General features: G+C 67.4%; 43 protein-coding genes and 1 pseudogene. 34 read left to right on the top strand and 10 right to left on the bottom strand.

Annotation, left to right across the window (positions count from 1 at the left end):
- Positions 1-85 precede the first annotated feature (85 nt).
- The 8 genes from P6144_RS19740 (at position 86) to P6144_RS19705 (ending at position 12140) form a co-directional block, all read left to right on the top strand.
- The gene (locus P6144_RS19740) at positions 86-664 is read left to right on the top strand and encodes an RNA polymerase sigma factor (protein WP_277769540.1); all 579 of its coding nucleotides are present in this window, start codon (positions 86-88) and stop codon (positions 662-664) included.
- Positions 661-1635 (top strand): FecR domain-containing protein, encoded by a 975-nt coding sequence (locus P6144_RS19735; RefSeq protein WP_277769539.1) that lies wholly within the window; start codon positions 661-663, stop codon positions 1633-1635. The genes P6144_RS19740 and P6144_RS19735 overlap by 4 nt, the downstream gene beginning before the upstream one ends.
- A gap of 76 nt (positions 1636-1711) precedes the next feature.
- Entirely contained in the window at positions 1712-4339 is a 2628-nt protein-coding gene (locus tag P6144_RS19730; RefSeq protein WP_277769538.1) for a TonB-dependent receptor, read from the top strand.
- A gap of 76 nt (positions 4340-4415) precedes the next feature.
- On the top strand, positions 4416-6872 hold the full coding sequence (locus P6144_RS19725; protein WP_277769537.1) for a prolyl oligopeptidase family serine peptidase: 2457 nt from the start codon (positions 4416-4418) through the stop codon (positions 6870-6872).
- 90 nt (positions 6873-6962) lie between these two features.
- On the top strand, positions 6963-8219 hold the full coding sequence (locus P6144_RS19720; protein WP_277769536.1) for a glycosyltransferase family 1 protein: 1257 nt from the start codon (positions 6963-6965) through the stop codon (positions 8217-8219).
- 338 nt (positions 8220-8557) lie between these two features.
- A complete protein-coding gene (locus P6144_RS19715) occupies positions 8558-10165 on the top strand; it encodes an MFS transporter (protein ID WP_277769535.1) in 1608 nt (535 codons plus the stop codon).
- Complete coding sequence (locus P6144_RS19710; RefSeq protein WP_277769534.1) at positions 10165-11382, top strand: CaiB/BaiF CoA-transferase family protein; 1218 nt, start codon at positions 10165-10167, stop codon at positions 11380-11382. The genes P6144_RS19715 and P6144_RS19710 overlap by 1 nt, the downstream gene beginning before the upstream one ends.
- Entirely contained in the window at positions 11382-12140 is a 759-nt protein-coding gene (locus P6144_RS19705; RefSeq protein ID WP_277769533.1) for an enoyl-CoA hydratase/isomerase family protein, read from the top strand. The genes P6144_RS19710 and P6144_RS19705 overlap by 1 nt, the downstream gene beginning before the upstream one ends.
- 54 nt (positions 12141-12194) lie before the next feature.
- Here the strand turns inward: P6144_RS19705 and P6144_RS19700 are convergent, their stop codons facing one another.
- Positions 12195-13562 carry a PLP-dependent aminotransferase family protein gene (locus tag P6144_RS19700; protein ID WP_277769532.1) on the bottom strand — a complete coding sequence of 456 codons (1368 nt, stop codon included), beginning with the start codon at positions 13560-13562 and terminating at the stop codon, positions 12195-12197.
- A 123-nt stretch (positions 13563-13685) separates the two neighbouring features.
- Between P6144_RS19700 and P6144_RS19695 the strand changes: the two genes are divergently transcribed.
- From P6144_RS19695 to P6144_RS19670, 6 genes are all read left to right on the top strand, one after another.
- On the top strand, positions 13686-14957 hold the full coding sequence (locus P6144_RS19695; RefSeq protein ID WP_277769531.1) for a hydroxymethylglutaryl-CoA reductase, degradative: 1272 nt from the start codon (positions 13686-13688) through the stop codon (positions 14955-14957).
- The gene (locus P6144_RS19690) at positions 14954-15856 is read left to right on the top strand and encodes a hydroxymethylglutaryl-CoA lyase (RefSeq protein WP_277769530.1); all 903 of its coding nucleotides are present in this window, start codon (positions 14954-14956) and stop codon (positions 15854-15856) included. Before P6144_RS19695 ends, P6144_RS19690 begins: the two co-directional genes overlap by 4 nt.
- Positions 15857-16418: 562 nt before the next feature.
- Complete coding sequence (locus P6144_RS19685; RefSeq protein ID WP_277769529.1) at positions 16419-18515, top strand: TonB-dependent receptor; 2097 nt, start codon at positions 16419-16421, stop codon at positions 18513-18515.
- Between the two features lie 81 nt (positions 18516-18596).
- On the top strand, positions 18597-20267 hold the full coding sequence (locus P6144_RS19680) for an amidohydrolase family protein (RefSeq protein WP_277769528.1): 1671 nt from the start codon (positions 18597-18599) through the stop codon (positions 20265-20267).
- Positions 20267-21610 carry an amidohydrolase family protein gene (locus tag P6144_RS19675; RefSeq protein ID WP_277769527.1) on the top strand — a complete coding sequence of 448 codons (1344 nt, stop codon included), beginning with the start codon at positions 20267-20269 and terminating at the stop codon, positions 21608-21610. Before P6144_RS19680 ends, P6144_RS19675 begins: the two co-directional genes overlap by 1 nt.
- Positions 21611-21619: 9 nt before the next feature.
- Positions 21620-22483, top strand: coding sequence for an alpha/beta hydrolase-fold protein (locus tag P6144_RS19670; protein ID WP_277769526.1), 864 nt, complete (start codon positions 21620-21622; stop codon positions 22481-22483).
- 6 nt (positions 22484-22489) lie between these two features.
- On the opposite strand, the gene P6144_RS19665 is transcribed toward P6144_RS19670, so the two are convergent.
- The 4 genes from P6144_RS19665 to P6144_RS19650 all read right to left on the bottom strand — a co-directional run bounded on the left by P6144_RS19665 (position 22490) and on the right by P6144_RS19650 (position 26441).
- Positions 22490-22885, bottom strand: coding sequence for a RidA family protein (locus tag P6144_RS19665; protein WP_277769525.1), 396 nt, complete (start codon positions 22883-22885; stop codon positions 22490-22492).
- 7 nt (positions 22886-22892) lie between these two features.
- A complete protein-coding gene (locus P6144_RS19660) occupies positions 22893-23864 on the bottom strand; it encodes a succinylglutamate desuccinylase/aspartoacylase family protein (RefSeq protein WP_277769524.1) in 972 nt (323 codons plus the stop codon).
- Entirely contained in the window at positions 23861-24886 is a 1026-nt protein-coding gene (locus P6144_RS19655) for a threonine/serine dehydratase (RefSeq protein WP_347275838.1), read from the bottom strand. Before P6144_RS19655 ends, P6144_RS19660 begins: the two co-directional genes overlap by 4 nt.
- 79 nt (positions 24887-24965) lie before the next feature.
- Positions 24966-26441 (bottom strand): alpha/beta hydrolase, encoded by a 1476-nt coding sequence (locus P6144_RS19650; RefSeq protein WP_277769523.1) that lies wholly within the window; start codon positions 26439-26441, stop codon positions 24966-24968.
- Positions 26442-26540: 99 nt separating this feature from the next.
- On the opposite strand from P6144_RS19650, the gene P6144_RS19645 reads away from it, so the two are divergent.
- The 7 genes and pseudogenes from P6144_RS19645 (at position 26541) to P6144_RS19615 (ending at position 38716) form a co-directional block, all read left to right on the top strand.
- Positions 26541-27467 carry a LysR substrate-binding domain-containing protein gene (locus P6144_RS19645; protein WP_277769522.1) on the top strand — a complete coding sequence of 309 codons (927 nt, stop codon included), beginning with the start codon at positions 26541-26543 and terminating at the stop codon, positions 27465-27467.
- Between the two features lie 370 nt (positions 27468-27837).
- A complete protein-coding gene (locus tag P6144_RS19640; RefSeq protein WP_277769521.1) occupies positions 27838-30654 on the top strand; it encodes a TonB-dependent receptor in 2817 nt (938 codons plus the stop codon).
- A 180-nt stretch (positions 30655-30834) separates the two neighbouring features.
- Entirely contained in the window at positions 30835-32328 is a 1494-nt protein-coding gene (locus P6144_RS19635) for a sulfatase-like hydrolase/transferase (protein WP_277769520.1), read from the top strand.
- Positions 32329-32334: 6 nt separating this feature from the next.
- Complete coding sequence (locus tag P6144_RS19630; protein ID WP_277769519.1) at positions 32335-32907, top strand: RNA polymerase sigma factor; 573 nt, start codon at positions 32335-32337, stop codon at positions 32905-32907.
- Entirely contained in the window at positions 32891-33832 is a 942-nt protein-coding gene (locus P6144_RS19625) for a FecR domain-containing protein (protein WP_277769518.1), read from the top strand. Before P6144_RS19630 ends, P6144_RS19625 begins: the two co-directional genes overlap by 17 nt.
- A gap of 79 nt (positions 33833-33911) precedes the next feature.
- On the top strand, positions 33912-36905 hold the full coding sequence (locus tag P6144_RS19620) for a TonB-dependent receptor (RefSeq protein WP_277769517.1): 2994 nt from the start codon (positions 33912-33914) through the stop codon (positions 36903-36905).
- A 98-nt stretch (positions 36906-37003) separates the two neighbouring features.
- Positions 37004-38716 (top strand): annotated as a pseudogene (locus tag P6144_RS19615) (sulfatase-like hydrolase/transferase).
- 197 nt (positions 38717-38913) lie between these two features.
- Here the strand turns inward: P6144_RS19615 and P6144_RS19610 are convergent.
- Positions 38914-39165 carry a hypothetical protein gene (locus P6144_RS19610; RefSeq protein WP_277769516.1) on the bottom strand — a complete coding sequence of 84 codons (252 nt, stop codon included), beginning with the start codon at positions 39163-39165 and terminating at the stop codon, positions 38914-38916.
- A gap of 190 nt (positions 39166-39355) precedes the next feature.
- Here P6144_RS19610 and P6144_RS19605 point away from each other — a divergent pair, with 190 nt between their 5' ends.
- From P6144_RS19605 to P6144_RS19585, 5 genes are all read left to right on the top strand, one after another.
- Complete coding sequence (locus P6144_RS19605) at positions 39356-40066, top strand: response regulator transcription factor (RefSeq protein WP_277769515.1); 711 nt, start codon at positions 39356-39358, stop codon at positions 40064-40066.
- A gap of 2 nt (positions 40067-40068) precedes the next feature.
- Entirely contained in the window at positions 40069-41376 is a 1308-nt protein-coding gene (locus tag P6144_RS19600; protein WP_277769623.1) for an ATP-binding protein, read from the top strand.
- Positions 41377-41460: 84 nt separating this feature from the next.
- Positions 41461-42156 (top strand): carbonic anhydrase, encoded by a 696-nt coding sequence (locus P6144_RS19595; protein ID WP_277769514.1) that lies wholly within the window; start codon positions 41461-41463, stop codon positions 42154-42156.
- The gene (locus P6144_RS19590; protein ID WP_277769513.1) at positions 42153-43664 is read left to right on the top strand and encodes a SulP family inorganic anion transporter; all 1512 of its coding nucleotides are present in this window, start codon (positions 42153-42155) and stop codon (positions 43662-43664) included. The genes P6144_RS19595 and P6144_RS19590 overlap by 4 nt, the downstream gene beginning before the upstream one ends.
- Before the next feature lie 164 nt (positions 43665-43828).
- Positions 43829-44641, top strand: a complete 813-nt coding sequence (locus P6144_RS19585) for a TorF family putative porin (protein WP_277769512.1) — start codon at positions 43829-43831, stop codon at positions 44639-44641.
- Positions 44642-44748: 107 nt separating this feature from the next.
- Here the strand turns inward: P6144_RS19585 and P6144_RS19580 are convergent, their stop codons facing one another.
- Positions 44749-45843, bottom strand: a complete 1095-nt coding sequence (locus P6144_RS19580) for a hypothetical protein (protein WP_277769511.1) — start codon at positions 45841-45843, stop codon at positions 44749-44751.
- 284 nt (positions 45844-46127) lie between these two features.
- Between P6144_RS19580 and P6144_RS19575 the strand changes: the two genes are divergently transcribed.
- From P6144_RS19575 to P6144_RS19555, 5 genes are read left to right on the top strand one after another with little or no spacing between them, the layout of a single operon-like run.
- Positions 46128-46934 (top strand): alpha/beta hydrolase, encoded by an 807-nt coding sequence (locus P6144_RS19575; RefSeq protein ID WP_277769510.1) that lies wholly within the window; start codon positions 46128-46130, stop codon positions 46932-46934.
- Entirely contained in the window at positions 46934-48115 is a 1182-nt protein-coding gene (locus tag P6144_RS19570) for a lipid-transfer protein (RefSeq protein ID WP_277769509.1), read from the top strand. The genes P6144_RS19575 and P6144_RS19570 overlap by 1 nt, the downstream gene beginning before the upstream one ends.
- A 23-nt stretch (positions 48116-48138) precedes the next feature.
- Complete coding sequence (locus P6144_RS19565) at positions 48139-49089, top strand: alpha/beta hydrolase (RefSeq protein ID WP_277769508.1); 951 nt, start codon at positions 48139-48141, stop codon at positions 49087-49089.
- A 45-nt stretch (positions 49090-49134) separates the two neighbouring features.
- Positions 49135-49431, top strand: a complete 297-nt coding sequence (locus P6144_RS19560) for an autorepressor SdpR family transcription factor (RefSeq protein WP_277769507.1) — start codon at positions 49135-49137, stop codon at positions 49429-49431.
- Positions 49428-49802, top strand: a complete 375-nt coding sequence (locus tag P6144_RS19555; RefSeq protein WP_277769506.1) for an ammonium transporter — start codon at positions 49428-49430, stop codon at positions 49800-49802. The genes P6144_RS19560 and P6144_RS19555 overlap by 4 nt, the downstream gene beginning before the upstream one ends.
- 43 nt (positions 49803-49845) lie before the next feature.
- On the opposite strand, the gene P6144_RS19550 is transcribed toward P6144_RS19555, so the two are convergent.
- From P6144_RS19550 to P6144_RS19540, 3 genes are all read right to left on the bottom strand, one after another.
- Entirely contained in the window at positions 49846-51189 is a 1344-nt protein-coding gene (locus tag P6144_RS19550) for an MFS transporter (protein WP_277769505.1), read from the bottom strand.
- A gap of 64 nt (positions 51190-51253) precedes the next feature.
- Entirely contained in the window at positions 51254-52213 is a 960-nt protein-coding gene (locus P6144_RS19545) for a PHB depolymerase family esterase (RefSeq protein WP_277769504.1), read from the bottom strand.
- A gap of 42 nt (positions 52214-52255) precedes the next feature.
- Positions 52256-52600 (bottom strand): hypothetical protein, encoded by a 345-nt coding sequence (locus P6144_RS19540; protein ID WP_277769503.1) that lies wholly within the window; start codon positions 52598-52600, stop codon positions 52256-52258.
- Between the two features lie 157 nt (positions 52601-52757).
- Between P6144_RS19540 and P6144_RS19535 the strand changes: the two genes are divergently transcribed.
- The 3 genes from P6144_RS19535 (at position 52758) to P6144_RS19525 (ending at position 57560) form a co-directional block, all read left to right on the top strand.
- Positions 52758-54389, top strand: a complete 1632-nt coding sequence (locus tag P6144_RS19535; RefSeq protein WP_277769502.1) for an AMP-binding protein — start codon at positions 52758-52760, stop codon at positions 54387-54389.
- 105 nt (positions 54390-54494) lie between these two features.
- Positions 54495-56714 carry a TonB-dependent receptor gene (locus P6144_RS19530; protein ID WP_277769501.1) on the top strand — a complete coding sequence of 740 codons (2220 nt, stop codon included), beginning with the start codon at positions 54495-54497 and terminating at the stop codon, positions 56712-56714.
- Positions 56715-56858: 144 nt separating this feature from the next.
- Positions 56859-57560, top strand: a complete 702-nt coding sequence (locus P6144_RS19525) for a TetR/AcrR family transcriptional regulator (protein ID WP_277769500.1) — start codon at positions 56859-56861, stop codon at positions 57558-57560.
- Positions 57561-57671: the final 111 nt, after the last annotated feature.

Raw genomic sequence — 57671 nt, 5'->3', positions numbered from 1 at the left:
ACGGGCGAAATTCGCGTTACCAATTTTGCGCAGAAGCTTGTCTTGCTCTCCTCGAGCAACTGCAAACGAGGCCCACGCCGGCTGGATGATCGACGATGACGACCTCCATGTCTGGTTTGTGCGAGAGGTGCTCCCTCTCGAACGGGCGCTGTCGTCCTATATCCGCCGGAACTGGAGAGTGCCCGAAGACGTGCTGGAACTGCGGCAGGACATTTACGAACATGTGCTGATCGGGGCGCGGCGCGCATTGCCGGCGAACGCGCGCGCCTATGTCTATACGGTCGCGCGCAACCACCTGATCAACCATGCCAAGCGGGCCCGGATCGTGCCGATCGAGGCGATCGCCGACCTCGATGCCGTTCATCGCGACGTGGATTTCGGCATGTTCGAGGCAGAGCGGGCGCTCAGCGCGCGCGACGAGTTGCGTCGCGCCAAGGAGGGGATCGACAAGCTGCCGCCCAAGTGCCGCGAGGTGATCCTGCTGCAGAAGGTCGACGGCCTCACCGATCGTGAGGCGGCGGAATCGCTCGGCGTCTCGATCGAGACGGTGCGGCGGCAAATCAAGCTCGGCATGAAGGCGCTGTTCGATCACATGGCCGGCGGTTCGGGCAGGATCGTCCGCAAGAGCTACCGGCGAAACAGCGATCATGGAGTGCGGCCATGAGGCGGCAGGAAGCGATCGAGGATCGGGCGCTGGACTGGCTGGTCCGTCGCAACGGCGCGGACTGGACCGAGGAAGCGCAGGCCCGGCTTGACGCCTGGCTCGAGGAGTCGATGGCGCACAAGGCTGCGTTCTGGCGCGCCCAGCATCTCTGGCGGCAGGCGGATCGTATCGGTTCGCTCGGCATCGCCGCGCAGCCCGAGGCGGAGGCGCCCACGGGGCCCCGGCGCTGGTGGTCGGTGGCGATCGCCGCCAGTCTGGTAGCGGCGATCGGCATCGGCGGCGTCGCGTTCGGGCCCCGCCTGCTCGACCGGCAGGCGCCGGCGGTGCAGCAGGCGCGTTTCGACACGCCGCTTGGCGGCCGCCGGGTCGTGCCGCTCAGCGATGGCAGCCGGATCGAGCTGAACACGCAGACGGCGGTGCGCACCGCCGTCAATGATGCCCGGCGCGACGTGTGGCTCGATGCGGGTGAGGCGTTCTTCGAGGTCGCGCACCGCGAGGGCAAGCCTTTCGTGGTGCACGCCGGCAACCAGACGGTAACCGTGCTCGGCACGAAATTCTCGGTTCGCCGCGACCGGGACAGGGTGACAGTGAACGTCCTTGAGGGCCGGGTTCGCGTCGATGACGGGCAGGGGCAGATGGCGCATGCCGCGATCATCACCGCAGGCGACACCGCGATCTCGCGCGGGGCGTCAACGCTGATCGCCGCCAAGTCTGAGGCGCGAGTCGAGAATGCGCTGGCCTGGCGTGACGGCATGCTGCGTTTCGATCAGGCGCCGCTTACCGACGTGGTCGCCGAGTTCAACCGCTACAATCGTACGCGGCTGGTCGTCACCGATGCAGCGGCGGGCCGGATACCGATCGGCGGCGCGTTCCAGGCATCTAGTGTCGATTCGTTCGTGCGCCTTCTGCGCGATGCCTATGGGCTCAAGATCGAGCGCGACGACACTATGGTGAAAATTTCAAGTCAGTAGCGTTACCAAGAGCTGCCGCCCGATTGTCATGCGCTCCCAGTGGGGCAGGACAATCTGCCCGGGAAATGGGGGCATAATGATCAGGACACTCGCCGCGGCACTCGCAACCAGCACCTGCATCGTGGCACTCGCCGCGCCGGCGGCAGCGCAGACGCGTGATTACAACATTCCGGCCGGGTCGCTGAAAGCGGCGCTCGATGCCTATGTCCGGCAGTCTGGCCGCCAGATCGTCTATCGGGCCGACGAGGTGCGCACCGCGCGCTCGCCGGGCGTGCGCGGCCAGCAGTCGGCGGATGCCGCCCTTGCGGCGCTGCTCGCCGGCAGCGGCTTCGCCACGCGGACTGACGGCAATCTGATCGCGATCGTGAAGGCGGGAAACGGCGACAGCGGTAGCGCGGCACCGCCGCCGGCCGCCGCCTATGCAGGCCGCGACGACGACGCGGTCGATCGGGCGATCGTCGTGACCGGATCGCGTATCCGCGGCGGGCGCCCCTCGTCGCCGGTGGTGACCATTTCGGCCGAAGAGATGCGCCTGGCCGGGCACAACAGCCTGGGCGAGGCGATGCGCGCGCTGCCGCAGAATTTCTCCGGCGGGCAGAACCCCGGCGTCGCACCCGGCGCGACCGCGGGCGGCCCGGCGAACCAGAACGTCACCGGCTCGTCGAGCCTCAATCTCCGGGGCCTGGGCCCCGATGCATCGCTGACGCTGCTCAACGGCACGCGCCTGCCCTATGACGGCTTCACCCAGGCGGCCGACCTGTCCGTCATCCCGACGGCTGCCATCCAGCGGGTCGAGATCCTGCTCGACGGCGCATCGGCAATCTACGGTTCGGACGCAGTCGGCGGTGTCGCCAACGTCATCCTGCGGCGCGACTATGAAGGCGCCCAGGCCACCGCGCGTTACGGATGGGCGACCGACGGTGGATATCAGCAGCAGCAATATACGGTGCTCGGCGGCCATAATTGGGGATCGGGCGGCCTGCTGATCACCGGCGACTATTCGCATAACAGCTCGGTCAAGGCGAGCCAGCGGGACTATCTGTCCTATCTGTCCTCGGTGCCGGGCTATGAGATCTATCCGCGGAACAAGCAGTTCAGCGCCCTGTTCAGCGGCCATCAGCGCCTCGCCGATTTCGTCGAGCTTTCGGTCGACAGCTACTACACGTCGCGCATCAACGCCTTCCTCACCGGATCGTCGAGCACGGTCGCAACCTATTTCGAATCCAAGTCGGAAGTCTGGGGCGTCGCGCCGGCGCTGTCGTTCGACATCGGCCAAGACTGGAACCTGCGGCTGAGTGGCTCGATGAGCCGCAACGTCTCGTCCACCCCGGCCCGACGGACGTTCAACATCCTGACCGGCGTCACCACCAGCCGGACCAACCTGCGCAATACCAACCATTCGGAATCGGTGGCGCTGGAAACCGAAGGCCGGCTGTTCTCGCTGCCGGGCGGCGACGTTCGCGTGTCGCTGGGCGGCGGATGGCGGCGCAGCTTCTTCGAGAACCGCGACCTGATCACCGGGGCGGGGACCGCCACGCCGAACGGCGGCGGCGATGACAGCAGCTATTACGGCTATGGCGAGGTCAATATCCCGGTCGTCTCTGAGGAGCAGGGGATTCCCCTGGTCCGGCGCTTCGCCATCAACGCGGCGGTGCGGCACGAGAATTACGACAGCTTCGGCGGAACGACCACGCCGAAGGTCGGTGCGCTATGGGGTGTCGCCAAGGGGCTCGACCTGCGCGCGAGCTGGGGCCGGAGCTTCAAGGTCCCGACGCTGCTCCAGCAATATACCAGCCGCATCCTCTATCTCACTTCGGCCGCCTATCTTGGCGGCGCGCAGGCCGGCGCACCGGCCGATGGGCAGGGTATCCTGCTGTTCGGCGGCAACCAGGACCTGCGGCCCGAACGTGCCGAGACCCTCTCCGCCGGCTTCACCTTCAAGCCCGAATTCGTGCCTGGACTGGAGCTGGAGGCGAACTGGTTCCAGGTCGACTATCGTGATCGGATCATCGCGCCGATCACGGTGTTCAACCAGGCGCTGACCAACCCGGCCTATGCCGAATTCGCCCAGTTCAGCCCCAGCGCCGCGGATATCAACGCGGCCTTCGCCTGGGCCGGCCTGCCGCAGGGCACCTTCACCTACAATCTGCTGGGCTCCGCCTATAATTCCAGCAAGGTTTTCGCGATCGTCTCGGGCCAATACACCAACGCTGCGCGCGACCTGCTTCGCGGCATCGATCTCTCGGCCCGCTATGCGACGCGCGCCGTGGGCGGGCGGCTGGCACTGAGCGCAAATGGCAGCTGGATCACCACGGCGGCGCGCCACGCTTCCAGCACCTCGCCCGAGACGGCGATCGCCGGGAGCATCTTCTACCCCGCAAAGTTCCGCGGACGGCTCGGTGCGAACTGGTCGAGCGGTGGATTCTCGCTCGCGTCGAACGTCAACCACATCTCGGGCGTGATCGATACCAACGTAACTCCGAACGTGCGGCGCGGCTCGATGACGACGGCCGATTTCGTTGTCGACTATCGCCAGGCGCAGAGCCCGATCGGCGCGTTCCGGCTCAACCTGTCGGTGATGAACGCCTTCAACGCGGCGCCCCCCTATGCGGCGCCGATCGGAAATTTCCGCGTCGCCTACGACTCGACCAACTACTCGTCACTGGGCCGCACCGTGAGCCTCGCGCTCACCAAGGAATTCTGACGATCTTCCGAAACCGGCGCGGGGCTTTGCAGCAAGCCCCGCGCCGCGTCCCGCTTTCTATCTTGCCGGAGTGCCTATGTTTCCTTCGCTGAAGGTCCGCGCGAGGCGCGTTCTTGCGCTCGCGCTGCTGATCGCGCTCCCTGCTGTCGCCCAGGCGCAGATTGCCGAGGGCAAGCACGCCTTCTCGTTCGAGGATGCGCGGCAGCGCTCCGAGATTCGCGCGGCGGTGGCGGCACCCGACGGCACCAGCGTGGCCGTTCAGGTGACGCGCCCGATGGCCGATCCCGGGCTGCACGCGGGCGCGGCGCGCTCGAGCGTGCAGCCGCGCGGCGACATCTGGCTGTTCGATCGCGCGCTGGCGCATCCGCAGAAGCTGCCCGCGGCCAATCTGTGGACCTGGGCGCCGACTTATTCACCGTCCGGCCGCAAATTGGCGGCGCTTTGTGCCGATGCCTACGGCCGGGTCGGCCTGATCGTCTGGAACCTCGTGGATCGCAGCCCGCGGCGCTTCAGCCATGTCGAGGTCGACGTGAACGCGCTGCTGCGCATGGACGGGGATCCCGACGTGCAATCGAGCGGCTCGGCGCTCCGGACGCGGCCGTTCGTCTGGCTCGACGAGCGTACCCTCGTCTTCGTCGATCGCGACGGCGTGCTCCAGCAATATGCGCTCGCACCCGCAACCGCCCCTGCCACCTATGCGGCCTTGCGGTCTCGTACGCGCGCCGGGAAGCTGTCCGTGCGCGTGTGGAACGCGGAGTCGCCGACCGAGGGCGCGGCCAGCCGATTGATGACGCTCGATGTCACGACCGGGCGCACCAAGGTTCTCTATCGCGGCGATGTTCGCGGCGTTTCGGTGTCGCCCGACCGCAGCCAGGCCGCGCTTCTCGTCGCGACGCGCCATCTCGCCCCGGCGCCGGGAAGCATGGAACCGGCGCTGCGGGCCTATCACCTCTATGACGACAGCGTCGTGCTTGCACTGGTGGTGCAGCCGCTCAAGGCGGGGGAGGCCGGGCGGGTCGTCAAGGGCGCCGAGGGCACCGGCGTGGTGGCGGAGAGCCGCTTGCCGGTCTGGTCGGACGATGGCCGGCGGATCGGGCTCGTGGGGCGGGCGACCTACACTGCGCGCGCAAGCAGCGGCGACGATTTCGCATTTGAAGTACAGGTGCCCGCGCTGTCCCTCCGTCGCATCGCCGCTCGCTCGGCGCTCGATGCCGAGCTGCTCGCCAATATGCTCGCCGATTATGGAAGCGACGCCGGCGAGGTTCTCACGCGGCGGCCGATGCTGCCTTCCGACGATACGCGCCTGCCGCTCGGCCAGCCGCCAGGCAAGGCATGGCGGATCTCTTCGCGCGCCTATCTCCTCTTGTCCGCGCGCCAGGTGCAGGTTTTCACGCCGCAGGGCATCACGACCTTGCCCGGTGCGTTCGATTCGGGTTTTGCCGCCGATCTCCGCGGCGCGGTGCCGCGCTTCGTATTGGGCCGCGGCCGGCAGGACTTCGACCTGCGCTTCGTCGATGGCAAGCCGGTCCTGACCGAAATCGCCAGGCCGCCCCAGGCCGATCTCCTCGTCGCCACCGGCTATCGCGGGCTGACGCTGTACAAGCGTGACAGCGATGCCGGCACGTCGCTGCACCTGGTAGAGGATGGCGTGCCGGCGCGCATGGCCATGCCGTTCAACCGGCATCTGGCCGCGGTCGCGGAGCCGGCGATGCGTGAACTACGCCTCGAACTCAACGGCCGCCAGCTTACCGGAATCCTGCGCCTGCCGCCGGGGCGCCACCCGAACGACCGGCATCCGGTCGTGCTCATGGCCTATCCGGGATATATGCCGCGGATCGGCGACAGCATGCATCGGGTGAACTCGAACTCGATCACGCACGAACCCTTCTACCATCTGCTTTCGCAAGGGTTCGCCGTCTTCGTTGTCCCGTTCCCTCTCACGCTTGGGCTGTCTCCGGAGGGGCCGTTGCAGGCGGCGGTCGATACGGTGATGCCGTGGCTGCCCGTGCTCGACCGTCAGCCCGAGGTCCTTGCCGGCGAATATGCCTATTGGGGGCATTCGAACGGCGGCTATGTCGGTCTCGCACTTGAGACCAGGACCAGCGCCTTCAAGGCGATCGCCGTCTCCTCGAGCTTCCCGGACCTGCACTGGACGCTCGATGCCGGGCTCGAATTCAGCGCGCTCGATAGTGCCGGGGAGATCATGCAGGCGCGCCGCTTCGTCTATGAATATGAAGCGCAGCCCTATTCGCTGGGAGCACCTCCGTGGAAAGCGGAGGGGGAATGGATTCGGAACAGCCCCGGGCTGAACCTTGAAAAGGCCTCTACCCCGATGCTTTTGCTCGAGGGCGAGTTCGATTTCGCGACCTCGCGGCCGATGGAGCGCGTCTATTCGACGCTGCGGGGCAAAGGCGTGCCCGCGGAGATGGCGCAATATTGGGGCGAGGCGCACATCATCGCGAGCCCGGAGAACGTCCTCGACAGCTGGACCCGCACCGAGCGCTTCTTCCGGAAATTCCTACGCATGCACTGAGCGGCGGGCGTCAGTTGTCATTCATCTTCCGTAACGAATATTGTGGCTGCGCGGGGCTATTGTCGCCTCGCGCATGCCGCATAGGCTCCGATGAAGATCTCGCCCGCCGACTACCTCTCTGCAGACGCCCCGGACCGCGCAGTCGCGGTGGCCGATCACGTCCGCCCCAACGGCGCGCCGGAGCCCGCGCGCGCCGCCAATGACGGTTCGTCCGCGGCCGGCATGCGGATCGCGCTCTTCTCGGGCAACTACAATTGCGTGCGCGACGGCGCGAACCGGGCGCTCAACCGTCTCGTCGACCATCTGCTCGCCCGCGGCGCCGCCGTGCGCGTCTATTCCCCCACCGTGGCCGCGCCGGCCTTCATGCCCGCTGGCGATCTGGTGCCGGTGCCGTCGGTGCCCATTCCCGGGCGCAGCGAGTTCCGCATCGCGCTGGGCCTGCCGAAATCGGTGCGCGAGGACGTCGAGCGCTTCGCGCCGAACCTCGTCCATGTCTCCGCGCCCGACCTGCTCGGCATCGGGGCGCAGAAGCTGGCACGCCGGCTCGACGTCCCGGTGGTCGCCAGCCTCCACACGCGGTTCGAGACCTATTTCGACTATTATGGGCTGGGTGCCTTTCGCGGCTGGGGCGAGCGGCACCTGCGGCGCTTCTACCGCGCCAGCGACCATGTGCTCGCGCCCAATGGCGCATCCGCCCAGAGCCTGGTGGCGATGGGGGTGCCGGAGCACGACATTTCGACCTGGGGAAGGGGTGTCGATCCCGCAGCCTTCTCCCCCGCGCTGCGCGACCTGGGCTGGCGGCGCGCGCTCGGATATCGCGACGACGAGATCGTGCCGCTCTTCTTCGGCCGGCTGGTGCTCGAAAAAGGGATCGCCGCCTTTGCCGACGCCATTCGCCTGCTCCGCGAACGCGGCCATGAGTTGCGCCCGCTGATCGTCGGCACCGGACCCGCCGAAACCCGGTTCCGGCAGCTGTTGCCCGAGGCGGTCTTCACCGGCCATCTCGACGGCGCAGCGCTGGGCAGGGCAGTGGCGAGCGCGGACATCCTGATCAACCCGAGCACCACCGAGGCGTTCGGCAACGTCAATCTGGAGGCGATGGCATCGGGCATCGCCATCGTCAGCGCCGATGTCGGCAGCGCGCAGGCGTTGATCATATCGGGGCAGTCCGGCCTGCTCACCGCAGCGTCACCCGATGCCCTGGCCGATGCCGCCGAACAGCTGATCGATCAGCCCAATTTCCGGCGCGCCATTGCCCGGGAGGCGTATGTCGCGGCCGGCAACCACCGCTGGCCCGAGATCCTCGACCGCGTAGTGATTGCCTATGCCGGGCTGATCTCCGAATGAGCGCTTCCCCGCGGAAGCGGGAGCGATTTCCGGCCATTCTATCGAAGGCGTGTTCATGAAGTGGCTGGTACAATTAGGGCTGCTGCCGCGGATATCCTAGCCTGTTCAGGCCCGGATTGCGGGCGAATATATTCATCATATAATTGATTTATAAAGGAAAATATTGCAACGGGCGGCCCTCGGGCTTCGGCCGGGCGGGCCCTGCGCCTGCTATCGGAATTGGCGGGGACGCATCGTGCCCACGGGCCATGGAAATTGTCTCGCGATTTGAGAGCTTGCCCGCGTCCCGCCCCGGACTATGCCTTTCGGAAACAGGGGCGCAGGCAGAGGAACAGCCGATGGGGACAATCGAAGCGACGGCGCGACAGGGGAGTGCGGCGCCATCCGCCGGCGACGTGCGCACGGTGATCGCCGCGTCGTCGCTGGGCACGCTGTTCGAATGGTATGATTTCTTCATCTACGGCACGCTTGCGGCATCGGGCATTATCGGGCGCATCTTCTTCCCGCCCGGCAACGAGCAGTTGCAGACCTTGCTCGCCTGGGCCGGTTTCGCGGTGGGCTTCGGATTCCGGCCGCTGGGCGCGGTCCTGTTCGGCTATCTCGGCGACAAGTTCGGGCGGAAATACACCTTCATCGTGACGATCGTCCTGATGGGCGTGGCGACCGCGGGCGTGGGCCTGGTGCCGTCCTATGCGACGATCGGCTGGCTCGCGCCGGCGCTGATCATCCTGCTGCGCATCATCCAGGGCCTGGCGCTGGGCGGCGAATATGGGGGCGCCGCCATCTATGTCGCCGAACATGCGCCACCGGGGCGGCGCGGCCTGTTCACCAGCTTCATCCAGGCGTGCGTGGGCGCGGGCTTCTTCCTGAGCCTCGTCGTGGTGCTGGCCTGCAAGGGCAGCATGTCGGCCGCCTTGTGGGATGCCTGGGGCTGGCGCGTGCCGTTCCTGCTGTCGCTCGTGCTGCTGGCGATCTCGCTGTGGATGCGCGTCCGCCTCGCCGAAAGCCCGGTGTTCCAGGCGATGAAGGCGGCGGGCAAGGTTTCGAAGAACCCTCTCGTCGAAAGCTTCACCTATCCGGGCAATGGCCGTCGCCTGGTGGTCGCGCTGTTCGGCATCGCCGCCGGCTTCACCGTGATCTGGTTCACTGCGATGTTCTCGACGCTCGGCTTCCTGCGCAACGCCATGCATGTCGACGAGACGGTGGCGCAGATCGTGGTGGGCGGCGGCGCGGTGATGGGGCTGGGCTGGTTCATCCTGTTCGGCCATCTCTCCGACCGGTTTGGGCGCAAGCGCCTGATCGTCATCGGCTACGCCCTCACCCTGGCGCTGCTGTTCCCGCTCTTCTGGCTGATGGGCAGCGCCGCCAACCCCGGGCTGACCCGCGCGGCCGAGCGCGCGCCGATCGTGGTGGCCGGGCCCGATTGCCGGTTCAATCCCTTTGCCAAGGTCCAGCAGGATGCCTGCGGGCGGCTGCTCGATTATCTCTCCAAGCGCGGCATCGCCTATAGCCTTGAGGAGGCGCCCGCGGTCGTTCTGTCGATCGGCGGCACACCGGCCGATCATAGGAGCGACGCCGATCTCGATGCGAAGCTGAAGGCCGCCGGCTATCCGCTGGGCAAGGCCAGCCCCGGCCTGGGCGGGCTGGCGGTGATCTTCCTTGCGATCATGGCACTGACGGCGCTTTCAGGGGCGACCTATGGCCCGGTGGCGGCGTTGCTCACCGAGCTGTTCCCGGCGCGCATCCGCTACAGCTCGATGTCGATCCCCTATCATTTCGGCACGGGCTATTTCGGCGGGGTGCTGCCGTTCGTCGAACAATATGTCGTCGCGCGTACCGGCGATCCCTATGCCGGGCTCTGGTATAGCTGGGGCGTGGTTGCGATGGCGCTGGTGGTGACGATGCTGCTGCTCAAGGAGCGTGATCTGGTGAAGGACGACGCGTGATGCCCATTAACGAACGCAAGGGGCCGCTGGCCGGCGTCATGGTGCTCGACGTCACCCGCGTCGTCGCCGGGCCCTATTGCGCGATGATGCTCGCCGATCTCGGCGCCACGGTGATCAAGGTCGAGAACCCGAACGATCCCGACTACACCCGGACGTTCCCGCCGATGGTCGAGACCGATGCCGGGCCGGAAAGCGCCTTCTACGCGCAGTATAACCGCAACAAGCAGGGCGTATCGCTCGATCTGCGCAGCGCGGCGGGCAAGGCGGCATTCCTCGCGCTGGTGCAGCGCGTCGACATCCTGGTCGAGAATTTCCGTCCCGGCGTGATGGACAAGCTGGGGCTCGGCTATGAAACGCTCGCGGCGGTCAATCCGCGCCTCGTCTATACCGCGATCAGCGGCTATGGCCGCACCGGCCCCAACGCCAATCGCCCGGGCTATGACAATAGCGGCCAGGCATCGGGTGGGCTCTGGTCGATGAACGGCTATGCCGATCAGCCGCCGGTGCGCGTCGGCACGATCATCGGCGACCTTTCCGCTTCGCTCTATGCCGCGGTCGGAACGCTGGCCGCGCTGCGCGAGGCGGAGCGGACGGGGCAGGGGCAGGTGGTCGACGTCTCGCAGCAGGATTCGGTGCTGTCGCTCACCGAGAGCGCGGTGGTGCGCTACACGGTCGACAAGGAAGTGGCCGGGCCGCTGGGCAACGATCACCCGTTTGTCCGCCCCTATGGCCAGTTTCCATGCGCCGACGGCTATATCTTCTTCGGCGGCTATACCGACAAGTTCTGGGCGATCACCTGCGCGCTGTTCGGCGAGCCCGAAATGGCGAAGGACCCGCGCATCGATACGATGGACAAGCGCTTCGAGGCGGAGACTTACAAGACCATCGTCGAGCCCTTGCTCCACCGTTGGTTCGCCCGCCACACCAAGGCGGAGCTGGAGGAAATGGCCGGCGACGCGGTGCCCTTGAGCGCGATCAAGTCGATCGACGAAGTCGTCGCCGATCCGCACATCGCCGCGCGCGGGATGATCGTCGACGTGCCGATGGGCGACACGCCGGTCGCGATGCTCGGCCTGCCGATCAAGCTCTCGGGCGCCGCGGTGCAGCCGCACGGCGCGGCGCCGCGGCTCGGCCAGCATAACGACGCGGTGTTCCGCGACCTGCTCGGCATGGCTGCCGCCGATATCGAAGCGCTCCGCAAGGGAGGGCAGGGCTGATGGGCATCGATGTTACGCGCGACGGCGCCGTCGCCACCGTCCGCTTCGCCCGGCCCGAAAAGCTCAACGCGATGACGCTGGCGATGTACGACGATCTCGGCCGCGCCTTCGCCGAGATCGGGCGGGACGACCGGATCAACGCCGTGGTGCTCGCCGGCAGCGGCGACCGCGCCTTCTGCGTCGGCGCCGACCTCACCGAATCTATCCCCGCGCTCGCCTCAGGTCGGTTCGACATCAGCGCCTGGGATCCCGCGCATCTCAAGAACGCCGCCTTCTACAAGCCGATCGTCTCCGCGGTGCGCGGCATGTGCATGGGCGCCGGTTTCGAGATCATGCTGGCGACCGATCTGCGCATTGCCGCCGAGGACGCGGTGTTCCAGTTTCCCGAGGTCAATCACGGCTTCGTGCCGGCCGGCGGCACGCTGGTGCGGCTCACCCGGCAGATCGCCTATGCGCATGCGATGGAACTGATGCTCACCGGCCGGCGCTTCAGCGCGGCGGAGCTGCTCGCGCGGGGCGTGGTCAACCAGGTGGTGCCCGCCGCCGAAGTGGAGCCCGCCGCGATGGCACTGGCGCAGGAAATCGCGAGCAAGAGCCCGGTCGCCGTCCAGACGATCAAGGAAGCGGCGCTGACGCTCTATGACCTGCCGCTCGAGGACGCGTTCGCGCAGGAAGCGCAGCTCGGCCAGCGCACCTTCACCAGCGGTGCGGCGAAGGACGGGCTGGCGCGGTTCGCTGGTCGATCGGCGAAGCCGTAGGCCGGATCTTCCTCAGTTCCCCGGCCTTCGCCGGGGAACAATGACGTAGAGGTTCTAGCGCCGCGCCTTCTCGCCAAGCCACGCCAGGAACGCCGGATCGCTGCCATAGGCGACGTTCACCCGCATCGCCGGCTTCGGGTGCTTGGCAGTCGAGAAATTGGCGGCCGGCGCGATGAAGATGCCGCGATCGGCCGCGTCATGGATCAGGCTCTCGTCGCCCATATGCTCGGGCAGCTCGATCCACAGATAGAAGCCGCCGCCGATCGGGCGATTGATCTCGAAGCCGCAGCCCTCGAGCGCCTTCACGCTCTCGGCCGTCGCCTTGCTCGCCCGGGCGCGCAGCCGGCGCAGGTGCTTGAGATAATGGCCATGCTCGATCAGCTGATAGATCAGCCGCTCGTCATGCGCCGAGGTGGAAACGGTGGTGATCACCTTGAGCTCGTTCAGCTCGGCGGCCAGCATGGGCGACGCGGCGAGATAGCCGGTGCGCAGGCTGCCGGCGAGCGTCTTGGAGAAGGTGCCGATATAGATGACGCGGTCGAGCTGATCGAGCGCGGCGAGGCGCGGCGCAGTATAGGGCAGGATGTCGGCGAAGGGATCGTCCTCGACCACCAGCAGCCCGCATTCGGTGGCGATCCGCAGCACCGAATAGGCGGTGCCGAGCGTGATCGAGCCGCCCGTCGGGTTGTGCGCCAGCGACTGGGTGAAGAACAGCCGCGCGCCGTTCTTGCGCGCCTTGGCCTCGAGATCGGCGATGTCGGGGCCGTCGTGCCGGCGCGCGACACCCACGGCATTGGCGCCCGCGAGCGCGAGCTTGGCGAGCAGCGGGTAATAGCCGGGATCGTCGACCAGCACGGTGTCGCCCGGCGCGACATAGCGGCGGATCACCAGGTCCATCGCATGGTTGGCGCCGTGGGTCATCAGCAGCTGGTCGCTGCCGCAGGCGATGCCGCGTTCGGCCAGCGCGCCGCGCAGCCGTTCGCGCAGGGGGGCGTGGCCCCAGCTCGAATTGTAGGAATCGCCTTCCTGGAAGCGCTGATAGGCAAGGTAGCGGCGCAGCTCCGAAGTCTCGAGCCACTCGCTCGGCGGGCGGCCGTCGCCCGGGCGGATCGGCAGCCGGCGGTCGAGCTGCTCGGCGAGCAGCGAGACGCGGTCGGTGGCGGCGGCGAGCGGGGCGGAGCGATCCTTGTCCGCCGATGCGGGCACGCGGACGACATAATAGCCCGAGCCGGGCTTGGCCTGGAGGATGCCCTGGCCGACCAGCCGCAGATAGGCTTCGACGATCGTGTTCTTGCCCACGCCGAAGCGCTGCGCCTCGTCGCGGATCGAGGGCAGGCGCTGGCCGGGACGCAGCGTGCCGGCGCGCAGCTGCATCAGGATCGAGTTGATGACGAAGTCGATCTTCAGTGGCGGCGATGACATCGCGCGGCGTCTCCTGGCAAAGCGTGCCTCGTCCCTATCAGATTGTCCGCAATTGTACCTGCATCAAATCGGGGGGCGCCGCTAGCAGTGTGTGGAGCAAGGGGCTTCAGAGAAAGAGCGGCAGTGAGCGAGAAAACCTCCCGTATTTCCGGATTTCACACTTGGAGCGTCGAGGATCGCATCGCGCGCGTCGCCGATTTCGCAGGGCTGGGGGAAGGCGAGCGCACGCAGCTCGCCGCGCCGTCGAACATCGGCGCCGAGCTTGGCGATCACATGATCGAGAACTTCATCACCACGATCGCGATTCCCGTCGGCGTCGCGACCAATCTCAAGGTCGATGGCCGCGACGTGCTGGTGCCGATGGCCACCGAGGAATCCTCGGTGGTCGCCGCGGTCGGCAATTCGGCGCGCCAATGCTATGAGAGCGGCGGCTTCACCACCTCGATGTCGGGCACCGAGATGATCGCGCAGATCCAGCTGCTCGACGTTCCCGATCCGCACCGCGCGCGCCTCGTCATCCTCGAGCGCCAGGCCGAGATCGCCGAGATCTGCAATGCCTGCGACCCGGTACTGGTGCGCCTCGGCGGCGGCTTTCGCGGGCTCGAGGTGCGGCTGGTCGATACGCCGACCGGCACGATGGTCGTCACCCATATCATCGTCGACACGCGCGACGCGATGGGCGCCAACGCGGTCAACACGATGGCCGAGCGGCTGGCGCCCGATATCGCGCGCTGGACCGGCGGCACCACGTTGCTGCGCATCCTCTCCAACCTGGCCGACCGCCGCGTCGTCCGCGCCCGCGCGACCTGGACGGCGGAGGCGATCGGCGGCGAGAAAGTGCGCGACGCGATGGTCGCGGCGTACCAGTTCGCCGACAACGACCCCTATCGCGCCGCGACGCATAACAAGGGGATCATGAACGGCATCTCCGCGGTGGTGCTGGCGACGGGCAACGACACGCGGGCAGTGGAGGCCGGGGCGCATGCCTATGCCGCGCGCACCGGCCGCTATCGCAGCCTGACCACCTGGGAAGTCACGGCCGAGGGGCATCTCGCCGGCGCGATCGAGCTGCCGCTCGCAGTGGGCCTTGTCGGCGGCGCGGTGAAGATCCACCCGACCGCGCGTGCGCTGCTCGCCATCCTCAAGCCGGGTTCGGCCGAGGAGCTGGCACGAGTCATCGCTTCGGTGGGCCTTGCCCAGAATTTCGGGGCGATGAAGGCATTGGCGACCGACGGCATCCAGAAGGGGCACATGTCGCTGCACGCGCACAACATCGCCTTTGCCGCCGGTGCGGTGGGCGAGGAGGTGGGCGAGGTCGCCCGCCGGATCATTGCCGCCAAGGCGATCAACGAGGAAGCCGCCGGCCGCGCGCTCGCCGACCTTCGCGGGCAATGAGCCGGCCGTCCAAGGTCCGCATCGTCGAGGTTGGCCCGCGCGACGGACTGCAGAACGAGCCCCGAACCGTACCCGTCGCACAGCGCATCGGCCTGATCGATGCGCTGTCGCAGGCCGGCCTCTCCAGCATCGAAGCCGGCAGCTTCGTCTCGCCGCGCGCCGTGCCCCAGATGGCGGATACCGACCAGGTCCTGCGCGGCATCGCCTATGCGCCGGGCGCTCGCTATCCGGTGCTGGTGCCCAACGCGATCGGCATGCGGAATGCGATCGCGGCCGGCGCACGCGAAGTCGCGGTGTTCCTCTCGGCGACCGAGAGCTTCAGCCAGCGCAACATCAACTGCTCGATCGAAGACTCGCTGGAGCGCGCCGCCGAAGTCGCGGCAATGGTGGTGCCGCACGGCATCCGCGTGCGCGGCTATGTCTCCTGCGTGCTCGGCTGCCCCTATGAAGGCGCGGTGCCCGTCGCTGCCGTGGTCCGCGTCGCCGAACGCCTCCAGGCGCTGGGCTGCTACGAAATCTCGCTCGGCGACACGATCGGCGTCGGCACGCCGCAACAGGCACAGGACATGGTGCGCGCCGTCGCCCAGGTTGTGCCGGTCGAGCGGCTCGCGCTGCATTTCCACGATACCTATGGCCAAGCGTTGGCGAACGTGCTGGCCTGCCTGGAGACCGGCGTTTCCGTGGTGGACAGTGCAGCGGGCGGCCTGGGCGGCTGTCCCTATGCCGCCGGGGCGAGCGGCAATCTCGCGACCGAGGACCTGCTCTACATGTTGGAGGGGCTGGGCGTGGAAACGGGCGTCTCGATGGCGCGCCTGCTCGATGCCGTCGCGCTGATCGCCGGCGAACTGGAAATCGCGCCGCGATCCAAGGTGTTCGCCGCCCGCTACGAGCGGATCTGAGGGGGCTGGCGAGATCCGGCGGCGCCTCTTTCAGCCCGTGGAATTGAATGCGACGGGTGAAGCGGCCCCTGCTGCTCCCCGGCGAAAGCCGGGGCCCAGGGTTTCTCTGCCGTATCGTCTGTGACCCTGGGCCCCGGCTTTCGCCGGGGAACAGCCAGGGTGCTGATCCTGCCTGATGTCGATACGGTTCAGGCCCCGCCGCGGCGGCTCACCCATCTGTCCTGCCAAATTACCCGAATTGCGAATGGAAATCCGTGTGCCTTTCGGGTGACACCGGTGAGGATATTTGTACCGAAATGGAATTGTACCCTACTGGATATGGATACGATCTCTTGTGATCACCCGGAAATTGTCCCTCGGATGTCTGTCGCGCTTCTGTAACCTTCCTCTTGCTGATGCGAAACCGGTGACGGGCCACAGAGCCCGGGTCCGATTGCCGCGTCACTCGATAGCGATTGGCTTGGGAACCCGCGCGCCCTGCAGGCAGCATCCATATGCTGGGGCGTATCATCCGGAGGCCCGGGACGATCGACGACAAAACATCGATCCCATGGGGGGAATTATGCTTCGTTCGTTCAAGCGTGTGCTGCTGACGACATCCGGGTCCTTCACTGCGATCGCGCTGCTCCATCCGGCCGCCGCGCTCGCCCAGACCGCTTCGGCCCAGGCCGAGCCCGCTGCCCAGGCACAGGATTCCAACGAAATCGTGGTCACCGCGCAGCGGCGCGAGGAGAGCCTCACCAAGGTTCCGATCTCGATCGCCGTCCTTTCGGGCGCCACGCTCGACACCTCGTCGGCCGAAGGCGTCGTCGAGGCGCTGCGCTCGGTGCCCGGCGTCACCACCAGCCAGTATTTCCAGGGTGGCGGCTCGGGCGTCACCGTGCGCGGCGTCACTGCCAACGCGCCGACGCTCAACGGTTCGAACCCGGTCAGCTATTATCTCGACACGGTGCCGTTCAGCTTCGTGAAGTCGGCGATCGCGCCGGATTCGAACGCCTTCGATCTCCAGCGCGTCGAAGTGCTGCGCGGCCCGCAGGGGACGCTCTACGGCGCCAGCGCGCTGAACGGCGTGGTCCGCGTCCTCACCAACGATGCCGATCTGGGCAAGATCGATTTCAAGGCCCGCGGTGCGCTGTCCTATACCGAGGAAGGTTCGGTGAACTACCGCGCCGACGGCATGATCAACGTGCCGATCGTCGAGGACAAGCTCGGCGTCCGCCTGGTCGCCGGCTATACCGACAATGACGGCTGGCTCGATCGCCCGAACAAGGACAATTTCAACACCTCGCGCAACTTCTCGCTGCGCGCCAAGGTCGGCATCCAGCCGGTCGAGGACCTGCGGATCGACTTCTCCTACTGGCGTGCCCGCGACAGCTATGGCGGCCCCTCGATCGGTAACGAGGACTATTTCCGCGGCACCCGCGTGCCCGAGCCGATGTCGATCGACTATGACTCGCTCGGCCTGAAGATCGCCTACGACATGGGCGGCGTGACGCTGACCAACTCGACCGGCTATCTCACGCTCGATAACAACGGCATCTTCGACTACGCCGGCACGATCTTCAACACGACGCTGACCAGCGAGTTCAAGACCAAGATCTTCAGCAACGAGACGACGCTCAGCTCGAACGGCAGCGGTTCGTTCACCTGGAGCGTCGGCGGCAGCTATCGCTCGGCGCGGGACGAGCTGATCCAGGCGACCGATCCGAACTTCTTCAACTATACCGGCATCGACCGCTCGAACGCGTTCGCGATCTTCGGCGAGGCGACCCAGGAATTCGGCCAGCTCAAGCTGACCGGCGGCCTGCGCTACTTCAAGGACCGTGTCTCGGCGCGCGCCGAAGTGCCGGTCGCTGCGCCGGTGAAGGCGAACTTCAGCGCCGTCACGCCGCGCGTCGTGCTCAGCTGGCAGCCCGCTGCGACCACCAACGCCTATGCTTCCTACTCGCAGGGCTTCCGCAGCGGTGCGCTGCAGTTCCAGGGCCTGGTGCCCGCGAGCTTCCCGACGCTCAAGCCTGACCGGCTCAACAACTATGAGGTGGGCCTGAAGACCGGGCTGGGCGGCAACCTGACCTTCGAGGGCGCGGTCTATTATATCGACTGGCAGGACGTGCAGCAGTCGCTGCGCATTCCGTTCAACCAGGCGGTGGTCACTGCGCTGGTCAACGGCACCTCGGCCAGCGGCTTCGGCGTCGATGCCAAGCTCACCGCCCGTGTCACTCCGGCCTTCACGCTGTCGGTGGCGGGCAACTGGAACGACCTGACGCTCGATGCGCCGGTGATCTCGGACGGCGTCGCGCTGTTCGACAAGGGCGACCGGCTCAACCGCTCGCCGGCAACGACGATCGCGGGCACGGCCGACTATGCGTTCTCGATCGGCGGCCGCAAGGCGAACCTGTCGGGCGCGCTGAACTACACTTCGCCGCAGGAAGACCGCACGGTCAGCGGCGGCGTGCGGCTCACCTCGCGCGGCGAAGACCAGCTGATCGGCAGCGTCCGCTTCGCGGTCGAGGCATCGGACCATGTCCGCGCGACGCTGTTCGTCGACAACGTCACCAACCAGAACCACTTCATCGTCGGCGCTGCGGGTATCGGCACGCGCGACTTCGATGTCCGCACCCGTCCCCGTACCTTCGGCATCCAGCTCGAATATCGGTGATCGGCGCGGGTATGGATTGATGCAGTTTCCTGCGCATCGATCCGTGCGTAGAACGAATGTGTAGAACAAGGAGGTCGGACCGTGCCCTATGAGATTTCGCGACGGGGTTTCGTCGCTTCAGGGGCAGCAGCGATGCTGTGCGGTCCGGCCTTCGCCGAAGCGGGCACCCTCGACATTGCGCTGATCAATGCGCGGGTGTGGACCGCGGGCGGCGCGATGTCGGATGCCGTGGGCATTGCCGGCAATCGCATCGCCGCTGTCGGATCGCGCGCGGTCCGCTCGGCCACGACCAAGCGGACGCGGGTGATCGATTGCAAGGGGGCGTTCGTCATGCCCGCCTTCACCGATTGCCACACGCACTTCCTGCTCGGCTCGCCCAACCTGACCCAGCCCGACCTGCTCGAGGTGCGCTCGCGTGCCGAATGGGTTGAGCGGATCGGCAAGGCGGTGCGCGACGTGCCGCAGGGCCAGTGGCTCACCGGCGGCCCCTGGGACGAGCAGCGTTTCGGCGGCCAGCTGCCGCGCAAGGAGTGGGTCGATCCGGTCACCGGGGATATCCCGATCGCGATCCCGCGCACCGATCTCCACTCGCTGTTCCTCAATTCGGCAGCACTCAAGGTTGCCGGCATCGATCGCAACACCCCCGATATCCCCGGGGGGGTGATCGAGCGTGACGAGCGCGGCGAGCCGACCGGTGTGGTCAAGGACAATGCGAAGAGGCGGGTGCTCGAGGTTATCCCGCCGCCGACCGAGGCGATGATCGAGCAATATATGAAGCGCGGTATCGAGAACGCGCTGAGCAAGGGTGTCGCGCAGGTCCACAATACGGAGATCGACTGGTCGGTGCAGGACGCCGCCCGGCGCCTCCGCGCCAAGGGCCCCACCGGGCTGCGCTTCTATTCCTTCGTTCCGCTCAGGGACTGGGAGAAGATGCATGCGCTGGTGAAGGCCGAAGGGCGGGGCGACGACTGGGTGCGCTGGGGCTCGCTCAAATGCGTGTCCGACGGCTCGCTCGGCGCGCGCACCGCGCGGTTCCACGAGCCCTATACCGACGATCCCCACACGCGCGGCGTGTGGACCACGCGCGTGGAGGACATGCGCGAATGGATACCCGCGGCCGATGCGGCGGGCATGCCGATCACCACCCACGCGATCGGCGACGAAGCGAACGATACGGTGCTCGACATCTATCTCGATGCCGCCCGCCGCAACGGCGCGCGCGACCGGCGCTTCCGCATCGAGCATGCCCAGCATCTCAGCCCGGGCGCCTGGAACCGCATGGCGAAGCAGAAGATCATCGCCTCGGTCCAGCCCTATCATGCTGCCGATGACGGCCGCTGGGCAGTCAAGCGGATCGGCGAGGAGCGGCTCGACCGCACCTATGCCTTCCACACCTTGCTCAAGGCCGGCGTGACCACCTGCTTCGGTTCGGACTGGCCGGTCGCGCCGATCGATCCGCTGACCGGCATCGATGCGGCGGTGACGCGGCACACGATCGACGGCGCCAACCCCAATGGCTGGCATCCCGAGCAGCGCATCTCGATCGAACAGACGCTCACCGCCTATACGCGCACCGCCGCCTATGCCGGCTTCACCGAGGATCGCATGGGCCGGATCGCGCCCGGCTATCTGGCGGACCTGGTCGTGCTCGATCGCGACCTGCTGACCGTGCCGACCGACCAGTATCTCAAGACCGGCGTGCTGCGCACCTTCGTCGACGGAGTCGAGCGCTTCACGGGTGCAGCGGCATAATGGCGATGAACCTCAGCCGCCGCACCGCGCTGGGCGGGTTGCTGGGCGCGCCGTTGCTCGGCGCCGCCCGCGCCCCCGATCCCGCGACGTCGACGATCCTGATCCGCGGCGCCTATCTGTTCGACGGCACCGGCAGCGCCAGGCAGCCACGCAACGTGCGGATCACCGGCAACCGGATCGACGCGGTCTCGGCCGGTGACATCCCGGTGCCCGCCGGCGCCACGGTGATCGACGGGGCAGGGCAGACGCTGATGCCCGGGCTCACCGATGCGCATTGGCACATGGCGGCGGTGAAGGGCGTGCCCTGGATGGGGGCGGAGGATCCGGTGGGCGTCGCGCTCGTGTTCAAGGATGCCGAGCGCCAGCTACTGCGCGGCTTCACCACGGTGCGCGACACCGCAGGATCGATCTTCGGCATCCGCGATGCGATCGATCGCGGCATCATGCCGGGGCCGCGCTGCTATCCGAGCGGGGCGCCCATCTCGCAGACTTCGGGGCATGGCGACTTCGATCCGTCGGACGAGCTGCCGCCCACGCTCGGCGGCGCGGCTTCGCGCTATCGCCGCTCGGGGATGACCGCGGTGGCGAACGGCGTGCCCGAAGTGCTCGCCGCCGCCCGCCAGCAGTTCAAGCGCGGCGCCACGCAGATCAAGATCATGGCCGGCGGCGGCGTCACGTCGGACTTCGATCCGATCGATACGCTGCAGTTCACTCCCGAGGAGCTGCGCGCGATCGTGCAGGCGGCGACCGACTGGGGCACCTATGCCTGCGCCCATGTCTATACCGCGGCGGGCGTGCGGCGCTGCCTCGAGGCCGGGGTGCTCTCGATCGAGCATGGCCATCTGATCGACGATGCCACTGCCGCGATGATGGCCGCGAAGGGCGCCTGGCTCTCCACCCAGCCGTTCGAGAATGGCGACAACATCCTCAGCCCGGCGCAGATGGAGAAGGCGCATGAATCGCTCGGCGATGCCGGCTGGCGCTCGAGCGTGGGGCTGGCGAAGAAGCATGGGGTGAAGGTCGCCTTCGGCACCGACCTGTTCTCGCGCACCGCGGAATCGCGCACCGAGAATGCGATGCTGCCGCGGCTCGGCGCGATCTTCTCCAATGCCGAGGTGCTGCGCATCGCCACTTCGGGCAATTGCGAGCTGTTCGCGCGCTGCGGCAAGCGCAATCCCTATCGCGCAGCGCCGCTCGGCGTGGTGAAGGAAGGCGCCTGGGCCGACCTGCTGCTCGTCCGCGGCAATCCGCTCGACGATCTGCGCCTGCTCGAGGACCATGCCCGCAACCTGCTGCTGATCGTCAAGGACGGCACGATCTACAAGAACCAGCTCGCGGCCTGAGGAGTGAAGATGCGCCCCTTTTCCTGTCTCGCCGCGCTGGCATTGCTTGGTGCCGGTCCCGCGCTCGCCCAGACCGCGCCGGCTCCTGCTCCCGCCTATGTGCTGCCCGGTACCGAGACCTTCGATCTCACCGCCAGGGAGGGCGGGCAGGGCTATCGCATCTATGTCTCGAAACCCACCCAGCCGGCGCCGGCGGGCGGCTTTCCGGTGCTCTATGTGCTCGACGCCAACGCCTTCTTCCCCGGCTTTGCCGGCGAGCGGCGGATCGAGGAATTTGCCAAGGAAGCGGGCGGCGGGGTGATCGTCGTCGGCGTCGGCTATCCGCACGACCAGGTCTATGACATCCCGGCGCGCACCAATGACCTGACTCTGCCCTGGACCGCGAAATGGCCGGCTGGCCAGCCGGTGGTGAAGACCGGCGGCAACGAAGTCTTCGCGCATTTCCTGCTCGACCAGCTCCGCCCCGAGATCGCGCGCCGCTATCCGGTCGACGCGAAGCGCCAGTCGCTGTTCGGCCATTCGCTCGGCGGCCTGTTCGCGCTGCACATGCTCTATACCCGGCCCGACGCGTTCGAGGCGATCATCGCGGCCAGCCCGTCGATCTGGTGGAGCGACAAGGCGATCCTGGCGGAGGAGAAGGCCTTCACCGATCGGCTGGCTGCAGCGAAGCCGGCCGGGCCGGTCAGCCGGCTGATGCTGTTCGTCGGCGAGAAGGACCCGATGATGATCCCCGCCGATGCCGAGGCGCTGAACGGTCGCCTCGCGGCGCTTGGCCTGTCGTCGCGGTTCGAGAAGCTTGCGGGCGAGACGCACATCACCGTGCCCTATCGCGCGATCACGCCGACCTTCCGCTTCGTCACCGCCAAGCCCTGAGGCGGATCAGCCGCGCGAGCGGACGGCGACGCCCTCTATCTCGATCAGATAGCCATAATGCAGCTCGGGGACCGGCACGACCGCACGGGCAGGGCGGTGCTCGCCCATGCGCGCGGCATAGAGCCGGTTGAACCGCGGCCAGTTCTCGATCCCGACGACATAGACGGTGACCTTCGCGACGTCCCCGGGCGCTGCGCCCGCCGCCGCCGCGACGGCGAGGAAGTTGTCGAGCGCCACTTCGGCCTGGGCGTCGAAGTCTCGATCGGCGGTGTGGCCGCCGTCGGGCAGGATCGGCAGCTGGCCGGAGATGAAGACCAGGTCGCCCACCGCGACTGCGGCGCTGTAATGGCCGCCCGGCGGGGCGGTGGCGGGGCAGGCGATCGGCTCGATGGCGTGGGTCATGCGTTCCTCATGCGATTTCGCTGACATGGCCGAAGCGAACCGCGGTCACGCCGGGTTCGGGTTTATTGACCGGGAACATCAGGAAGCAATCGTCGAATGGCGTGCGCACCTCGCGATCGCCGTCGAGCGCGACCAGCGTGCCGGCCTTGGCGATGATCTCATCACCGCGAAAGGGCTGGGCGAAGCGGAAGTCCGCATCGTGGATCGTCACCGTCTCGGTCGAGCGGACCAGGCGGAAGGGGCGGGTCTGCTCGCGCAGCCGCGGCAGGCCCAGCCGGCTGGGATCGGCCATCTCGAACCCGGTCAGCACGCGCCGGATGAACTCGAGCGCGAAGGTCACGCTCTCCGCCGCCCACCAGCCGCCGCACTCGACCACCAGCGCGACCTGGTGGCTCGCCGGGTCGCCGAAGCCGCGATAGTCGCGCAGGCGCAGCCCCGCGTCATGGCCGCGATCGGTGACCATCAGCGTCGGCGCGCCGATGCGGCGGACCAGCTCCACCCCCTGCGCCACCTTTTCGGGCTGGCCGGTGCGCCCGACGATCACCAGCGGCTCGGTGGGGTGCGACATGGCGTGGAGGTCGAACAGGTAATCGGCCTCCTCCGCCAGTGGTGCCAGCGCGCGGGCACGGTCCAGCTCGATGCTGTGGGCATCGCTGTCCAGCTTGTCCCATACCCGGTTCATGTCCTGATCGACGAAGCGCCGGCCAAGCGGGTTGTCGCGGTCGATCGAAGCGAAGGCGGAGATGTTGGCGAAGCTCATCGTCAGCGTGCCGCGTTCGGGCCGCAGCCCGCGGCGCAGCAGATGATCGAGCGCGATCGCGCCGCATATCTCCTTGCCGTGGGTGATCGCGTTGATCCAGACATGCGGCCCCGGCCGGCGGGACTTGTACGTCCACACATAGTCGATTCCGCGATTGCCGGCGCGCCACCGCGCAATGTCAGGCCGGGCGATCTCGATCGGATAGTCGAAACGGTTCATGCGCCGACGCCGAGTGCCCGGGCGAACATCTCCGCCTCGATATTTCCGCCCGAGCAGACCACCGCGATCGTCCGCCCTTCGCTCGGAATGCGGCCGAACAGCACGCTGGCGAGCGCGACCGCGCCGCCCGGTTCCAGCACCAGCTTGAAGTGGCGGAAGGCGAAGGCGACGGCGTCGAGCGCTTCCTGATCGGTCACCGCCAGTCCGCCCGTCAGCGTCTCGCGGTTGATCGCGAAGGTGAGCAGGCCCGGTTCGGGCGCGAGCAGCGCGTCGCAGATGCTGCGCGCGGAAGGATCGTTGGCCAGGCGTCGCCCGGCCTCCAGCGAGCGCTGATGGTCGTTGAACGCCGCCGGCTCGGCGCACCAGATCCGCGTGTCGCGGGTCAGCTCGCGGATCGCCAGCGAGCAGCCGGCGGTCAGCCCGCCGCCGCCGCAGCAGATCACCACATCGTCGAGCCGGGCGCCCACGTCACGGGCTTGGCGCACCAGCTCCAGCCCGGCTGTGCCCTGTCCGGCGATGATGTGGAAATCGTCGAACGAGGGGACCAAGGTCGATCCGCGCTCGCGCGCCAGCCGTGCGGCGATCTCCTCGCGGCTTTCGGTGAAGCGGTCATAGGTGATGATCTCGGCGCCATGCTCGCGCGTGGCGGCGACCTTGATCGCCGGGGCGTCGGCCGGCATCACGATCGTCGCGTGGATGCCGAGCAGTCGCGCCGCCGCGGCCACGCCTTGGGCGTGGTTGCCCGAGGAGAAGGCGACCACGCCGCGCGTGCGCTCTTCCGCGTCGAGCTGCACCAGCCGGTTGAACGCGCCGCGGAACTTGAACGCGCCGCCATGCTGCAGCACTTCGGCCTTCACCAGCAGCCGGCCGCCCACCAGCCGGTTGACTGCATCGGATTCGAGCAGCGGGGTCTCCACCGCATGGCCGGCCAGCCGCTCGGCGGCAGCGGCGACATCGGCGAAGCGGGGGAGCTCGGCGGCGGTCGGCTCGAGCGTCTCGATCGGGGAGGCAATAGCGGTCACAGCGCGGCCTCGCGCGCTTCACGGTATGGATGCATGGGGTACTCCTGCGGGGAAATCGACGCGCCTTGGGGCGCGTTCTTCATTGTTCGGGCTTGTCGAAAATCGTCTTGGGCAAGGCGATCGTCGCCGGCAGCTCGGGTTTGCCGCCTTCAAGGAACTTGCGGATCGTCGGGCGCATCGGCGCCCATTGCCGGTAGAGTTCGTCGAGCACCGGATGGGTGCCGCCCTCGACATGGGCGAAGGCGCCGTTGCTGAACCAGCGGGCGGTGACCTCGGCATTCTCCAGCGGCGTGTTGGTGTCCCAGGTGCCGTGGAAGATCAGGATCGGAATGGCCGAGCGCACCGGCGAGCGGAATTCGGCGCCCAGATCGGGGGCGTGCCACAGGTCGCAGGTGGCGAAATAGCCTTCGTTGATGTCGCCCAGCACCTTGGCCGCGGGATCGGCGAGGATCTGGCGCCGGCGTTCGTCCGAGATGCCGGAGGCGCAGTCCATCATGAAGTGCATCGGCCCTTCGATGCCGATCGTGCGCTCGTCCAGCGCCTCCTTGGCGAGCTCGCTGTAGTCGCCGCGATACATGCGCAGGACGAAGGCTGGCCAGGGTGATTTGTCGCGCGCGCCGTGCCGGGCGATCAGCCGCACGTCCTCGCCGCTCAGCGTGATGCTGCTGCTCTTGCCCTTGGTCGTGACGGTGACGGTCACCGGCTTGGCATCGAGCCGCTGTTCCACGGTCTTCAATGCCGCGATCAGCCCGCCCGCAGGCATCGCACCCGCCAGCTCGGGCGCGGCTTCTGCTGCCGCGGCGATGCGCGAGAGCGCGCCGAGCGTGCCCGAGGGCACGTCATAGGTATCATCGGGGCCTTCGATTCCGCGCAGCACGACGCGGTCGATGATCTCGGGATGGCGGCGCATCAGCGACAGGCCGAGATGCGAGCCATAGCTGCCGCCGACCAGCGAGATCCGGTCATAGCCCAGCGCCTTGGCGAGCTGGACGACGTCGTCGCCATTCTCCGGCGTGGTGAAGGCGGTCAGGTCGATGCCGCGCCCGGTCCAATAGGCCTGGCAGGCGGTCGCGATCTTGCGCATCGCCGCGATCCGTTCCTCGGCCCTGGCGGGGTGATCGAGCGGCAAGGTGACCGTGTCCGGGCAGGTCATGTGCGGCAGCGAGCGGCCGCCGCCGCGCTGGTCGAAGAAGACGACGTCGGCGAACTCGGAATAGAAGGCGACGTCCGCCTGGCCCGTCGGCTTGTCGAGCCGGTCGAGTGCGGAATCGCCGGGGCCGCCGGCCAGGAAGAAGATCGGCGACGCGCCCGACGGGTGCCGCGCCTTGTAGCGCTCGAACGGAATGGTGATCGGCGGCCCCCCGGCCTTGCCGTGATGCTCGGGCACGATCAGCGTGCCCGCTTCGAAATCGAGCCGCTCGCCGCTCTTCAGCACGCGCTGTCCGGGGATGAGCTTCAGGTCCTGCGCTTGCGCGCCGGCCGCCGCCATCGCCAGCGTGATCGCTGCCGCGCACGCCCCCAGTTTCCAGTCCTTCCGCTTCTTGCCGATCGTCACGATTTGCGCCCTCCACTTGCTGCGGAAATCATCGGCCGATACCCTTCAGGAGCAAGTCAGATCGCTTGAACCGACAGTTAAGGGCGCTGGAACAGACGCATGCGGATAAATCTGGACCTCGAGCTGCTCCGCACGCTCGTTGCCTTTGCCGACACCGGCAGCTTCAAGCGCGCGGCCCAGCTCGTCTATCGCTCGCAGCCCGCGGTGAGCATGCAGATGCGGCGGCTCGAGGACCTGCTCGGCCACGCGCTGTTCACCAAGCAGGGGCGGGGCGTGACCTTCACCGAGAAGGGGCTGCAGCTCGTCGCCCAGGCCCGCCAGATCGTGATCGCGCACGATCGGCTGGTCGATCAGATGCACGGGGCGAAGGTCGAGGGTCGGGTGCGGCTGGGCATCCCCGACGATTATGCCGTGGTGATCCTGCCGGCAGTGCTGCGCCGGCTGAACGCGCGCTTCCCCGGCGTGAATGTCGACATCGTCGCCAATACCAGCCCGGTGCTGGTCCAGATGCTCGCCGCGGGCGATCTCGATCTCGCGATCCTCGCCGCCGCCAATCCCGAGCCCGAGGATCTGGTGCTGCGCCGCGAGCCGATCGCCTGGGTCACCTCGAGCGAGCACGACACGCATCTGCGCCGGCCGCTGCCGCTCGCCTTGTTCGCCGACGAATCGCCGATCTACCGCGCCACCATCGCCGCGCTCACCGGCCGTTCGGATGCGGAGGCGCTCGATTTCCAGATCGTGCTGCGCAGCAAGAGCGCTTCGGTGCTCGTCGCCGCGGCGATGGGCGGCTTCGCGGTGGCGACGATGGCGCGCTGCGTCGTGCCGGTCGGCCTCACCATCCTGTCGGAGCGCGACGGGGTGCCCGATGCCGGCCATATCCATGTCGTGATGCGCGCCACCCAGGACAGCCAGTCGCTGGCGACCTCGCGTCTGACCGGCGACATCCTCGACAGCTTCCGCGGCGATCCCGTCGCCTTCGAGCCGCCGGCGCTGCTGCTCGGCCAAGGGCCGGACGCCGCCGAATGAAGCTTCGGTTCCAGCGCCCTTAACTGTCGGTTCAAGCGATCTGACTTGCCCTTGAACCACATCGGTTGAACATTCCATCCACAGGGGTGGAAATCGCGGTCGGCCTGCGGGAGCAGTCGATTGCCGGGCCGGCGCTTCGCGACGCCGGTGCCTCCCCGATGAAGTGACGTTCGACAGATAATGATCCCCGGTCGCCGAGCCGAAGGGCCGGTCGGGGCGTGAGGGGCTCCTGAACGGAACGATCTTTCGCGTGCCCTTTCGGCACGCCCGACGGTCCACGTCTCGGACATGGGACGTCTCCGACATGGGAAAATCTTGATAGAGCGAGGGAAACATGGGGTTGCGAACGAGACTGTACCTATCGACCGGCATGGCCGCGGTTCTGACGATTGCGGCGGCAGCGCCGGCGCATGCCCAGGATCGCGGCGCCGACGCGCAGGACGAGCGCAAGAAGGATGACGAGATGATCGTCGTGACCGGATCGCGCCTGCGCCAGCTCGCCATCGATACGCCCACGCCGGTGCGCACCGTCGAAAAGGAAGACCTGGACGAGCATGGCTATGCCGATCTGGGCGAGGCGCTGGCCGATGTGCCCGGCGTCGATGTCGACTACAGCCTGTCCAGCGGCCAGACCGATACGAGCAACAGCGGCCTGTCGTCGGTGGAACTGCGCGGCGCCGGCCGCAGCCGCACGCTGACCCTGATCGACGGGCACCGCACCGTCTCGGAAGCGTCGAACGGCATCGCGGTCAACATGGCGACGCTGCCGACCTTCTATGTCGAGCGCGTCGAGATCAGCACCGGCGGCGCCTCGGCCGTCTATGGATCGGACGCGATCGCCGGTGTTGTCAACGTGATCACCGAGAACAACCTCAACGGCATCAAGGCGCGCGTGCAGGGCACCGCGACCAACGACGGTGCCGGCGATTCGCGCGAATATTCGTTCGCCGCCGGCCACAAGTTCTTCGACGACCGGCTCTATGTGATGGGCGCGGTCACCTATCAGAAGCAGGACCCGCTCCAGGGCGCCGATCGCGACTGGGCGCTGAAATCGGTGAGCTACAGCCAGAGCACCAACAAGCTCACCACGCCGAACGTCAGCGGCGACATCCCCGGCGGCCTGTTCCTCAGCAAATATTTCTACAACGGCTCGGGGCTCCAGTCGAACTATGTGTCGAGCGTCAACGGCTATGACCTGCGCACCCGCGATCCGATCGTCATGTCGCGGGAGAATCTGAGCACGGCGTTCAAGATGCGCTACGATTTCAGCGACACACTGCGGCTCACGGGCAGCGTGCTCTACTCGCATATCGAGACGTTCGGCGCCCGCTCGTCGGCCAGCCTCGAATATGGCGACGACTATGGCGACAGCGGCCAGTACACGGTCGGCCGCATCCCGCTCACCAACCCGTTCATCCCCGCCGCCATCCGCGCTGCCGCGCCGGCGAGCGGCGTCACCTTCGGGCGGCGCATGGACGAGCTCGGCCCGCTCGGCGCGCGCAACAAGCGCGACACGCTGCGCGGCTGGCTGGGGCTCGAAGGCAAGGTCTTCGGCGATTGGGAATGGGACCTGACTTATGGCTATGGCCGCTACAAGCAGGACCAGGTCCGCGAGAACGGCGTCAACTATGCGAATGTGCACAACGCGCTGAACGTCACCACGATCAACGGCGAGATCGTCTGCGCCGATGCCGCCGCCCGCGCCGCCGGATGCGTTCCGCTGAACCTGTTCGGCCTCGGCTCGGTCACCCCGGCGATGGCCGACTATATCCGCGACAATGCCGAATATGTCGCGGTCAACCGCCAGGACACGGTGAGCGGCAACCTCACCGGATCGCCCTTCGCGCTGCCGGCCGGGCCGGTCCAGGTCGCGATCGGCTTCGAGCTGCGCCGCGACGCCACCAAGAGCCACAGCGACGCGATCACCGATGGCGGGCTGAGCTTCTGGGGCTATATCCCGTCCTACGACAAGAGCATCAAGTCGGCGGGGCTCTATTCGGAAGTCTCGGTGCCGCTGCTGCGCGACACACCCTTCTTCTACCGGCTGACGGTCGACGGCGCGTTCGGCGTCACCCAATATGACCTGCCCAATGTCGGCACGACCTATTCCTACCGGGTCGGCGGGCAGTGGCGGCCGGTGAAGGGGCTGGGCTTCCGCGGCACCTTCAGCCGCGCCGAGCGCGCGCCGACGATCACCGAGCTCTACGCGCCGCTCCGGATGGACACCGATGACGTGAACGACCTCTGCAACGGCGTGACCGCGACGACGGCGGGCACGATCGCGCAGAACTGCCGCGCCAATCCCGGCATCGCCGCGGCGATCGCCTCCGGCGGCGCCTTCCACGCCTCGGGCGCCGACATCAACCTGCCCGAGAGCGGCAATCCCGATCTGATGCAGGAGACCGGCTACACCTTCACCGCCGGCATGGTCCTCAATCCCGGCGGGATCTTCAACGGCTTCCAGGCCAGCGTCGACTATTGGGACATCCGCGTGAAGAACGCGATCCGCGAGATCGAGCCCGAGGACGTGCAGTTCATCTGCTATTCGTCGCCGGCGGGCCAGGCCAGCGCCTATTGCGACAAGATCACCCGCGGCGCCGATGGCCAGCTCACCGGCATCCTCAACCAGGTGATCAACGAGGAGCAGATGCGCCGGCGCGGCATCGATTTCGCGCTGTCCTACCGGTTCAACCTGCAATCGCTCGGCATTCCGGGCCGCTTCAACCTGACCGGTTCCTACACCCACCTGCTCGAACTCACCGCGCAATATCGCACGGCAGAGGGCGTGGAGGTGCTCGACGGCGCAGGCGAAGTGGGAGACTCGACCGACGTCGCTCGCGCGAGCTTCGGCTGGACCATGCCGCGGTTCAGCCTGAAATGGACCACCGCCTATATCGGCCCGGCGCTCGACGACAATTCGGAACCCGCCGAGTTCGCGGCGCGCGGGATCACCAATCCGCTGTTCCTGCACGTGCCGTCCTACACGAGGCACGACATCAGCTTCAGCCTCACACCGTCGCTTCGCAACCCGAACCTGCGGTTCTACGGAACGGTCCGGAACCTGTTCAACAAATACGGCCCGTTCCTTCCCACCGGCACCGACAGCGGCAACCGCAACAACTATAGCGCTGTCTATAGCGCGGTACTGGGGCGCACCTTCACGGTCGGCGCGCAGCTGAAGTTCTGAAACGGGCAGCGGCGGGCCGGGGATCGTCTCCGGCCCGTCGATCGCCGCCTTCCAGCCTGAAGTAGAAAATCTTCAGCTAGGAATGATAATATAAATCATTGCAGGACTCGGCCCCGATGCTATGCTTCGGCCCGTACTGGCAGCGCGGAGCATATCGCGCAGGGGTAACGGGAGGCAGCGATGAAGGGCAGGCGGACGACGCGGTTCAGGTTCGGTGCGGGCTGCGCAGTCGCGGCCCTGGCGCTGACGGCTCTTCCGGCGAGCGTTGCCGCCCAGACCGCGCCGGCAAAGCCCCCGGTCGCCAAACCCGCTCCGGCCCAGCGCGCGCCCAACATCCTGTTCGTGCTGGTCGACGACATGGGCTTTGCCGATCTGTCGGTGATGGGCAACCGCAAGGTCCAGACCCCCAATATCGATCGCCTGGCGCGCGAGGGCGTGCTGCTCACCAAATTCTACGATGCCGCGCCGATCTGCTCCTCGTCGCGCGCCGGCTTCCTCACCGGTCGCTATCCGGCCAGCGTCGGCTTTGTCGGCATCACCGACACGCGTGCTCGCGATGCCGAGATCGGCCAGACGAACTTCCTCGATCCCAAGCTGCCGACCCTGGCCAAGCTGCTCAAGGGCGCCGGCTATGCCACTGCGCATATCGGCAAATGGCATTTGGGCGGTGGCCGCGACATCGACGATGCGCCCTGGCCGACGGCCTATGGCTTCGACCAGAGCTTCACCACCTTCGAAGGGCTCGGCCCGCGCGTGCTGGTCTCCGATCAGGAGCGCTTCCTCGCCGAACAGTCGGACAAGCTGGGGCAGGGCGCCCGCTTCTGGGAGATCAAGACCAACCTGACGCGGCTCTATGCCGACATGACCGTCGATTTCGTCGCGCAGCACGCCGACAGGCCGTGGTTCGTCAACCTCTGGCTCAACGACGTCCATGATCCCTGGGCGCCCGACGATGAGTCGCTTTCCGAAGTGATGGGCAAGGGCGAGAGCTCGGACGACGACCGGTTCCTCGCCAGCCTGGTCAAGATGGACAAGACGCTCGGCCGCCTGTTCGACCGGCTCGACCAGATGGGCCAGCTCGAGAACACGCTGGTGATCTTCACCTCGGACAACGGCCCCTCGGGGCTCCAGCGCTATTATGGTCCCAACAGCACCGCGCCCGGCAGCGTGGCCAATCTGCGCGGCCGCAAGCTCAGCCTCTACGAAGGCGGCATCCGTCAGCCGCTGATCCTCTATTGGCGCGGCCATATGAAGCCGGGCACCCGCGACGAGACGACCGTGGGGCAGGGGGTCGATCTGATGCCGACGATCGCCGCGATCGTCGGCGCGAAGGCGCCGGCGGGCAGCGACGGCGTCGATCTTTCCCCGGTGCTGCAGGGCCAGCCGGTCACCCGGCGGGCACCGATCTTCTGGGCGTACGGCAGGGAAGGCGCGAAGGCGCAGCCCGGCCAGCCCTATCGCCCGCAGGACAAGTCGCCGCGCTATGCGATCCGCGACGGCGACTGGAAGCTGCTCGCCAATGCCGGCGGCGCCGATGTCCAGCTCTTCGATATGGCGGCGGACCCCATCGAATCGCGCGATCTTGCCGCAGAGCGGCCTGAAATCCGCGATCGCCTGCTCGCCCAATTGCAGAACTGGATGCGCGGCCTGGCATCGGCTCCGGGGAAGAACTAGAAGCCGATGCGCACGAACCGGGAGGCTCTGGCAGCATGGGTGGGGCGGGAGATCCTGCCGCACGAGCATGACCTGCGAGTCTGGCTCAGCCGGCGATTCATCGAGGCGATCGAGGTCGAGGACATTGTGCAGGAATGCTATTGTCGTCTCGCCCAGCTGCGCGACGTCGATGCGATCGACGAGCCGCGCGCCTATCTCTTCACCATTGCCCGCCGCCTTGCCGTGCAGCAGCGCCGCCGCGCCTCGGTCGTGCGGCTGGAGACGCTCGATCACGAGATCGAGATGCGTGCCTGGGACGATACGCCCGGCCCCGATCGCATCGCCGCCGCGCGCCAGGAACTCAACCGGGTGAAGGCGGCAATGGCGACGCTTTCCGATCGCGCGCGCCGCATCTTCATCATGCGCAAGGTCGAGGGGCTGAGCCAGAAGGAGATCGCGGCGACGCTGGGAGTGAGCGAGGCGATCGTCGAGAACGACGCCAGCCGCAGTCTGCGCGCCGTGCTCAAGCAGCTGACCATTCCCAATGACGAACCTGCGTTCGCGATGCGTGAGGAGGGACGCCGTGCCCGATCGCATTGAACGCGAAGCCGCCGCCTGGGCGTTGCGCCATCCGGTCGCCGCTGCCGATCGGGCCGAACTCGATGCCTGGCTGCGGCGCAACCCGCGGCACGAAGGCGCTTTGCTGCGCAGCATGGCCGGGCTCAGCGTCATCGAAAACACGCTGGCGCCGAACGTCGATGCTGCACCTCGTCGCGGCAAGGGCGTGTCGCGGCGCTGGATGCTCGCGGGCACGGGCGGCGCGCTTGCCGCCTCGTTCGCCGGGGTGCTCGGCTGGTCGCATCTGAACAGCCAATATGTCGCCACCGAGCGCGGCGAGATCCGCCGCCTGCCGCTGGCCGATGGTTCGGTCGCGACGATCAACACCGCCAGCGCGCTGCGTATCACCATGGCGCGCGACAGCCGCCGCATCGCGCTCGAAGGCGGCCAGGCCTGGTTCCAGGTCGCCAAGGATCGCACGCGCCCCTTCATCGTCGATGCCGGCATCGCCCAGGCGCGCGCGGTGGGCACCGCCTTTTCCGTCAGCCGCGGATCAGACGGCGTGCAGGTTGCCGTCACCGAAGGTACGGTCGCCGTCTGGCAGCCCAATTCCTCGGGCGAGATGACGATCCTCAAGGCAGGCGATTGCGCCACCTTCCGCCCGGGCGTCGCCACGCCTTCGGTGGTGACGCAGCCCGCGAAGATCGAGCGCGCGCTTGCCTGGCGCAATGGCGACATCGCGCTCGAGAACGAGACGCTCGGCGAGGCAATCGCGCAGTTCAACCGCTATAATCGCCAGCAGCTCGTGCTCGCCGATCCGTCGCTCGCCCATGAGCGGCTGGTCGGGCTGTTCAAGCTCGACAAGCCGGAGAATTTCGCGGCGATGCTCAGCGCCTCGCTCAATGTCGAGCTGACCTTCCGCGGCGACGAAATCCGCCTCTCGCGAAAAAGATTCCCCGCGCGCTGACGGAAACGTCGCGCACTCCGCTCGTGTATCCATAGAGCGTCTGTCGATGGCGCCGAACGACCGGGGAGGGAATTGGATCATGAGTCGCGCACACACGTATCTGCTGGCCAGCGCCGCCATCATCTGCGGCACGGCGCCCGCGGCACAGGCCATGGCGCAGGTACGACGGTTCGATGTGGCGGCGCAGCCGGCCAGCTCGGGCATCCCGCTGTTTGCGCGGCAGGCGGGGATCGAGATCCTCGCGCCCAGCTCGATCGTCGACGGCATCTCGATCAACCGCGTGCAGGGCACGATGGACGTCGCCGCGGCACTGCGCGTGTTGCTCGCCGGCACCGATCTCGTGCCGGTGATGAACGGCAACGGCGTCATCCTCAAGCGGCGCGCGGCCGATCGCAACATCGCCTATACCCAGTCGGCTCCGGCCCAGAGCACGCCCGCCACGCCCGACGCCGGCACGCAGGCAGTGCCGGAGGAAGATCCCTCCCAGGCGATCGTCGTCAGCGGCATCCGCCGCAGTCTCGAGACCGCGCAGGCGGTGAAGCAGGAAGCCGATCAGATCGTGGACTCGGTGGTGGCCGAGGATGTCGGCAAGCTGCCCGATGTCACCGCGGCGGAATCGCTCGCGCGCATCACCGGCGTGCAGGTCACCCGCGCCGAGGGCGAGGCGTCGGGCACCCGCGTGCGCGGCCTGCCGGACGTCACCACCACCTATAACGGCCGCGACATCTTCACGGCGCAGGGCCGCTCGGTCGCGCTCCAGGATTTCCCGGCGAGCAGCATCGGGCGGATCGACGTCTATAAGTCGGGCAGCGCCAATCTTCAGGAAGCCGGCATTGCCGGGCTGGTCGACGTCCGCTCGCGCAAGCCGTTCGATTTCAAGGGCACCCGCATCGTCGGCGGCGTCACCGGGGTGCACTGGTACCAGTCGCAGAAGCTGGCGGCAGACTTCAACCTGCTCGCCAGCACGCGCTGGAAGACCGGCATCGGCGAGATGGGCCTGCTGGTCGAAGGGTCGCTGACCAACAACAATTTCCTCGATTCCGCGCGCAATGTCAGCCAGTCGATTCTCTATCGCACCACCGCGCCCGGCACGGTGGCGGCGCCGATCCGCTATCCGTCGTTCGTCAACATCGTCTATACCACCGGCAAGCGCTGGCGCCCGTCGGCCTCGGCCGCGTTCCAGTGGCGCCCGGCCCACAACCTGGAAATCTATCTGGACGGGCTGTTCCAGGGCTATCGCGCCCAGAACGAGAACCGCAACCTGACGATCAACAGCGGCCCCGCGGCCGTGCTGTCGAACGTGGTCTATTTCCCCGGCACCAACCTTGTGCAGAGCATGACCGCGACCGGCGGCGGTTTCCCCACCGGGGTGCAGAACGCGATCGATGCGCACACCGACACCTATCAGGCGGGCGGCGGCTTCATCTGGAAGCCCGGCCGGCTCAAGATCACCGGCGATCTGGCGCTGACCGATTCGACCTACACGCAGCGTGTCTTCGCCTTCAACTACACGCTGCAATCGGCGCCCAGCCGCAACTTCAACTTCGATACGAGCACGGGGGCGGGCGGCGGCACCGTCACGCTCAACAATTTCGATCTGTTCAACCCCACCTCGTTCCGCATGACCGGCATCAGCGAGACCGGGCAGCGCAACCATGGTCGCGACGTGCAGGCCCGGCTCGATCTCGAAGCGCCGGTGAGCTTCCTCGGCATCGACAAGATCCAGACCGGCATCCGCTACAACAACCGCGATCTCGACGCGCGCAACGTCTCGCGCACCGGCACCGCACCGGCGGCGCAGCTCTTCACCGTGCTGCCGCTCGAATATAATTCCGCGCCGGCCGGGTTCGGCGGCGACGATGTCGACACCATCCATAGCTGGCTCACGCCCACGCGCGACAGCATCCTCGCCCAGGCCGATACGCTGCGCACGATCAGCGGCGTGGCCAAGGGCGCGCCTGCGTTCGGTGATCCGGTCTATACCGGCAACGAGAAGGGCTATGCCGCCTATCTCCAGGGCCATTATGCGATCGACATCGGCGTGCCGATCGACGGCCTGATCGGCCTGCGCGCGGTGCGTACCGAGGACACGATCAACGGCATCCAGCGGGTGACGACCGGCTCGGGCTCGACTGCGGTGACGACGATCAGCCCGATCACCAAGAGCAACAGCTACGAAGACTATCTGCCCAATGTCAGCGCGCGCGTGAAGTTCACGCCGAAATTGCAGCTGCGCCTGGCGTTCACCCAGACCCGTACCCGGCCGTCGTTCGACAACCTCAATCCGTCGATCACGGTAAGCGCCACGGGCACCTGCACCGGCACCACCGCCACTACCTGCTCGGCGGCGTCGAGCGGCAATCCGAACCTCCAGCCGGTGCGCTCGACCAATTACGACGCGTCGCTCGAATATTATTTCAGCCGCAGCGGCGCGATCACGGTGGGCGCGTTCCACCGTGACATCACCGGCTTCATCAACACCACGTCGAGCGTGATCGACGATGCGCAGTACGGTACGATCCAGGTCAGCCGGCCGGAAAATGGCGGCAAGGGCCGGATCTCCGGCGTCGAGGCCGGGTTCCGGACGTTCTTGCGGGCGCCATGGATTCCAAACTTCCTCAGCAATTTCGGCGTGCTGGCGAATTATACCTATCTCGACCACAAATCCGAGCTGTCGCAGGCGCTGTCGGCGACGCTTCCGGGCATGCAGCCGATCGCCGGCGTTTCCAACCACATCGCCAACGGATCGGTGTTCTACGAGAACAAGTTCTTCTCGGCCCGCGTCTCGTACAATTACCGCTCCAAGTTCGTGGTCAGCTACGACCAGGTCGTCGATCCCGATCCCGCATCCACCCTGCGCGCGCTGCCCACCACCGAGGATGGCCGCGGCACGCTCGACCTGTCGAGCACGCTGAGCCCGACCGAGAATGTCACGCTGTCGTTCAACGCCACCAATCTGCTCGGCGGCGCGGCGCGCAACGCCCGCGTCTTCAACGCAGCGGGGCAGAGCTATGTCTGGCAGACCCGCTTCCTCGAGACGGTCTATCGCCTCGGCGTGCGGGTCCGCTTCTAAGGGTAAGTCTCCGCCGGGCGGCCCTATGCGCTTGGGTTGGCCGGTACCTGCAGCGCCGCATAGGCAATCCCTGTGCGGCGCTGCATTTTTCGAAGTGCATGCGTGGGAAAGGGTCGGGAATGAGCGAGAAGAACGGCAGCGGGCGGATCAATCGCCGGACCTTCCTGCGCCACGCATCGAGCGGCGCGATCGCCGCCGGGATGGCGGTGGGCATGGCGGGGGAGGCGAGCGCTGCCGCGCTGCAGCCGACGCCCGCGCCCTTCCGGCCGCAGGCAGGCGGCAAGCGTCCGCCCAACGTGATCCTGCTGATCACCGATCAGAACGCCGCGGGCCTGACGAAGAAGGCCGGCTTCCCCTTCGACACGATGCCGACGATGGACCGGCTCGCCGGCCAGGGCGTGGATTTCGAGCGCGCCTATTGCACGATGCCGGCCTGCACCCCCAGCCGCACCTCGATGATCACCGGCCGCTGGCCCTGCGCCCACCGCGTCCGCATGAACTACCAGGCCGACGCCGCCTATTATGAGAAGGACCTCTACAAGGTCGCGAAGGAGGCCGGGTACCTCACCGCGATGTGCGGCAAGAACCACACCTATCTGAAGGCGGGCCCCAAGGTCGATTTCTGGCGCGAGTACAGCCACGAAGCCGGCGACAAGACCAATGGCGATCCGGCGATGCACGCCGCCTATGAGAAGTGGATCAAGAACCTCCACTTCAACGTCGCCACCGAGCCGACGCCATTCCCGGTCGAGGCGCAATTCCCCTATCGCATCGTCACCGACGCGATCGAGTTCATCGACAAGGCGGGCGCCTCGCCCTTCTTCCTCCAGCTCTCGATCGCCGAACCGCACAATCCCGAGCAGGTGCCCGCGCCCTATTGGGACATGTTCCCGCCCGAGAAGATCCCGGGCCGCGGCGCCGCCGATCTCTCCGCGCTCAACAAGCTCGGCTACCGCGCCGAATGGCTCCACGAGCTGGAGAAGTTCGGCCATCCGGACATCGACGGGCAGTGGAAGCGCTACGTATCCAACTATCTCGGCGCGCTGCGGATGATCGATGATCAGTGAAAGCGCCTGTTCGATCATCTCGCCGCGATCGGCCAGCTCGACAACACGATCATCGTCCGCGTCGCCGATCATGGCGACTATCTGATGAAATACGGCCTGGGCCGGAAGGGCGTGGGCCTTCCCGAGGCGCTGACGCGCATTCCGATGGTCTGGCATGGGCCGGGCATCAAGCCTTCGCCGGGCATCGGCAAGGAGTGCTTCGTCTCGATGGCGGACGTGATGCCGACGATCTGCGAGATCATGCGCGCGCCGATCCCGCGCGGGGTGCAGGGCAGGAGCCTCTGGCCGCTGCTCCAGGGCAAGGATTTCCCCGCGGTCGAGTTCCGCAGCATCTATGCCGAGGCGGGGCTGGGCGGCCTCTATTACGAGCGCGAGGACAGGATCCCGCCCGACATCGCCGGGACCAAGGACGAGGGGTTCGACGAGCTCAACATGGTCACCCAGAGCGGCAACATGAAGATGGTGCGCATGGGCAAGTGGAAGCTGGTCTTCGACATGATGGGCTATGGCGCCTTCTACGACCTGGAGAAGGATCCGGACGAGCTGGACAACCTCTTCGGCCAGCCCGGCGTGGCCGGCGAGCAGGCCGCGCTGACGACCGAATTGCTGATGTGGACGATCCGCAACCAGGACAATCTGCCCACCGGGCCGCAGTTCAAGAAATACCAGACCAAATGGCCCGCCGCGCACAACTGGTACGCGCCCTATCGTCACGGCACCCCGCCGCTGGCGTTCATTCCCTAATCCCCTTCTCCCTTGATGGGAGAAGATCGTTGGGTGAACAGCGCCCCGCGCTGTTCAGGCCATGCTGGGAGCATGGCCGACCCAACGATGGCCCGCCGCCGAAGGCGGTGGGAGGGATGAGGGTGAGCGCGCCTCAAGCTTCGATGCTTGTGGAGAGATCACCCCCACCCAACCTCCCCCATCAAGGGGGAGGGCTTTTACTTCGCCGCCACCGCCTGAACCGGCTTCCTGGCGGCGACGCACTTGGTCGCCACCGGCAGCGCGGTCTTGCCGGCCTGGTGGTGCGCCTGCGCGGCGGGGCAGGCGGCGCGGTCGCGCATGCGCCAGTGCGCGACGGGGGTCTTGCCCGCAGGCGCCCAGACGAGCTGGTGCGTCTCGTGCAGCGACTGGGCCTGCACGGCGGGGGCGATCAGCAGCGAAGCCGCAGCGGCGGCGAAAGCGAATTTCATGACATCTCCTTTTGGTATGGCTCGGAGATAGCGGCGGCGGCTGAGCGGCGTTTTGCCCGGCTGTAAGGAAGCTTTTCCCGGGCATGGCCCGGCGCTTGCTCGACTGTGACAAAGCGTTGCCGGCAAGTCCCTGACTTGAGGGTCGCGGGCGGGAGGCCTAGATGGCAGCAATGATTTGCAAGGCTATGTCATGAGCGCCCCCGCCATCGTGCTGGTGGAAGACGATCCCGCGCTCCGCACCCTCACTGCGCGTGCGCTCCAGGAAAATGGCTATTCGGTTCGCCAGGCGGCGACCGCGCCCGAGATGTGGCTGGCGTTCGACAACGGGCCGGTCGATCTCGTGCTGCTCGACATCATGCTGCCCGGCACCAGCGGCATCGATCTGTGCCGCGAAGTGCGCCGCAAGAGCGATGTGCCGATCATCTTCGTCAGCGCCAGGGGCAATGAGCATGACCGCGTGCTCGGGCTCGAGCTCGGCGCCGACGACTATCTCGCCAAGCCGTTCAGCACGCGCGAGCTGATCGCGCGCATCCGCGCCGTGCTCCGCCGCGGCGGGCTCGAGCGCATGGGCGGCGGCGACCGCGAGACCCAGGCGCATTTCGACGGCTGGACGGTCAACTTTCCCCGCCGCGAAGTGAAGTCCCCCAGCGGCGCCGTGGTCGAGCTGACCGGCGCCGAGTTCGATCTGCTCGCCGCGTTCCTCAGCCAGCCCCAGCGCGTGATCGCGCGCGAGCGGCTGGTCGAGCTTTCGCGCGTCCGCCTGGGCGACAGCTCGGATCGCAGCGTCGACGTGCTCGTCAGCCGGTTGCGCCGCAAGATCTCGGCTGCCGGCCACGAGCCGCCGATCGGCACGGTGCGCGGCATCGGCTATATCTTCCGGACAGAGGTCACCCGCTCCTGAGCCTGGTACCGCGCCATCCGCTGGGGCTGCTCGGCCGGATCCTGCTGATCCTGCTGCTCACCGTCGCCGTCGAGTTCGGCGCGAGCACCTTCCTCTATGAGCGCGCTTCGCGCTACTCGATCGAGGAAGGCGATGCGCACCGGCTCGCCGAGCATCTGGTAATCGCCGAGAAGCTGCTGTCCGAGCGCCCGGTGGCCGAGCGGGCCGAGGCGGCACGCGAGCTCACCACCGATCGCTACATCGTCCGCTGGTCGCCCACCATTCCCGAGCGCCCCGCCTTTCCGCCGCGCCAGAAGCGGATGGAGGCTCAGGTGACCAATTGGGAGAAGGACCTTGCCACCTCGGGCCTCCAGCTCCGTCTTGCGCCTGGGGCGCATGGCCAGGTTGTCGCCGGCGAGATGCGCATGCCCGATGGCAGCTGGATCGTGTTCAAGACACGCGAGTCCGTCCAGGTCTGGCAGTTCGCGATCGAGCGGACGCTGGTCGCGCTGGTGCCGGCGCTGCTGCTGCTCACGCTCGGTGCGCTGCTCATCCGCGGCACGTTGCTGCCGCTGCGCAAGCTCATCCACGCGATCGGCCGGGTCGGCTCGAGCGAGGGCGTCAACGTCGTCGAGGAGGAGGGGACCGCCGAAATCCGCGGGCTCATCCATGCCTTTAACGGCATGCAGCGGCGCATCCACGAACTGATCGAGAACCGCACCCAGGCGCTCGCCGCAGTCGGCCATGACCTGCGCACGCCGCTCGCCCGGCTCCAGCTGCGGCTCGAAGGGGTAGGGGACGAGGACAGCCGCCGCGCGATGCAGGACGATATCGGCGAGATGGACGACATGATCGCCTCGCTGCTCACCTTCCTGAAGGGCGAGGACGACCCCGAGCCGGCAGTCGCGGTCGATGTCGCGGTGATGGCGGCGACATTGGTGGAAGACGCCACCGATCGCGGCCGCGAGGCGCGCTATTCGGGGCCGCCGCATCTCGAATGGGTGGCGCGCCCGTCGATGTTGCGCCGTGCACTCAGCAACCTGATCGAAAATGCGCTGCACTACGGCAAGACCGTGCAGGTCTCGCTTGTGCAGGACAGCAACGAATTGATCCTCCGGGTCGAGGATGACGGGCCCGGCATCCCGCCCGATCAGATCGAGGAGGCGCTGCGCCCCTTCGTTCGCCTCGATGTCGAGCGTGGCCGCAATACCAAGGGGATGGGCCTCGGTCTTGCCATCGTCCAGCAGGCAGTGGCGCTCGAGAAGGGCAAACTCACGCTGGCGAACGCGCCGACGGGTGGGCTCGTCGCGGAAATCCGCCTGCCTGGCTGACGGCAACAATTCCTCACAGTCCCGCTGCGCTGCGGCAAGAATGGCCGCTTAATTTCTGCTCCGTTGTACAAGGAGTAGAAAACCGTGAACGAGTTGATTGGCCGGGTCTTCAGCTTCGAGAAGACCGTCTTCCCGAACCAGAGCGACCTCTATGGCAAGCTCGCTACCCAGGGGCAGAGCCCCAAGGCGCTGATGATCTCCTGCGCCGACTCGCGCGTCGTGCCCGAGCACATCATGCAGGCCCAGCCGGGCGACCTGTTCGTCTGCCGCAACGCCGGCAACATCGTTCCGCCGTTCGCCCAGAAGATCGGCGGCGTTTCCGCCACCGTCGAATATGCCGTGATGGCGCTGGGCGTGCGCGACATCATCGTCTGCGGCCATTCGGACTGCGGCGCGATGAAGGCGGTTGCGCATCCCGAGATGGTTTCGGGCATGCCCAACGTCGCCGTGTGGCTGAACCATTCGGACGCCGCCCAGAAGGTGGTCGCCGATGCCTATCCGGGCCTTGAGGATGCCGCCCGGATCCGCGCGATCAGCCTGGAGAATGTCGTGGCGCAGATCGCGCATCTCCGCACCCATCCGTCGGTCGCTTCCGGCATCGCGCGCGGCGAGATCGCGCTGCACGGCTGGTTCGTCGACATCCATGCCGGCCAGATCCTGGCGCTCGACGGCACGACCGATCGCTTCGTCGTCGTGCGTGACGACACGCCGCTGCCCGTCGCGGTCAAGCCGGCCCAGCGCCGCGCCGCCGACTTCGATCTGGTGGAAGCTGCCGAATGACCTCGTCTGCGCTTCCCAAGGGCTGGGTCGTCCGTGACTTCACGGCGTCGATCGTGGTCTTCCTCGTCGCGATGCCGCTCTGCATGGGCATCGCGGTCGCATCGGGCATGCCGCCCGAAAAGGGCCTGCTGACCGGCATCATCGGCGGCGTCGTCGTCGGCCTGATCGCGGGCTCGCCGCTCCAGGTCAGCGGCCCCGCCGCCGGCCTGGCGGTCATCGTGTTCGAGCTGCTGCGCGAGCATGGCCTGGCCGCGCTCGGCGCGATCCTCGTGCTCGCCGGCGCGCTCCAGGTGCTCGCCGGCGTCGTCAAGGTCGGCGGCTGGTTCCGCGCGATCTCGCCCGCGGTGGTCCACGGCATGCTCGCCGGCATCGGCGCGCTGATCGTCGTCGGCCAGTTCCACACGCTGTTCGACGAGAAGCCGCTGTCCAGCGGCGTCGAGAATCTTGCCGCGCTTCCCGGGCGCCTGCTCGGCCTCGATCCCACCAACATCGCCGGCACCGAGCTGGCACTGGCGCTGGGCGTGCTGACGATCGTGCTGATGCTCGGCTGGGACAAGCTCAAGCCCAGGGCGTTGCGCCTGATCCCGGGCGCGCTGGTCGGCGTGGTCGGCGCGACGCTCGTCGCCTTCGGCTTCGGGCTCGAGGTGGTTCGCGTCGCGGTGCCGGATTCGCTCGCTTCGGCGATCACGCTGCCCACCAGCGACTTCCTCGGCTCGTTCCTCAGCCCGACGATCATCATCGCTGCGATTGCGGTCGCGTTCATCGCCAGCGCCGAGACGCTGCTTTCGGCCGCCGCGGTCGATCGCATGCACGACGGCGTGCGCACCGACTACAACAAGGAACTGCGCGCGCAGGGCGTCGGCAACCTGCTCTGCGGCATCGCCGGCGCGCTGCCGATGACCGGCGTGATCGTGCGCAGCTCGGCTAACGTCCAGGCGGGCGCGATCACTCGCATGTCGGCGGTCCTCCACGGCGCCTGGCTGCTCGGCTTCGCCGCGCTGCTGCCCTGGCTGCTGCGCGAGATCCCGATGGCCGCGCTCGGCGGCGTGCTCGTCGTCACCGGCTGGAAGCTGGTGAGCGTCAGCCATGTCCGTCACCTCTTCCAGCACTATGGCATGCTCCCGGCGGCGATCTGGGCAGTGACCTTCGTGCTGGTGGTGGCGACCGATCTGCTGACCGGCGTGCTGGTCGGCCTGGGGCTGTCGGTGCTGGAGCTGCTGCCGCACTTCCGCCGCCTGCGGCTGAAGGTGGATGCCGAACATGGCGAGGATGCCCACCGCATCGCGCTGGACGGCGCGGCGACCTTCGTCACGCTGCCCAAGCTCAACAGCGCGCTCGATGCGGTGCCGGGCGACAAGCCGGTCCATCTCGCTTTCGAGAAGGTGCCGGCGATCGACCACACCAGCGCCGAGACGCTGCGCGACTGGGTCCAGCGGCGCCGTGCGCGGGGCCTGCGGGTCGAGCTGACCGGGCATCCCGATCAGCTCCGCAAGCTCCAGCCGGCCTGAGCCAGCAATACTTTATTACGAAGGAGCAACCCGCCGGCGCGACTAGCCCGGCATCAAGACGGTCGGAAAGCAGCGGCTCCCATCCCACCCCCTCCCAGGGATGAGAGAGCCGCACTTTCCGACCGCAGGCGGGAACATTCTCGATTGAAAGGGGAATTCCCGTCATGAAGAAGCATCTTATCGCGGCCGTGCTGTGCTGCACGGCTGCACCGGCTTTCGCGCAGGAGGAAGCGCCGGGGCCCGTCACCGTCTCCGGCAACATCGCGCTCGTGTCCGACTATCGCTTCCGCGGCGTGTCGCAGACCGACAAGGGCATGGCCGTGCAGGGCGGCATCACCGTTTCCCATGAAAGCGGCCTCTACGCCGGCACCTGGGCCTCGAACCTGTCGGGCTGGGGCACGTTCGGCGGCGCCAATATGGAGCTCGATCTGATCGCCGGCTACAAGGCGGATCTCGGCGGCGGCGTGGCGCTCGATGTCGGCGCGACCTGGTACATGTACCCCTCGGGCGCCGACAAGACCGATTTCGTCGAGCCCTATGTCAAGCTCAGCAGCTCGCTCGGCCCGGTGTCGATGCTCGCCGGTGTCGCCTATGCGCCGTCGCAGGAAGCGCTCGGCAACTGGAGCAACACGCCGCAGAGCGTCGCGGGCGACAAGGAGGACAATCTCTACATCTGGGCCGATGTCAGCAGCGGCATCCCGGGCACGCCGATCACGCTCAAGGCGCATCTCGGCGCGTCGGACGGCAATCCCGGCCTCGGCCCGAACGGCACCAGCATCGCCCCCACCGGGAAGTATCTCGACTGGCTGCTCGGCGCCGATGTCGCCGTCGGCCCGCTCACGCTCGGCGTCGCCTATGTCGACACCGACATCAGCAAGGCCGATTCCGCCTATCTCCAGCCCAATTTCTCGCGGGTGAAGGACGGCTCGTCGATCGCTGACGCCAAGGTCGTGTTCTCGGTGAGCGCAGCCTTCTGACAGCGCAGGGTCGGGGAGCCGGGGCGCGGGGGCACCCGGCTCTCCAGACCCGCGCCGACATGCCGGCTTCGGTCCATCGCGAAGCCGGCATGTCGTCTTTCCGGGCCTCAGGGGAAGGCCATGTAGTCCCACACCGGCTCGTATTTGGGAGTGCCGTCGCTGTTGCGCGGCAGCTTGTCGTCGTCCGCCATCGACAAATGGATGTTCGCCCCGCTCGCCGGGGCCAGCGCGGTCTTGAGCTTGTGCGAGCCGCCATAGGGCGCGGCCACTCCGTCGGTGCTGGTCAGCGCGCCGAAGCTCGCCAGCCCGATCGCGTTCCAGCTCGCCTCGGCCGTGGCGATCGTCACCGTCGCGTCCGAGCTGTGCGAGAAGCCATATTGGCTGGCCGCCGGCGTCACATTGGTGTTCGACAGCCAAGGCGCGACCGCACCGGCCGAGGTCTTGTCGGCGACGCCCGACAGCATCGTCGCGCGGTACAGCGTGTGGAGCTTGGCGAGATAGGCGACGTGCCCCGCGCCCTGCGAATGGCCGATCGCGCTGATCATCGACCAGTTGATCGCCGTGCCCGACAGATAGGTGCCCCAGCCCTCGGCAGGGTAGGTGGTGTTCAGATAGGCGAGCAGCTTCTGCAGCCGCGTCTCCAGCGCATCTTTGGGCGCCACCGCCACCCTGGTGCTCAGGTCGACGCCGGTCAGCATCTCCTGGCGCACCTTGGCGGTGCACGCCGTGTCGCTCACGCCCGAGCACAGCATCGCGACCGCGTCGTAATTCGGATAGGCGAGGGTGATCGCGTGGTAGCCGCGCTTGGCGGCGGCATAGACGATCTCCTGTTCCTTGGTCTCGCTGCTGTTGGTCCCCAGGATGAACAGCGCCAGCCGGCCCACCCGTGCCGAGGGGCTCGTCGGCACCAGGGTGAGGTTCTTGTTGGGCACCCCGGTCTGCGCATTGTTCTTCTGGGTGGCGGTGGAATCGACCGTGGTCGCGGCGATGTCGTGCCGGATCGCGTCCACCGTCGCGGCGAGCGAGGCCGTGGTCGCCGATGCTTCGGGGGCGGCCGCGAGCGTGGTGGCCAGCAGCTCCGCCACCGGCTCGGTCACCGGCGTCACGATCGCGCCGCCGCCGCCGTCCTTCTGCCAGCCGCTTGCGCTCGCCACTGCGACCGTCGCCAGCAGCGCGAGTCCGATAAGGCTCTGTCTTTTCATTATTATTTCCTCTCCTACGGTTTCGTTTTTACGCACTCTCCATGTTGGACTGGTGGGTGCCCGCCAGGGCGGACTCGATGGCGGGATGCTATTGCGCAGCGATCCGCGGTTCAACATGTGTCGCACCGTATAGGCGATATTGTCGTGCAATAATGCATACATCGGCGCACGGTTCATGGTGCGTCGCGTCATAAACTAATTGATTCATGAATGAAGATTGACAGGCCGCACCGGCCCGTGCTGTGTCTCGTTCAGCGGCGCAAAGACCGCGCAGGAGAGAAGACGTGGCGTTCATCCAGAGCAGCGGTGCGACGATTCATTGGGATGCCGAAGGGCACGGGACGCCGGTCCTGCTGATCATGGGGCATCTCTACAGTTCCCGGCTCTGGTACCCGCTTCTCCCCGCGCTCACCGCCAATCACCGCGCGATCTGGTTCGACAATCGCGGCACCGGCGAAAGCGCCACCACCAGCGGCGTCACGATCGAGCAGCTCGCCGCCGATGCGCTCGCCGTGCTCGATGCGGCGGGCATCGAGAAGGCGCATGTCTATGGCGTCTCGATGGGCGGCGGCATCGCCGCGGAATTCGCCATGGCCTATCCCGAGCGCACCAGGTCGGTGACGCTCGGCTGCACGATGCTCAAGACCGAGAAGACCGAGATCAAGGGCGCGCAGAAGCTGATCTACAACTTGCCGCGCTGGATCATCCGGGCGCTGTTCAAGCGGGCCAAGCCGGAGAATTATGGCTCGGCCGCCCCGCGCGACGCGGCACTGCACGACATCGCCGTCCTCGCCCAGGACGAATACACCATGCCCGGCGTCCGCGCCCAGGCCTATGCCATCGCCAATTACGCGACCACCACGGAGCGGGCCAGGGAACGGATCACCATGCCCGTGCTGATCCTCCACGGCGACGAGGACAAGGCCGTGCCGGTCGAGAAGGGCCGCGAGCTCCACGCGCTGTTGCCGCACAGCGAATATGTCGAGTTCAAGGGCGCCGGCCACAACTATCTGGTCGCCAACAACGCCGGCTCGACCAAGGCCTTTCTCGACTTCATCGAAAAGGTCGACGCTGCCGAGGGCGCCGCCTGATGCCCCGCGCCCGCATTGCCGGGGTCGGCATGATCCCCTTCACCAAGCCCGGCCAGAGCGAGGATTGGGACGTGATGGCGGAAAAGGCGATCCGCGCCGCGCTCGCCGATGCCGGGATCGACTATGGCGAGGTCCAGCAGGCCTATGCCGGCTATGTCTATGCCGATTCCACCGCGGGCCAGTCGGCGCTCTACCGGGTCGGCTGCACCGGCATCCCGATCGTCAACGTCAACAACAACTGCTCCACCGGCTCGACCGCGCTGTTCCTCGCCCGCCAGGCGATCGAGAGCGGCATGGCCGAATGCGTCCTGGCCTTCGGCTTCGAGCAGATGCTGCCCGGCGCGCTCGGCGCGGTGTTCACCGATCGCAAGCGTTCGCTCGATCACCACCTCACCCGGCAGGAGGCCCTGCTCGGCCAGGACGACACCTCGCCGCTCGTCGCGCAGCAGTTCGGCGGCGCCGGGCTCGATTATCAGGCCCGCTACGGCGCGCCCGACGAAGTCTTCGGCATGATCGCGGTCAAGGCGCGCGCGCACGCCGCCAACAACCCGCTCGCGCTGTTCCGAGACCCGCTGACGCTCGACGAGGTGATGGCCTCGAAGCATCTCTATGGTCCGCTCACCCGCTTCCAGGCTTGCCCGCCCACCTGCGGCGCGGCGGCGGCCTTGCTCGTCTCGCCGGCCTTCGCCGCGAAGCACGGGCTCGATGCCGGCGTCGAGATCCTCGGCCAGGCGATGACCACCGATTATGCCGCCACCTTCGCGGGCGGCAGCATGATGAGCGTGGTCGGCTACGAGATGACGCGCGAAGCCGCCCGCATGGTCTATGATCAGGCGGGGCTCGGGCCCGACGATATCCAGGCAGTCGAGCTGCACGACTGCTTCACCGCCAATGAGCTGATCAGCTACGAAGCGCTCGGCCTGTGCCCGGAGGGCGGCGCAGAGGCCTATATCCGCTCCGGCGGCAACAGCTATGGCGGCCGCCACGTCACCAATCCCTCGGGCGGGCTGCTCTCCAAGGGCCATCCGCTCGGCGCCACCGGCCTGGCGCAATGCTATGAGCTCACCCAGCAGCTCCGCGGCACGGCCGATCGCCGCCAGGTGGACAAGATGCGCTTCGGCCTCCAGCACAATCTGGGCCTGGGCGGCGCCTGCGTGGTAACGCTCTACGGCCGCGCCTGAATATCGGATTGGAGAGCAAGAGCATGACCGGAACACGCCACCTCGTCGATCCGGAGCTGTTCGATCTGCTCGAACTCTGGCCCTCGGTCACGCTCGACGAGAGCCTGTTGCCGCTGGTCCGCGCGCCCGGCCGCATCCCGCTCGGCGAGATCGAGAACCCCGATCGCGTCGACAAGCAGGAGCTGACCGCCCCGGGCCGCGACGGCGCGCCCGACGTGCCGATGCTGCTCTATCGCCCGGCGGGCAGCGCGGGGCAGGTGCTGCCCTGCATCTATCACATCCATGGCGGCGGCTATGTCGGCGGCGCGGCGGTCACGCTCGAGCCGGTCCACCGGCTGATGGTCGAGGCGCTGGGCTGCGTGCTGGTCAGCATCGACTATCGCCTCGCACCCGAGACGCCGTTCCCCGGCCCGCTCGAGGATTGCTATGTCGGCCTGGCCTGGCTCCACGCCCATGCCGCCGATCTCGCCATCGATCCCGCGCGGATCGGCATTCGCGGCGAAAGTGCGGGCGGTGGGCTTGCCGCCGCGCTGGCGCTGCTCGTCCGCGACCGCGCGGAGTTCGCCATCGCCTTCCAGCAGCTCATCTATCCGATGATCGACGACCGCACCTGTGTCGGCGAACCCAATCCCAATGTCGGCGAGTTCATCTGGAACGCGGGCAGCAACGCCTTTGGCTGGCGCAGTTATCTGGGCCGGGAGCCGGGCGGGGAGGGCGTCTCGCCCTATGCCGCCGCGGCGCGGGCGGAGGACCTTTCCGGCCTGCCGCCCACCTTCCTCTCCTCGGGCGCGCTCGATCTCTTCATCGACGAGGACCTCGCCTATGCCGCCCGCCTGATCCGCGCGGGCGTCGCCACCGAGCTGCACGTCTATCCGGGCGGCTTTCACGGCTTCAACGTCCACAAGACCGCCGGCGTCTCGCTCCGCTCCAACCGCGACGCCGAGGACTGGCTGCGGCGGCACCTGGGCGGCTGACACACCTCGCTTGACTTAATTCGATGATTAGCTAATGATCGAATCATGAGCCAGGTATTCAAGGCACTTTCCGATCCTACGCGTCGCCGCGTGCTGCAGCTCCTGCGCAAGGGGCCGATGAGCGCGGGCGATCTCAGTGACCAGTTCGAGGTGTCCAAGCCGACCATGTCGGCGCACTTTGCGGTGCTGAAGGAGGCGGACCTGGTCCATGCCGAGAAGGCCGGCAAATCCGTCATCTATCATCTGAAGCTCTCGGTGCTCGAGGAAGCGCTGCTGGGCTTCGCCCATTCGTTCGGGCTCGGCACGGAAGCGCCGAAGCCAAGGGAGGAGACTACGCAATGAACAAGGAGTTGATGTGGAGCCTGCGCTGGGGTGTCGGCATCGTCGTCCTCGCGCTCGGCGCAACGATGGCGCGCAAGCTGGGTTATATCGAGGCGGAAACCGCGATGCGGCTCGCGATCGGCGGCATCGGGGTGATGACCGCCGCGATGGGCAACCGCATTCCCAAGACCGTCGTGCCGGGCGTCTCTGTCTATCGCGCGCAGCGCGTGGCGGGCTGGTCGATGACGCTGGCCGGGCTCGTCTATGCCGGGCTCTGGGCATTCGCGCCGATCCAGCTGGCGACCTTCGGCGGAATGGGCGCGCTCCTGATCGCGATGGCAGTGACCTTCGGCTATTGCCTGTCGCTGCGCGACAGCGCGAAGGCGGCCTGATCGCATAGAGGCCGGGCCCGCCGCGGCCCGGCCTCTATGCCCATTATTCCGACGCCGGGATCATCTTCGCATTGGGATCCAGCGCCACTTCCTGCGGCGCGTTGCGCATCGCGATCCAGAAGCCGGCGAGCGACATCGCGCCGGTCACCACGCCCATCACCGCGACGGCGTTGCCCAGTCCCCATTGGCCGGTGCTGAAGGTCGAGAGCCACACCACCAGCGGCGGCGCCACGCCCGCGCCGATCATCGTGCCGGCAATCTTCATCCCCGCCAGCGTCACTGCGCGGTCCTCGTTGGGGATCAGCACCGCGACCGCTGCCGAGGATACCAGGTTGACGATCGTCCCGCCCACCAGCAGCGCGAACAGTACCCAGGCGAATCCGGCCACGGTCGGCATGATCGAGAAGGCGCCGGCCGGGATGGTCAGTGCGGTGGCGATCGCGGCGGGCAGCAGGATCGCGCCGCGCATCTTGAGCTTGCCGGCAGCGTCCGCCGCGAAGCCGCCGATGATCGATCCGATGATCCCCGAGCCCAGGATCACCGCGCCCACCCAGCCGCCGAACGATCCCGGCGCCTGGCCATATTGGCGGATCAGCAGCGATCCCATCCAGATCGCCGCAGCGCCCTCGGCCATGCCGCCGGTCAGCTGGCCGAGCAGCAGCGGGCCCAGGAACTTGCGGCGGCGCCAGAAGGCGTCGAGCGCCAGCCGCAGCGATACGCTGGTCTGCTCCACTTCGTAGCGCGGCGGCTCCTTGATGAAGGCCAGCGGGATCACCGCCAGCGCCGCGCCGACGCCGACGAGCAGGTGCACTTCGCGCCAGGGCGTCAGCCCAACCAGCCCCGATCCCGGATGGTTGGTCAGATAGCCGAACAGCGAGCCGCCGATCGCGAAGGAGGCGGCGGCGCCGCCCCAGGCGCCGATCGAGACGAGCAGCATCGAGCGGCCGCGCCGATCGGGCATGCAGACGTCGGCGAGCAGCGAGATCAGCACCGGGAACGCAGTGCCCGCGCCGATGCCGGCGATCAGCCGCGCGACGAACAGCCCGGCGAAATTGGGGGCAAAGGCGGTGCCGATCGTCCCCACCGCCCAGAAGGAGGCGAGGATCACCAGCAGCCGCGTGCGCGTGCTGTGGTCGACCAGCCAGGCGATCGGCAGCGAGAGCAGCCCGATCGGGATCGCCGTCGCGCCGCCGGCGAGCAGCCCGATGTCGAGGTCGCTCAGGTGCAGCTCGGCCTTAACCGCTTCCTGCAGCGGGCTCAGCAGCCCGCCCACGGTGAGCGCGGAGAAGATGGTGAGCGTCAGCAGCCAGATGACGCCCCATTTGGTCGGGCGGAACGCCGGATCCGGCGCGGTCGGCGCATCTGCCGGTTGGGAAGCTTGGAGCACGATCGTTCCTTGTTTGTGGCGATCGGCTGCCGGGCGACGCGGGCCGCCCGGCAGCGCGTCGGTTCTAGAGGTTGAAGAAATGGTCCCAGATATAGGGGGCGACGTCGATCGGCGCCTTGTCCGGGTTGCTGCCCAGCTCGGTATAGCCGTTGTAGAGTACATGCTCGCCGTTCGCGATCGTCACCAGCCCGGTGCGCACGCCGCCGTTGCAGCTGCGATATTCCTCGAACCGCGATCCGGCATAGTGCGTGCCGTCGGGAAGCTGTTCGCGATACAGCTCGTCGCTGCACCCCAGGATCGCCTTCCACGCCGCCAGGCTCTCGCGCGCGCCCTGCACGCCCAGCGGGATGCCCGCCAGGTCGTTGGGCAGCCCCAGCGGGGCGTTGTTGCCGGCATAGCTGATCGTGCCGTCGGCGGTGCCGGCGATCTCCCACATGCTGATCGGCTTTGCGGGCGCGCAGCTCGGGCGGTTGAGCGGATAGGAGACCGACACCGATGCGCGGACCAGGTCCGCCGCCTCGCACGCCATGCGCTGCGCCATGCCGCCGCCGTTCGAGATGCCCGTGACGAACACGCGATCGGCGTCGATGTTCGCATAGCCCTTCATCGCAGTGATCACCGCCCGATTGAAGCTGACGTCATCGATGTTCAGCGCGTCGCCCAGGAAGCAGCAGCCATAGGCGTTCCACGACAGGCTCACGCCGTTGGGCCACACCACGATGAAGCCGCGCTTGTCCGATTCGGCGAGCTGGCCGGACCATTGGCGCTCGTTGCTCGCATCCTTGCTGAAGCCGTGGAAGTCGAGCAGCAGCGGCACCGCCTTCTGGCCGGTATAGCTGGCGGGGACGTGCACCAGATAGTTGCGCAGCAGTCCCTTGTGCAGCGTCGTGATCGAATAGTCGCCGGGGGTGAAGCAGATGCCGGTGCAGGGCGCCGCGCTGGCCGGGCCGGCGAGCAATGCCGCGCCCAGTGCGACGAGCAGCGCCGCCAGGTGAAGCCGGAAACGTGAAAACCGTGCCTTCATTGCAGTTTCTCCTCTCCTATTCGTCTCTTCTGGTTCTTCCTCTCAGGGGCCAGCCCGGTCAGGCGGCGGCGGCAGGGGTTTCAGGCCGCCATCGTCCTTGAGCTCTGCGGGAAGCGGGGGGTCGGTGAAGTCCTTGCGCACCTGCATCCGGGCAGGCGGGGCGGGTGCCGAGGTCGGGGCCGCGCTCGGCAGCCGCTCGATATGATCGGCGGGGATCGGCGCGGCGGAAGCCCTGGGGGCGGGGGAGGGCGCGGCGGCGATGCCCGGCGTCGGCGTCACCACGGTGCCCGCTTGCGGGGCGTCGCGGTCGCATGCCGCCAGCATCAGCATCGCCAGCAGGGGCACGGCGCTCCGGCGCGCGAGTCGGCGCGGTCGTCCAGCCTTCATGTCACTCTCCCAGGGGCGCCGTGTTTCCCGGCGCCTCGCGGCGATGCATATCAGCGCCCAAACAAATTCACTAGAAAATAAATGAAGATTGACAGGCCGTCCGGGCCGGTGCCATCCAAAAGGGCAGAAAAAGACACAGGTTTTGGAGAGCGTTGGCATGCACGAGGGGCAGCTGCGGACGAGCGATGCGCAGGAACTGGGCGGGTTGCAGCCCTATGAGCTGACGCTCGACAAGTTCATCGCCCATGCCGCCAAATGGCATCCGCGCGGTGAAGTGGTCACCGGCGGCGGCGCCGGCGGCCCGGTCGCCCGAATCGACTATGCCGCGCTTCGGGAGCGCAGCAACCTGCTCTCCGGCGCCTTCGCTGCGCTGGGCATCGCGCGCGGAGACCGCATCGCCACGCTTGCCTGGAACAGCCAGAGCCACATGGAAGCCTGGTACGGCGCGATGGGCATCGGCGTGAGCTGCCACACGCTCAACCCGCGCCTCGGCGTCCCCCAGCTCGCCGACATGATCCGCCAGGCCGATGACCGGCTGCTCGCGATCAGCCCCGATCAGGCCGACATCGCCGCCCAGCTCGTCCGCGAATGCCCGGGCATCGCCCATATCCTCGTCCTCGACGAGCCCGGCAGCGATTTCCCGCTGCCCGCCGCCGCCGTGCCGGCCTGGACGATGCAGCGCCTCCTCGCCGAGCATGGCGCCGCGGCCGAATGGGGCGGCATTTCCGAGCGCGAGGAAGCCGGGCTCTGCTTCACCTCGGGCACCACCGGCGCCCCCAAGGGCGTGCCCTACACCCACCGCTGCAACTATCTCGTCACCCTGTCGCTGCTCCAGAACGACGTGATGGGGATCAACGCGCGCGACACGATCCTCGCCGCCGTGCCGATGTTCCACGCCAATGGCTGGGGCCTGCCCTTCGCCGCCCCGGCCTCGGGGGCGAAGCTCGTCTTTTCCGGCCGCCACAATGACGGCGCCAGCCTCGCCGCGCTGATCCGCGACGAAGGCGTCACGCTGGCGGTGGGCGTCCCCACCGTCTGGCTCGGCCTGATCGAGCATCTCGAGAAGACCGGCGAGACGCTGCCCTCGCTCCAGCGCGTGTTGCTCGGCGGATCGGGCGTGCCCCAGGCGCTGATCGATCGGATCGAGACGCGCCTCGGCGTCCGCTGCCAGACCAGCTGGGGCATGACCGAGCTCGCCCCGCTCGGCACCGTCACCCCGTCGGGCGACGCGGGCCGCGCCAGCATCGCCGGCCGCCCGCCGATCGGCGTCGATCTCCGCCTCGTCGATGCGGAAGGGCAGGAACTCGCCGAGCAGCGCGGCGTCGAGGGCCATCTCCAGGTCCGCGGATCGAGCACCGTCCATTGCTATTTCGGCCAGCAAATCCCCGCCACCGATCGCCAGGGCTGGTTCGACACCGGCGATCTCGCCACGATCGACGCGGACGGCAACCTCGCCATCACCGGCCGCGCCAAGGACCTGATCAAGTCGGGCGGCGAATGGATCAATCCCGGCGAGATCGAGGCGATCATCGGCAATCTCCCCGGCGTCTCGCTCGTCGCGGTGATCGGCCGCGCGCACGTCAAATGGACCGAGCGCCCGGTGCTGGTGATCGAAGGCGCGGGCGCTTCGGACGAGGCGATCCGCGCCGCGCTCGACGGCGCGATCCCGCGCTGGTGGATGCCCGATGCGATCGAGCGGGTCGAGCGCATGCCGCTCGCGATGACCGGCAAGATCGACAAGCAGGCGCTGCGCCGCCGTTTCGGGACGGATCCTGCGAACGCCGCCTGATTATGATCTTGATTTATGAATCAATGAATGTTGAAGTTGATTCGTGAATCAGTAAGTTGAGTCGCACCGCCACCTCGCAAAGAGGGGCGCTCTTGGGAGGATGACATGAAGGCCTTTTGCTGGCTGACGGTTTCGGCCGTCGCTCTGATGACCGCCGGTGCCGCGCAGGCGCAGACCGCGGAGACCACCACCGATCCCGCGGCCGCCGCCCAGGCGGATACGCCCGTCGATCATTCCAACGAAATCGTCGTCACGGCCGAGCGCCGCTCGACCAGCCTGCAGCGCACCGGCGTCGCCGCCACCGTGCTCACCGGCGAGGACCTGACGCGCAAGAGCGTCAACGGCGTCGAGCAGCTCCAGTTCGCCACCCCGTCGCTCACCGTGAACACCACCGGCCAGGGCAATGCCTTCAACATCCGCGGCATCGGCAAGACCGAGCAGACCAGCGCGATCGGGGTCGGCGTCGTCACCTATCGCGACGGTGTCGCCACGCTCCCCGGCTATTTCCAGGCCGAGCCCTATTACGACATCGCCAGCGTCGAAGTGCTGCGCGGCCCCCAGGGCACCTTCGCCGGCGGCAATGCCACCGGCGGCGCGGTGTTCATCACCGAGAAGAACCCCGATACCCAGAGCGTCAACGGCTATGCCATGGCGCAGTACGGCAACTACAACGACATCAAGCTCCAGGGCGCGGTGAACATCCCCGTCAGCGATACGCTGGCCTTCCGCTTCGCCGGCAACATGGAGCACCGCGACACCTTCTACAACATGAGCGGCAATTGGACCGGCAATCCCGGCGATCGCCGCGATTACAGCGGCCGCGCCTCGATGCTGTGGGAGCCGAGCGCCAATTTCCGCGTGCTGCTCAAGGGCGACTACAACAATATCGAATATGGCGGCCTGCCCGCCAGCAACGCGACTGCGACCGGCGATCCGCTCAACGTTGCGAACAATGCCTATCTGGCGGGTCGCGACGAGTTCGGCCGCGTGGTGCTCAACATGGCCTACACCACCGATGGCGGCCTCACCCTGCGCTCGATCAGCGGCTTCCAGCGCGGCACCACCCAGATCAGCTATGATGCGGACGGCACCGGAGCCGCCGGCACTGCCGCCGCGCCTGCGCTCTCCTTCCGCGACAACATCACCGAAGAGATCTGGTCGCAGGAATTCAACATCGTCTCGCCCGATACCGGCCCGTTCACCTGGGTGCTCGGCGGCTATTGGCAGAGCGACAAGATCTTCATCCCGGCCAATGGCGGCTATTATTCGGATGCCACACCGAACACGCCCGCCGCGCTCGACATCGAGATCGTCGGCACCAATCCCAAGACCGCGCTCGCCGCGTTCGGCCAGGTCGGCTACGAACTGACCGACGGGCTCCAGGTCACCTTGGGCGGCCGCTGGTCGCGCACCTCCTCGGCCAATGATGCCGTGGCCCGCGCCTATTACACCGGCATCCCCGGCGCGCTCGCCTCGCTCGTCCAGAAGGACAAGACCGTCAACAAGAAGGTCAACGGCAAGCTCGCGATCAACTGGACCGTCGATCCGCACCATTTCCTCTATGCCTTCGTCGCCACCGGCACCAAGGCGGGCGGTCTCAACGGCCCGAACCTCGCCGGCGTCGCGCCGCTGGCCTTCGATGCCGAGGACGTCACCGATTTCGAGCTGGGCTGGAAGGGCACCTTCATGGGCGGGCGCCTGCGCACCCAGCTCGGCGGCTATTACAATCTCTACAAGAACTTCCAGATCAACATCGTCGATCCGCGCTCGCCGGGCATCTCGTCGCTCTACAATGTCCCGGGCAACACCAGGCTCTACGGCATCGAAGCCTCGGCCCAGGGCAATTTCGATGCCTTCTCCTTCGATGTCTCGGCCTCGGTCTCGAACTCGAAGCTGGCGACCTTCTACGCCGCCGATCCGCGCCTCGGCGCCGCGCCCGCGGTCTGCAATCCGGAGACTGGCCCGGCCACCGCGCGCTGCATCAATCTCGAAGGCCGCGAGCAGAATTACGCGCCCAAGTTCACGCTCAGCGCCGGCGCGCAATATGCCATCCCGCTGGGCGGCGACGCGACGCTGACGCCGCGGCTCGACTATGCGCATATCGGTGCGGTCTGGGGCACGCTGTTCCAGAACGTTGCCCGCGGCGACCGGATCGAGGCGCGCGACATCGTCAACGCCCAGCTCACCCTGGCGACGGGCGACTGGTCGATCGCGGCCTATTCGACCAACCTCACCGACGAGCATTATGTCGCGGCGATCAACGGCAATCGCCGCCTCGCCGGGGCGCCGCGCCAGTATGGCCTGCGCGTCAGCCGCAGCTTCTGATCACCCCCGTCCGCGGGTCGGTTTCGGCCGGTCCGCGGACCCCTATTTGCATCCGGGACCAAGATAGACAAAAGCCATGGACAGGCGGGCCTCTCTTCTTCGGCAGTTGCTGACGGCAGGGCCTCGTCGATCGATGGAGCGACAATGACCGAAGCCAAGCCCAAGCGGCGCACCAAGGCGCAGCAGCGCGCCGAGACGCTGGAAGTGATCCTCGATGCGGCGGAATATCTCTTCTCGCAGCGCGGCCTGTACGGCGTCACGCTCAAGGACGTGGCGCAGCAGGCTGAGGTCCACACCTCGCTTCTCCATTATTATTTCGAAGACAAGCGCGCGATGTTCGACGCGGTCTTCGCCCGCCGCGCCCAGGTCACCGCCGATCTGCGCATGGCCGCGCTCGATCGCTATGCCGGCGAATGCCGCGGCAAGCCCACGGTGGAGGGCGCGCTGCGCGCCTTCCTCGACACCGATCTCGATCTCTACATCCAGGGCGGCGAGGGCTGGCGCAATTTCGCCGGCCTGGGCGCCCAGGTCGCGATGGCGCCCAAATGGGGTGCCCAGATGTTCGACAAGCATTTCGATCCGGTGGTGCTGCGCCTGATCGGGCTGCTCAAGCAGGCGATGCCCGGTTGCCCGGAGGAGGATATCTTCTGGGGCTATCACTTCGGCACCGGCGCGCTGATCATGACGCTCGCGCGCACCGGCCGCATCGATCAGCTTTCGGGCGGCCTGTGCAAGTCCGAGGATTTCCCCGCCATCAAGGCCCGCATGGCGCGTTTCCTGGCATTCGGTTTCGAGGGCATCTGCCGCGACCGGGCCGAGGCGCGCGCCGCCGCGGCCGCCGGCTGACCCCAGTAAAGGATAGCATGTTCACCCCCGCCATCGCCGACCAGCGCTTCGTGCTCGAGACCATTGTCCGCCTGGGCGAGATCAGTGCGGAGGCGGCCGAGATGGCTGATG

It is taken from the genome of Sphingomonas sp. HITSZ_GF (assembly GCF_029543155.1).
Classification (GTDB): domain Bacteria; phylum Pseudomonadota; class Alphaproteobacteria; order Sphingomonadales; family Sphingomonadaceae; genus Sphingomonas.
Note: the sequence above shows the minus strand (reverse complement) of the source record. Positions and strands in the feature narration are given on the sequence as shown.

What these genes read in the sequence shown, in the direction of transcription:
- P6144_RS19690 (WP_277769530.1), top strand. Translation starts at nt 14,954, where the DNA reads ATGAGCCGGCCGTCCAAGGTCCGCATCGTCGAGGTTGGCCCGCGCGAC.
- P6144_RS19645 (WP_277769522.1), top strand. Translation starts at nt 26,541, where the DNA reads ATGCGGATAAATCTGGACCTCGAGCTGCTCCGCACGCTCGTTGCCTTT.
- P6144_RS19535 (WP_277769502.1), top strand. Translation starts at nt 52,758, where the DNA reads ATGCACGAGGGGCAGCTGCGGACGAGCGATGCGCAGGAACTGGGCGGG.
- P6144_RS19660 (WP_277769524.1), bottom strand. Translation starts at nt 23,864, where the DNA reads ATGAACCGTTTCGACTATCCGATCGAGATCGCCCGGCCTGACATTGCG.
- P6144_RS19565 (WP_277769508.1), top strand. Translation starts at nt 48,139, where the DNA reads ATGACCGGAACACGCCACCTCGTCGATCCGGAGCTGTTCGATCTGCTC.
- P6144_RS19640 (WP_277769521.1), top strand. Translation starts at nt 27,838, where the DNA reads ATGGCCGCGGTTCTGACGATTGCGGCGGCAGCGCCGGCGCATGCCCAG.
- P6144_RS19740 (WP_277769540.1), top strand. Translation starts at nt 86, where the DNA reads ATGATCGACGATGACGACCTCCATGTCTGGTTTGTGCGAGAGGTGCTC.
- P6144_RS19715 (WP_277769535.1), top strand. Translation starts at nt 8,558, where the DNA reads ATGGGGACAATCGAAGCGACGGCGCGACAGGGGAGTGCGGCGCCATCC.
- P6144_RS19685 (WP_277769529.1), top strand. Translation starts at nt 16,419, where the DNA reads ATGCTTCGTTCGTTCAAGCGTGTGCTGCTGACGACATCCGGGTCCTTC.
- P6144_RS19665 (WP_277769525.1), bottom strand. Translation starts at nt 22,885, where the DNA reads ATGACCCACGCCATCGAGCCGATCGCCTGCCCCGCCACCGCCCCGCCG.
- P6144_RS19530 (WP_277769501.1), top strand. Translation starts at nt 54,495, where the DNA reads ATGAAGGCCTTTTGCTGGCTGACGGTTTCGGCCGTCGCTCTGATGACC.
- P6144_RS19705 (WP_277769533.1), top strand. Translation starts at nt 11,382, where the DNA reads ATGGGCATCGATGTTACGCGCGACGGCGCCGTCGCCACCGTCCGCTTC.
- P6144_RS19570 (WP_277769509.1), top strand. Translation starts at nt 46,934, where the DNA reads ATGCCCCGCGCCCGCATTGCCGGGGTCGGCATGATCCCCTTCACCAAG.
- P6144_RS19670 (WP_277769526.1), top strand. Translation starts at nt 21,620, where the DNA reads ATGCGCCCCTTTTCCTGTCTCGCCGCGCTGGCATTGCTTGGTGCCGGT.
- P6144_RS19735 (WP_277769539.1), top strand. Translation starts at nt 661, where the DNA reads ATGAGGCGGCAGGAAGCGATCGAGGATCGGGCGCTGGACTGGCTGGTC.
- P6144_RS19675 (WP_277769527.1), top strand. Translation starts at nt 20,267, where the DNA reads ATGGCGATGAACCTCAGCCGCCGCACCGCGCTGGGCGGGTTGCTGGGC.
- P6144_RS19580 (WP_277769511.1), bottom strand. Translation starts at nt 45,843, where the DNA reads ATGAAAAGACAGAGCCTTATCGGACTCGCGCTGCTGGCGACGGTCGCA.
- P6144_RS19585 (WP_277769512.1), top strand. Translation starts at nt 43,829, where the DNA reads ATGAAGAAGCATCTTATCGCGGCCGTGCTGTGCTGCACGGCTGCACCG.
- P6144_RS19635 (WP_277769520.1), top strand. Translation starts at nt 30,835, where the DNA reads ATGAAGGGCAGGCGGACGACGCGGTTCAGGTTCGGTGCGGGCTGCGCA.
- P6144_RS19700 (WP_277769532.1), bottom strand. Translation starts at nt 13,562, where the DNA reads ATGTCATCGCCGCCACTGAAGATCGACTTCGTCATCAACTCGATCCTG.
- P6144_RS19555 (WP_277769506.1), top strand. Translation starts at nt 49,428, where the DNA reads ATGAACAAGGAGTTGATGTGGAGCCTGCGCTGGGGTGTCGGCATCGTC.
- P6144_RS19610 (WP_277769516.1), bottom strand. Translation starts at nt 39,165, where the DNA reads ATGAAATTCGCTTTCGCCGCCGCTGCGGCTTCGCTGCTGATCGCCCCC.
- P6144_RS19545 (WP_277769504.1), bottom strand. Translation starts at nt 52,213, where the DNA reads ATGAAGGCACGGTTTTCACGTTTCCGGCTTCACCTGGCGGCGCTGCTC.
- P6144_RS19710 (WP_277769534.1), top strand. Translation starts at nt 10,165, where the DNA reads ATGCCCATTAACGAACGCAAGGGGCCGCTGGCCGGCGTCATGGTGCTC.
- P6144_RS19720 (WP_277769536.1), top strand. Translation starts at nt 6,963, where the DNA reads ATGAAGATCTCGCCCGCCGACTACCTCTCTGCAGACGCCCCGGACCGC.
- P6144_RS19525 (WP_277769500.1), top strand. Translation starts at nt 56,859, where the DNA reads ATGACCGAAGCCAAGCCCAAGCGGCGCACCAAGGCGCAGCAGCGCGCC.
- P6144_RS19620 (WP_277769517.1), top strand. Translation starts at nt 33,912, where the DNA reads ATGAGTCGCGCACACACGTATCTGCTGGCCAGCGCCGCCATCATCTGC.
- P6144_RS19725 (WP_277769537.1), top strand. Translation starts at nt 4,416, where the DNA reads ATGTTTCCTTCGCTGAAGGTCCGCGCGAGGCGCGTTCTTGCGCTCGCG.
- P6144_RS19605 (WP_277769515.1), top strand. Translation starts at nt 39,356, where the DNA reads ATGAGCGCCCCCGCCATCGTGCTGGTGGAAGACGATCCCGCGCTCCGC.
- P6144_RS19730 (WP_277769538.1), top strand. Translation starts at nt 1,712, where the DNA reads ATGATCAGGACACTCGCCGCGGCACTCGCAACCAGCACCTGCATCGTG.
- P6144_RS19560 (WP_277769507.1), top strand. Translation starts at nt 49,135, where the DNA reads ATGAGCCAGGTATTCAAGGCACTTTCCGATCCTACGCGTCGCCGCGTG.
- P6144_RS19590 (WP_277769513.1), top strand. Translation starts at nt 42,153, where the DNA reads ATGACCTCGTCTGCGCTTCCCAAGGGCTGGGTCGTCCGTGACTTCACG.
- P6144_RS19540 (WP_277769503.1), bottom strand. Translation starts at nt 52,600, where the DNA reads ATGAAGGCTGGACGACCGCGCCGACTCGCGCGCCGGAGCGCCGTGCCC.
- P6144_RS19630 (WP_277769519.1), top strand. Translation starts at nt 32,335, where the DNA reads ATGCGCACGAACCGGGAGGCTCTGGCAGCATGGGTGGGGCGGGAGATC.